This is a genomic window from Microcoleus sp. Pol7_B2, assembly GCF_036701035.1.
GTDB lineage: Bacteria > Cyanobacteriota > Cyanobacteriia > Cyanobacteriales > Microcoleaceae > Microcoleus.
The window spans coordinates 1-57,671 of record NZ_JAUBQB010000006.1 but is presented as its reverse complement, the minus strand read 5'-3'; the positions used below and the strand labels follow the sequence as shown (position 1 = coordinate 57,671).

At 45.0% G+C, this 57,671-nt stretch carries 47 protein-coding genes and 2 pseudogenes (1 of these 49 running past the window's edge); 29 read left to right on the top strand and 20 right to left on the bottom strand.

Going from position 1 to position 57,671, the window contains the following annotated elements; all coding sequences use genetic code 11:
- Positions 1–289, top strand: partial view of a TetR/AcrR family transcriptional regulator gene (locus QUA57_RS04025; protein WP_333059647.1) — the 3' portion only. It extends 320 nt beyond the left edge of the window; 289 of the gene's 609 nt are visible here — the last part of the coding sequence; its start codon lies beyond the left edge, outside the window; its stop codon occupies positions 287–289.
- Positions 290–377: 88 nt separating this feature from the next.
- On the opposite strand, the gene QUA57_RS04020 is transcribed toward QUA57_RS04025, so the two are convergent.
- Positions 378–1,514, bottom strand: coding sequence for a flagellar assembly protein H (locus QUA57_RS04020; RefSeq protein ID WP_333059646.1), 1,137 nt, complete (start codon positions 1,512–1,514; stop codon positions 378–380).
- 10 nt (positions 1,515–1,524) lie between these two features.
- The gene (locus QUA57_RS04015; RefSeq protein ID WP_333059645.1) at positions 1,525–2,880 is read right to left on the bottom strand and encodes a mechanosensitive ion channel domain-containing protein; all 1,356 of its coding nucleotides are present in this window, start codon (positions 2,878–2,880) and stop codon (positions 1,525–1,527) included.
- A gap of 1,140 nt (positions 2,881–4,020) precedes the next feature.
- On the opposite strand from QUA57_RS04015, the gene QUA57_RS04010 reads away from it, so the two are divergent.
- Both QUA57_RS04010 and QUA57_RS04005 read left to right on the top strand, forming a co-directional pair.
- Positions 4,021–9,621, top strand: coding sequence for a PAS domain S-box protein (locus tag QUA57_RS04010; protein WP_333059644.1), 5,601 nt, complete (start codon positions 4,021–4,023; stop codon positions 9,619–9,621).
- A 5-nt stretch (positions 9,622–9,626) separates the two neighbouring features.
- On the top strand, positions 9,627–10,955 hold the full coding sequence (locus QUA57_RS04005) for a response regulator (RefSeq protein ID WP_333059642.1): 1,329 nt from the start codon (positions 9,627–9,629) through the stop codon (positions 10,953–10,955).
- A 19-nt stretch (positions 10,956–10,974) separates the two neighbouring features.
- Here QUA57_RS04005 and hpsU read toward each other — a convergent pair whose 3' ends face one another.
- Positions 10,975–11,652: a hormogonium polysaccharide biosynthesis acetyltransferase HpsU gene (gene hpsU, locus QUA57_RS04000; protein WP_333059641.1), complete on the bottom strand. Its 678-nt coding sequence runs from the start codon at positions 11,650–11,652 to the stop codon at positions 10,975–10,977.
- Between the two features lie 55 nt (positions 11,653–11,707).
- Between hpsU and QUA57_RS03995 the strand changes: the two genes are divergently transcribed.
- A complete protein-coding gene (locus QUA57_RS03995; RefSeq protein ID WP_333059640.1) occupies positions 11,708–12,505 on the top strand; it encodes a cation diffusion facilitator family transporter in 798 nt (265 codons plus the stop codon).
- 88 nt (positions 12,506–12,593) lie between these two features.
- Here QUA57_RS03995 and QUA57_RS03990 read toward each other — a convergent pair whose 3' ends face one another.
- Together QUA57_RS03990 and QUA57_RS03985 are read right to left on the bottom strand one after the other, a co-directional pair.
- Positions 12,594–13,550, bottom strand: a complete 957-nt coding sequence (locus QUA57_RS03990) for a glycosyltransferase family 2 protein (protein ID WP_333059639.1) — start codon at positions 13,548–13,550, stop codon at positions 12,594–12,596.
- 101 nt (positions 13,551–13,651) lie between these two features.
- On the bottom strand, positions 13,652–14,623 hold the full coding sequence (locus QUA57_RS03985; protein ID WP_333059638.1) for a glycosyltransferase: 972 nt from the start codon (positions 14,621–14,623) through the stop codon (positions 13,652–13,654).
- A 207-nt stretch (positions 14,624–14,830) separates the two neighbouring features.
- Between QUA57_RS03985 and cobU the strand changes: the two genes are divergently transcribed.
- From cobU to QUA57_RS03970, 3 genes are all read left to right on the top strand, one after another.
- Positions 14,831–15,406: a bifunctional adenosylcobinamide kinase/adenosylcobinamide-phosphate guanylyltransferase gene (gene cobU / locus QUA57_RS03980; RefSeq protein WP_333059637.1), complete on the top strand. Its 576-nt coding sequence runs from the start codon at positions 14,831–14,833 to the stop codon at positions 15,404–15,406.
- Between the two features lie 277 nt (positions 15,407–15,683).
- Positions 15,684–16,106 carry a hypothetical protein gene (locus QUA57_RS03975; protein WP_333059636.1) on the top strand — a complete coding sequence of 141 codons (423 nt, stop codon included), beginning with the start codon at positions 15,684–15,686 and terminating at the stop codon, positions 16,104–16,106.
- A gap of 77 nt (positions 16,107–16,183) precedes the next feature.
- On the top strand, positions 16,184–18,253 hold the full coding sequence (locus QUA57_RS03970) for an AarF/ABC1/UbiB kinase family protein (protein ID WP_333059635.1): 2,070 nt from the start codon (positions 16,184–16,186) through the stop codon (positions 18,251–18,253).
- Between the two features lie 78 nt (positions 18,254–18,331).
- On the opposite strand, the gene QUA57_RS03965 is transcribed toward QUA57_RS03970, so the two are convergent.
- Both QUA57_RS03965 and QUA57_RS03960 read right to left on the bottom strand, forming a co-directional pair.
- Entirely contained in the window at positions 18,332–19,501 is a 1,170-nt protein-coding gene (locus tag QUA57_RS03965) for a hypothetical protein (RefSeq protein WP_333059633.1), read from the bottom strand.
- A gap of 86 nt (positions 19,502–19,587) precedes the next feature.
- Positions 19,588–19,731 carry a hypothetical protein gene (locus QUA57_RS03960; protein WP_333059632.1) on the bottom strand — a complete coding sequence of 48 codons (144 nt, stop codon included), beginning with the start codon at positions 19,729–19,731 and terminating at the stop codon, positions 19,588–19,590.
- A 182-nt stretch (positions 19,732–19,913) separates the two neighbouring features.
- On the opposite strand from QUA57_RS03960, the gene QUA57_RS03955 reads away from it, so the two are divergent.
- From QUA57_RS03955 to QUA57_RS03940, 4 genes are all read left to right on the top strand, one after another.
- A complete protein-coding gene (locus QUA57_RS03955) occupies positions 19,914–20,186 on the top strand; it encodes a hypothetical protein (protein WP_333059631.1) in 273 nt (90 codons plus the stop codon).
- Between the two features lie 11 nt (positions 20,187–20,197).
- Positions 20,198–20,548 carry a clan AA aspartic protease gene (locus tag QUA57_RS03950; protein ID WP_333059630.1) on the top strand — a complete coding sequence of 117 codons (351 nt, stop codon included), beginning with the start codon at positions 20,198–20,200 and terminating at the stop codon, positions 20,546–20,548.
- Between the two features lie 232 nt (positions 20,549–20,780).
- Positions 20,781–20,915 (top strand): hypothetical protein, encoded by a 135-nt coding sequence (locus tag QUA57_RS03945; RefSeq protein WP_333059629.1) that lies wholly within the window; start codon positions 20,781–20,783, stop codon positions 20,913–20,915.
- 124 nt (positions 20,916–21,039) lie between these two features.
- Complete coding sequence (locus tag QUA57_RS03940) at positions 21,040–21,993, top strand: hypothetical protein (protein ID WP_333059628.1); 954 nt, start codon at positions 21,040–21,042, stop codon at positions 21,991–21,993.
- Positions 21,994–22,650: 657 nt separating this feature from the next.
- On the opposite strand, the gene QUA57_RS03935 is transcribed toward QUA57_RS03940, so the two are convergent.
- The gene (locus QUA57_RS03935) at positions 22,651–22,827 is read right to left on the bottom strand and encodes a hypothetical protein (RefSeq protein ID WP_333059627.1); all 177 of its coding nucleotides are present in this window, start codon (positions 22,825–22,827) and stop codon (positions 22,651–22,653) included.
- 234 nt (positions 22,828–23,061) lie between these two features.
- Between QUA57_RS03935 and QUA57_RS03930 the strand changes: the two genes are divergently transcribed.
- Both QUA57_RS03930 and QUA57_RS03925 read left to right on the top strand, forming a co-directional pair.
- Positions 23,062–23,358: a CHAT domain-containing protein gene (locus QUA57_RS03930; RefSeq protein WP_333059626.1), complete on the top strand. Its 297-nt coding sequence runs from the start codon at positions 23,062–23,064 to the stop codon at positions 23,356–23,358.
- Between the two features lie 164 nt (positions 23,359–23,522).
- Complete coding sequence (locus tag QUA57_RS03925; RefSeq protein WP_333059624.1) at positions 23,523–24,530, top strand: tellurite resistance TerB family protein; 1,008 nt, start codon at positions 23,523–23,525, stop codon at positions 24,528–24,530.
- A 341-nt stretch (positions 24,531–24,871) separates the two neighbouring features.
- On the opposite strand, the gene QUA57_RS03920 is transcribed toward QUA57_RS03925, so the two are convergent.
- Positions 24,872–25,441 carry an RNA recognition motif domain-containing protein gene (locus QUA57_RS03920; RefSeq protein ID WP_006633606.1) on the bottom strand — a complete coding sequence of 190 codons (570 nt, stop codon included), beginning with the start codon at positions 25,439–25,441 and terminating at the stop codon, positions 24,872–24,874.
- Between the two features lie 1,169 nt (positions 25,442–26,610).
- A complete protein-coding gene (locus QUA57_RS03915; protein ID WP_333059623.1) occupies positions 26,611–29,166 on the bottom strand; it encodes a zinc metalloprotease HtpX in 2,556 nt (851 codons plus the stop codon).
- Between the two features lie 297 nt (positions 29,167–29,463).
- Between QUA57_RS03915 and QUA57_RS03910 the strand changes: the two genes are divergently transcribed.
- A complete protein-coding gene (locus QUA57_RS03910) occupies positions 29,464–32,256 on the top strand; it encodes a hypothetical protein (protein ID WP_333059622.1) in 2,793 nt (930 codons plus the stop codon).
- Positions 32,257–32,491: 235 nt separating this feature from the next.
- On the opposite strand, the gene QUA57_RS03905 is transcribed toward QUA57_RS03910, so the two are convergent.
- Complete coding sequence (locus tag QUA57_RS03905; RefSeq protein WP_190735306.1) at positions 32,492–32,761, bottom strand: hypothetical protein; 270 nt, start codon at positions 32,759–32,761, stop codon at positions 32,492–32,494.
- 390 nt (positions 32,762–33,151) lie between these two features.
- Between QUA57_RS03905 and QUA57_RS03900 the strand changes: the two genes are divergently transcribed.
- From QUA57_RS03900 to QUA57_RS28610, 3 genes are read left to right on the top strand one after another with little or no spacing between them, the layout of a single operon-like run.
- Positions 33,152–33,415, top strand: coding sequence for a prevent-host-death protein (locus QUA57_RS03900; RefSeq protein WP_333059621.1), 264 nt, complete (start codon positions 33,152–33,154; stop codon positions 33,413–33,415).
- Entirely contained in the window at positions 33,412–33,537 is a 126-nt protein-coding gene (locus tag QUA57_RS03895) for a hypothetical protein (protein WP_333059620.1), read from the top strand. The genes QUA57_RS03900 and QUA57_RS03895 overlap by 4 nt, the downstream gene beginning before the upstream one ends.
- Positions 33,495–33,740, top strand: coding sequence for a type II toxin-antitoxin system RelE family toxin (locus QUA57_RS28610; RefSeq protein WP_445304455.1), 246 nt, complete (start codon positions 33,495–33,497; stop codon positions 33,738–33,740). Before QUA57_RS03895 ends, QUA57_RS28610 begins: the two co-directional genes overlap by 43 nt.
- Positions 33,741–33,828: 88 nt before the next feature.
- On the opposite strand, the gene prfC is transcribed toward QUA57_RS28610, so the two are convergent.
- Complete coding sequence (prfC, locus tag QUA57_RS03890; protein ID WP_333059619.1) at positions 33,829–35,457, bottom strand: peptide chain release factor 3; 1,629 nt, start codon at positions 35,455–35,457, stop codon at positions 33,829–33,831.
- 102 nt (positions 35,458–35,559) lie between these two features.
- Between prfC and QUA57_RS03885 the strand changes: the two genes are divergently transcribed.
- Positions 35,560–35,904 (top strand): DUF4870 domain-containing protein, encoded by a 345-nt coding sequence (locus QUA57_RS03885; RefSeq protein ID WP_333041435.1) that lies wholly within the window; start codon positions 35,560–35,562, stop codon positions 35,902–35,904.
- Positions 35,905–36,665: 761 nt separating this feature from the next.
- Here the strand turns inward: QUA57_RS03885 and QUA57_RS03880 are convergent.
- Positions 36,666–36,980: pseudogene (locus QUA57_RS03880) on the bottom strand (DUF2127 domain-containing protein).
- 276 nt (positions 36,981–37,256) lie between these two features.
- On the bottom strand, positions 37,257–40,187 hold the full coding sequence (locus QUA57_RS03875) for a CBS domain-containing protein (protein WP_333059618.1): 2,931 nt from the start codon (positions 40,185–40,187) through the stop codon (positions 37,257–37,259).
- A 316-nt stretch (positions 40,188–40,503) separates the two neighbouring features.
- On the opposite strand from QUA57_RS03875, the gene psbZ reads away from it, so the two are divergent.
- The 6 genes from psbZ to QUA57_RS03845 all read left to right on the top strand — a co-directional run bounded on the left by psbZ (position 40,504) and on the right by QUA57_RS03845 (position 45,813).
- Positions 40,504–40,695, top strand: a complete 192-nt coding sequence (gene psbZ / locus QUA57_RS03870; RefSeq protein ID WP_190735314.1) for a photosystem II reaction center protein PsbZ — start codon at positions 40,504–40,506, stop codon at positions 40,693–40,695.
- Between the two features lie 220 nt (positions 40,696–40,915).
- Positions 40,916–41,509 (top strand): 6,7-dimethyl-8-ribityllumazine synthase, encoded by a 594-nt coding sequence (ribH, locus tag QUA57_RS03865; RefSeq protein ID WP_333059617.1) that lies wholly within the window; start codon positions 40,916–40,918, stop codon positions 41,507–41,509.
- Between the two features lie 214 nt (positions 41,510–41,723).
- Positions 41,724–43,034 carry a 30S ribosomal protein S12 methylthiotransferase RimO gene (rimO, locus tag QUA57_RS03860; RefSeq protein WP_333059616.1) on the top strand — a complete coding sequence of 437 codons (1,311 nt, stop codon included), beginning with the start codon at positions 41,724–41,726 and terminating at the stop codon, positions 43,032–43,034.
- 774 nt (positions 43,035–43,808) lie between these two features.
- Positions 43,809–45,275, top strand: coding sequence for a DEAD/DEAH box helicase (locus tag QUA57_RS03855; RefSeq protein ID WP_333059615.1), 1,467 nt, complete (start codon positions 43,809–43,811; stop codon positions 45,273–45,275).
- Positions 45,276–45,364: 89 nt separating this feature from the next.
- Entirely contained in the window at positions 45,365–45,550 is a 186-nt protein-coding gene (locus tag QUA57_RS03850; protein WP_333059614.1) for a hypothetical protein, read from the top strand.
- 2 nt (positions 45,551–45,552) lie between these two features.
- A complete protein-coding gene (locus tag QUA57_RS03845) occupies positions 45,553–45,813 on the top strand; it encodes a hypothetical protein (RefSeq protein ID WP_333059613.1) in 261 nt (86 codons plus the stop codon).
- Between the two features lie 135 nt (positions 45,814–45,948).
- Here the strand turns inward: QUA57_RS03845 and QUA57_RS03840 are convergent, their stop codons facing one another.
- On the bottom strand, positions 45,949–46,509 hold the full coding sequence (locus QUA57_RS03840) for a hypothetical protein (RefSeq protein WP_333059612.1): 561 nt from the start codon (positions 46,507–46,509) through the stop codon (positions 45,949–45,951).
- Positions 46,510–46,905: 396 nt separating this feature from the next.
- Here QUA57_RS03840 and QUA57_RS03835 point away from each other — a divergent pair, with 396 nt between their 5' ends.
- Positions 46,906–48,108: a Coenzyme F420 hydrogenase/dehydrogenase, beta subunit C-terminal domain gene (locus QUA57_RS03835; protein WP_333059611.1), complete on the top strand. Its 1,203-nt coding sequence runs from the start codon at positions 46,906–46,908 to the stop codon at positions 48,106–48,108.
- 98 nt (positions 48,109–48,206) lie between these two features.
- Entirely contained in the window at positions 48,207–49,262 is a 1,056-nt protein-coding gene (locus QUA57_RS03830) for a M28 family peptidase (protein WP_333059610.1), read from the top strand.
- On the opposite strand, the gene QUA57_RS03825 is transcribed toward QUA57_RS03830, so the two are convergent.
- A complete protein-coding gene (locus tag QUA57_RS03825; RefSeq protein WP_333059609.1) occupies positions 49,252–50,394 on the bottom strand; it encodes an IS4 family transposase in 1,143 nt (380 codons plus the stop codon). The two genes, QUA57_RS03830 and QUA57_RS03825, sit on opposite strands and share 11 nt — an antisense overlap.
- A gap of 267 nt (positions 50,395–50,661) precedes the next feature.
- On the opposite strand from QUA57_RS03825, the gene QUA57_RS03820 reads away from it, so the two are divergent.
- Both QUA57_RS03820 and QUA57_RS03815 read left to right on the top strand, forming a co-directional pair.
- On the top strand, positions 50,662–51,558 hold the full coding sequence (locus tag QUA57_RS03820) for a leucine-rich repeat domain-containing protein (protein ID WP_333059608.1): 897 nt from the start codon (positions 50,662–50,664) through the stop codon (positions 51,556–51,558).
- 42 nt (positions 51,559–51,600) lie between these two features.
- Positions 51,601–52,743 carry a leucine-rich repeat protein gene (locus tag QUA57_RS03815; protein WP_333059607.1) on the top strand — a complete coding sequence of 381 codons (1,143 nt, stop codon included), beginning with the start codon at positions 51,601–51,603 and terminating at the stop codon, positions 52,741–52,743.
- Positions 52,744–52,884: 141 nt separating this feature from the next.
- Here QUA57_RS03815 and QUA57_RS03810 read toward each other — a convergent pair whose 3' ends face one another.
- From QUA57_RS03810 to QUA57_RS03795, 4 genes and pseudogenes are all read right to left on the bottom strand, one after another.
- Entirely contained in the window at positions 52,885–55,077 is a 2,193-nt protein-coding gene (locus QUA57_RS03810; protein ID WP_333059605.1) for an alkaline phosphatase D family protein, read from the bottom strand.
- A gap of 404 nt (positions 55,078–55,481) precedes the next feature.
- Positions 55,482–55,736: pseudogene (locus tag QUA57_RS03805) on the bottom strand (ABC transporter ATP-binding protein); the annotation flags it as partial.
- A gap of 95 nt (positions 55,737–55,831) precedes the next feature.
- Positions 55,832–56,203 carry a DUF2237 domain-containing protein gene (locus QUA57_RS03800; RefSeq protein ID WP_333041417.1) on the bottom strand — a complete coding sequence of 124 codons (372 nt, stop codon included), beginning with the start codon at positions 56,201–56,203 and terminating at the stop codon, positions 55,832–55,834.
- 49 nt (positions 56,204–56,252) lie between these two features.
- On the bottom strand, positions 56,253–56,810 hold the full coding sequence (locus tag QUA57_RS03795; protein WP_333059604.1) for a GNAT family N-acetyltransferase: 558 nt from the start codon (positions 56,808–56,810) through the stop codon (positions 56,253–56,255).
- Positions 56,811–57,034: 224 nt separating this feature from the next.
- Here QUA57_RS03795 and QUA57_RS03790 point away from each other — a divergent pair.
- A partial coding sequence (locus QUA57_RS03790; protein ID WP_333059601.1) for a TetR/AcrR family transcriptional regulator occupies positions 57,035–57,671 on the top strand: 637 nt, incomplete at its 3' end.

The following is a 57,671-nucleotide window of genomic DNA, read 5'->3' as shown; positions in this document are numbered from 1 at the left end:
TTTTGTGAGGTTAGTGATTGCGGAATCAGGGCGTTTTCCCCAGCTAGCGCAGACTTTTGTGAGAAACTTAGCTAAACCGGGTATCGAGCGGCTTACTCAATATTTGGCATCGCATCCAGAGTTAAAATTGCCCGATCCGGAGGCAACGGCGCGGATTTTTATTGGATCGCTGGTATATTTTCAGTTAACGCAGCATATGATGCACGGCAAAGATATTATCCCAATGGAGCGCGATCGACTGATCGACGGTCTGCTGCACTTGATTTTAGGCCCGCAGTCCAATTCCTAAGTGCGATCGACAGAATCTAGGAATTTTATTTGATAATTATTTATATGCCATAAAGAGCGAGATCCCTTTATGGCTGCGATCGCAGGTTCTATTCAGGTGTTTTTCCTAACCTGTCCCTCAATTCCTCCGCCGATAACTGCGGCATTTGTTCTACAAACAATGTCAATTCTGCCACAGGCAATGCCAATAAATTAGTAACGGCTGTAGGCAGAATATCGCCCAATTCAGGCGATCGCATTTGCAACGCACTTTCAGCTAACAATTTAACCGCTGCTTCCCGCCCAGATTCATCGACGGTCAGCATCGAGATTGCCAGCAACAGCACTGTAAATTCCGCCGCAGCCAACCTTGATATTGGAGATAGAAAAGCAGTCATTTTGGGACTTAATTCTCCAAATCTAACTCGCAGAAAATTTTCTAAGATTAAGCGCTGTTGTTCTTGTCGGCCTCGTTCTAGTCCTTGTTCTAGCCCTTGTTCTAGTCCTTGTTCTAGTCCTTCTTCTCTAGCTTGTTGCTGTGCTGCTTGTATTTGTTGTTGAAAAAGTGGTGCAATGGCCATAATTAACTCCCGCTCTTCTGGCTCTAATTCTTGTGGCGCATCGGTTACTAAATTTGACTGTAACCGATACAGCAATTCTAGCGCGATAATCCGCAACGGATCGTCGGCAGCTAAAGCGCTTAATTGCGAAATAGCCCTTTGCTGCACTCCCCCTTTGCCCAAAATCCTCAACCACAGAGTTTCTGGAGTTTCTGGCAACTGGTGAATCGCCACAATTGCAGTTCGCAAAGATTCACCCAAAAAATAGATTCCCTGCATCCAATTCTCTGTGTCTGGTATCGCATTAAAGCTATCTACCAATGCTTTCGATGCTGTGGGCATGAAAATCCACAGTTTGGGTAACTGGGCGTCATCATAGCGAGTATTTTCTCTCCTAAATTTTCGCTCCAACTCACCTCGCACGTCCAATAACTTGCCCAGACAGCTACAAATTTCGCTGACGTTGGCAGGATTGCGAAACGGTTCAAAAATTGCAGTTGTGTTTGCCATTTTCCCCAACAATCCCAGGGTTTCTGAGTATTCGGAAATTGCGGTGCTGGGAGTAAAATAAACATCGATTTCTCGGACTTCGGAAGTCACATAGCGGCCGATATTAACCGTTCCGAGCGGCGACAGCAATTCCTCCAGGTATTCTTTGGCAAAGAGATCGTGAATAAATCGCGTCATAGGAATTATTTCAAAGACTAAATAGATTTTTTAGCCGTTTTCTCACCCATTCTACAGGATTTTCCTCCTCTTCTGCTGCCTCTACTAATTCCATTTCTCGCAATAATTTCTGTCTCTCGCTGAGTTCTTCTTTGTGTTTGACTATTTCTTTAATAATCTGTTCAGATAAATCCGGTCGTTCAGTTAAAACTTTCTGGAAACCTTCTTTATTGATGGCAAACAAAATTGTTTCTTCCAAAGCTCTTACCGAAGCAGTTCTGGGGATGCCCAACATCAAAGAAAGTTCTCCGAGAAACTGACCACTACCTAGGTTATTCAGATGTTTGTCAATAGCTTCTACAAAAACTTCTACTGAACCTGAAAGAATCATGTAAAAAGCATCTCCGGGGTCGTTTTCGTGAAACAAAAATTCTTGCGGTCGCAGCCGTTTGCGATATCCAACTTCAATCAACTGCCGCAATTCAAGATCAGTCAGATTTTCAAAGTATTCTACCTCTCGTAGCAAACAGCTAAGGGACGATGGCTTTTTCAGTTTCTCTGCAAAAATTGGCGGTTTCTGCTCATTTTCCGAGTAACTCTTCGGGAGATCAATTGCAGTTTCTTTTTTGTTGAACATTGACAACAGAACTTCGGGGTTTTGCAAATAAATTTCTCTGTCATTGAAGGGAAATTCGATTTTCTGGTGGCGGAAATTGTATTCAATTGCAAAATTCAAAGAACTTTTAATTATTTCTCTTTCAGTCGGCCTGTCCGTCCAAACTAAAAGTTCAAATTTAAAACTATCGTCACCAAACTCGACAAACAATACTTTCGGATTCGGTTCGTACAAAACTCCCGCTTCTGCGTAAGCAATATTTAACAGAGTTTCTGTCACTAACAGCGGGTTACTATTCTCCGCTACTTCTACGGGAACTCGGAGACAGAGTAGCGAGTTTTCGTAACTCCAGTTAACAATTTTGTTGCTAATCATTTTGCTGTTGGGAACTATGACGCTAGAGTCCTCAGTGGTTTGGATGATGGTCGATCGAATCGAGATTTTTTTGACGATTCCCATTAATCCTTCTAATTCCACAAAGTCTCCGACTTTCACCGGTCTGTCTAAAAGCAGCGTTAAGCCACTGACAAAATTAGTTGTTAAATCCTGGATTCCGAAGCCAATTCCGACTCCCAATCCCCCCGCAACTACTGCAAAAGAAGCGAGGTTGAAGCCGATGCTTTGGATGGCGACTATTACGCCCAAAGCTACTATTAAGTACCCAATAATTACTGCGATCGCTTCCCGATTTCCCTCGTCAATTCCCAGTCTGACAAGCAAGCTTTCCTTAAGAAAGTTGGTGAAAAATCTTGCGATCACAAGGATAGCCATAAACAAGACGAGTAGTTCCCCCAGTGACTGCAGGGATACAGAATTTTCACCTATTTTAAATAGGGTAGCTGTAAATATTTGCGAGATCTGTGTCAATACTTCTTCTGGTATTGTATTGAATTTAAATTCAGGTGATAAGGTTTTTTGTGTTGTCATTTTTTAAGGGAGTAGTTAAAAATAAAGTCTTTAGTACCAAATGTAAAAATAAAATACTGAACTCGTTATCATAAATTTTAACCTATTTTTAGGGTGAAAACAGTGAACTCGTTACATAGATATGTGGTTCCTCATACTACGCAGTTCTCCCTCTTGCCAATTTTTAGGATACCTGGTCTTCGCAGGCCTGCGGTTAGTGTGCCACTTTTGCGCGATCCAAGAGCAAACTCATCTATTATTAAAGCGATCGCTCTGCTAACTTTAGTCAACATTAACTCGATTCGAGTTTATCATACTCTCCACTAATTTTTTTTGAAGTCCCGTTATCAACTTAAGCAGGGATTATTGAATGACTCTTTAAGTGGACAAGTCAAATATCCAAGTATTACAATGACTTTAACTGGTGGGAGACATATTGCTATTACTCTGCTAGTTGCGTGCGTTTTGTGTATTTATAAGTGAAACTTTAACGGATATAGCTAAAATTGATAACGTTCCAAGAATACTTGGCATTCTACCGACATGGAGGACCAACTATAACTTAATCACATTTGTCAATCAGTAAAATTACTGAAAATACTTACTTGTTCAGGAGTGGAAAATTGGCGGTTTGGGGTTGGGTGGAAATAAATATGGCGCGAGACATGATTGCTCGATCGCCGAAATCTAAGTTCGCCACCCAAAACCTGAGTAAATACTGAGCATAATTACTGATTGACAAACGCTTCCCTAGCTTATGTTGTCACCAAGGTTCTACCAATAGGATTGATTAGGAATAGAATTGATGAGCAATAGAACTGCTTGGCGATACATCCGAAGCATTAACCGAAATATTGTCGCAAGGTATACATATATGGCCGATGGAAAACCGAATGGTCGCCCTACTGAACGTTTTCTTCAGTACCAAATAGGAAACAAGGAAAACCTTGCGATCGCGCCATTGGAAAGAAGTTTTAGAATAATAGCTGAAATGCACGAGCCAACATGAGCAAATTCCCACCAGAGAAAACCCAACCGCAACCGCAAGAGAACACAACAGCACAGGCATTGCGACAGGCTCACTTCGACGCTTTTTTTGCAGGTGCTAACGCCGGGATGCTGATTTTTGACCGCCAACTTCGGTACGTCCAAATTAACGAAGTTTTGGCCCAGATGAATGGCGTTTGTGTGGCAGACCATATTGGTAGGTCAGTGCGTGAGGTGCTGCCAGAATTGGCTCCGACTGTGGAACCAATGCTGCAAGGCATTCTGGATACGGGCAAGCCAATTCTCGACTATGAATTAGTGGGTGAAACGCCGAAAGAACCGGGCATCGTGCGCTACTGGCAAGCATCTTACTATCCTTTGTTGGACGAAAATGGCCTGGTTTTTGGTCTTGGTGGGATTGTAATTGAAATTAGCGATCGCAAGCGGGCCGAACAAAAGCAGGCAAGACTGACGGCAATTTTGGAAGCAACTTCCGACTTCGTAGGGATTGCGGATGCAACAGGGCATAACGTCTACCTCAACAAAGCCGGACAGAAAATGATGGGGGTACCTCCAGAGGAGGCACGATCTCCGTTTAGTGTAGACTTTGTATTAGCTCCCTCGGCAACGACAAAATTCCAAAATGAAGTCTTTCCAACCGCCTTAAGAGAGGGTAGCTGGGCTGGTGAAACCGTGTTTTTGTCACACGATGGGAAAGAAATTCCAGTTTCCCAAGTTTTAATCGTCCACAAAACGGAAACAGGCGAAGTCGAGTTTATTTCCACTATTGCACGGGACATTAGCGATCGCAAAAAAGCAGAGGAAGAACGGCAATTGCTCGCTACAACGATCGAGAACAGCCGTGACTTTATTGGCGTTGCCTCAATGGATGGTCGCCCGATGCTACTGAATCAGGCTGGTCTGGATTTGGTTGGACTCAGTAGTTTGGACGAAGCCAGAACCAAACACATTACCGACTTCTTCATGCCAGAAGATTTGGACTTTGTACAGCAGCGTGTTCTGCCTACTCTAATGCAAGAGGGGGGGTGGCGGAGTGATTACCGGTTCAGACATTTCGTGACAGGTCAACCCATTGCGGTAGACTACACCCTATTTCTGGTCAAACATCCAGAGACTAATGAACCAGTAGGGATTGCCACTATTACGCGGGATATTCGCGATCGCAAAACCGCAGAAGATGTCCTCAAACAAAGTGAAGAACGATTTCGTTCTTTGATCGAAGCCAGCGCTCAAATTATTTGGATCTGCAATGCCGACGGCGAAATGGCGATCGAGCAACCTACTTGGAGTGCATTTACAGGACAGACATTTGATGATTACAAGGGAAGGGGTGGGAGCAACGCTATCCATCCAGACGATCGCTCGTCTATTACTACTGCCTGGTTAACTGCTGTTGCCAATCGATCATTCTATGAATCTGAATTTCGTATGCGTCGCTATGACGGGGAATATCGCTACATGAGTTGTCGTGGTGTACCAATTCTAAACGCGGATGGTTCAATTCGGGAATGGATTGGGGCTAATACAGATATTACCGATCGCAAACAAGCTGAAGAAGCTCTGCGCGAACAGCAAGCTGTGTTGCGCGAGCGCAACCTCTTGCTGAGCTCTATTTTGGAAAGTACGCCAGACATAATTGTTGTTAAAGACCGAGAAGGTCGATATGTTGCCCTTAATTCCTTTGTGGCAAAAACCTTTTACGGTAAACCCATTGAGGAAATCATTGGCAAAGATGATTCGGAACTGCTGCCCACTGCTGCCGCCTTTGCCATCATGGCAAAAGACCGCGAGATCATGGAAGCAGGCATTACTGAAACCTACGAAGAAGAGGTTTTCAATGGTAAAGAGAACACTTCTTTTTTAACCACAAAAGCTCCTTGGCGGGACGCTCAGGGCAATATTATCGGCCTGATCGCCATAGCACGAAACATTGGCGATCGCAAACAAGCTGAAGCCCAGATGCGCGATCGTAATGCACTGCTAAACTCTATTTTGGAAAGTACACCAGACTTCATTGTCGTTAAAGATCGGGAAGGGCGTCATGTTGCCCTTAACTCCAATTTGGCAAACTTCATAGGCAAGCCAATTGAGGAAATCATCGGCAAAGATGATTTGGAATTACTGCCGCCTGAGAGTGCCCGTGCAATTATGGCGAAAGATCGTCAAGTCATGGCAACAGGCATCACTGAGACTTACGAGGAAGATGTCTCTGACGGTGAAAAAACCGCGACTTTTTTCACTACAAAAGCTCCTTGGCGGGATGGTAATGGCAATATTCTGGGTATCATCGCGACCACACGAGATATTAGCGATCGCAAAAAAGTCGAGCAAACGCTCCGTCAAACCCTAGAAATACTCGACTTAGCCAGCAATAGTATCATTATTCGGGATATGGATGACCGCATCACATACTGGAACCAAGGTGCAGAAAAGCTTTATGGTTGGACAAAAGCGGAAGTAGTAGGGCAGCACATTCACACATTCTTGGAAACCGTCTTCCCTAAACCGTTAGAAACCGTAATGGCAGAGTTTTTCCAGCAGGGAAGTTGGGAAGGAGAAGTGGAGCACACCACCCGTGACGGTCGGCATATTATTGTGGCAAGTCGCTGGACATTGCAGCGCGATGGGGAAGGAAAGCCTTGTGCCCAACTCGAAATTAATAATGACATTAGCGATCGCAAACAAGCCGAAGATGCTATCAAACAAAGCGAAGGACGCTATCGTTCGCTAATCGCTGCTACGTCCCAACTTGTCTGGACAGCGGATGCTGAAGGAAGATGCGTGGATCAACCGGGTTGGAGAGCTTACACCGGACAAACTGAAGCTGAGATGGCTGATGGTTTTGGCTGGTTAGATGCAATTCACCCGGACGATCGCGAACGAACGACTCAGGTGTGGATGGAAGCAGTGCAAACGAAAAGCCTGTATGACACAGAATATCGAATCCGGGGAGCGGATGGAAACTATCGTTATTTTCAACTTAGAGGGGTACCAATTCTGGATGAAGATGGCAACCTCCAGGAGTGGATTGGCACTTGTAGCGATATCCACGATCGCAAACAAGCCGAAGATGCTCTCAAACAAAGCGAAGGACGCTATCGTTCGCTAATCGCTGCCACATCCCAAATGGTCTGGATAACGGATGCAGAAGGAAGATGCCAGGATACACCGACTTTCAGAGCTTACACTGGACAAACCGTAGACGAAGTGGTTGGTTTTGGCTGGTTAGATGCAATTCACCCGGACGATCGCGAACGAACGAGTCAGTTGTGGATGGAAGCAGTGCAAACGAAAAGCCTGTATGACATAGAATATCGAATCCGGGGAGCGGATGGAAACTATCGTTATTTTCAAGCTAGAGCGGTGCCAATTCTGAATGAAGAGGGCCACATCCAGGAGTGGATTGGCACTTCCAGCGATATCCACGATCGCAAACAAGCCGAAGATGCGATCAAACAAAGCGAAGAACGCTATCGATCGCTAATCCTTGCCACGTCCCAAATTGTCTGGACATCGGATTTTGAAGGAAAATGCCCGGATCTACCGAGTTGGAGAGCTTACACCGGACAAACCGTAGAGGAAGTGCTTGGTTTTGGCTGGTTAGATGCAATTCACCCAGACGATCGCGAACGAACGGCTCAGGCGTGGATGGAAGCAGCGCAAACAAAATGCCTGTATGACATAGAATATCGAATGCGTGCAGCAGATGGAAACTATCGCTATTTTCAAGTTAGAGCGGTACCAATTCAGAATGAAGATAGCAGCATTCGGGAGTGGGTTGGCACTTGCACCGATATCCACGATCGCAAACAAGCCGAAGATGCGATCAAACAAAGCGAAGAACGCTATCGTTCCCTAATCCTTGCCATCTCCCAAATTGTCTGGACAACTGATGCTGAAGGAAGATGCCAGGATTCACCGAGTATGAGATCTTACACCGGACAAACGGAAGCTGAGGGGGTTGGTTTTGGCTGGTTAGATACAATCCACCCGGACGATCGTGAACGAACAGTTCAGGTGTGGATGGAAGCAGTGCAAACCAGAAGCATGTTTGAGATGGAATATCGAATGCGCGGAACGGATGGAAACTATCGTTATTTCCAAGCTAGAGGGGTGCCACTTCTGGATGAAGATGGCAGCCTCCGGGAGTGGGTTGGCACTTGTATCGATATCCACGATCGCAAACAAGCAGAAATCGTACAGGCAAAAGCCAGGGAAGCCGCAGAAGCAGCTAGTCGGGCCAAAAGTGAATTCCTTGCTAACATGAGCCACGAGTTGCGGACTCCGCTTAATGGCATCATGGGGTACGCGCAGATTCTTCAGCGTTCCAAAGTCTTGAATGAAGAAGAGCGATCGCGCATTGATGTCATTTATCAGTGCGGTTCCCATTTACTGACCTTAATCAATGATATTCTCGATTTGTCGAAGATTGAAGCACAGAAAGTGGAACTCCAGCCCACCGATTTTCATTTCCCGGCGTTCCTGCAAGGTGTCGCAGAAATGTGTCGTATCCGAGCTGAAATTAAGGGAATTCACTTTCATTTTCCTTCAAGCCCCGAACTGCCGATAGGTATTCGTGCGGATGAAAAACGCTTGCGACAAGTGTTAATTAATCTTTTAAGCAACGCTATTAAATTTACGGATGAGGGCAGTGTCACTTTTATCGTCAGTTTTGCAACAGAAGGAAAAATTCGCTTTGAAATACGCGATACAGGTACCGGCATTGCACAGGATCAACTCCAAGCTATCTTTCAGCCCTTCGAGCAGGTAGGCGATCGCAGGCGGCAGACGGAAGGTACGGGATTGGGACTGGCAATTAGCAAAAGGATTGTAGAACTAATGGGCAGTACCATTCAGGTTCAAAGTGAGATGAATGTTGGCAGTATTTTCTGGTTTGATGTCCATCTATCTCAAGCCGATGAATGGGTGAAAACATCTCAAATCGACCATCGCGGGCAGATTATCGGCATCAAAGACCGCCAACCTAAGATTGTGGTTATTGATGACAAATGGGCTAACCGTTCGGTAATTAGCAATTTACTCAGTCCGATCGGCTTTGAGGTGTTTGAAGCGAACGATGGGCAGGAAGGCTGGGAAAAAATTATAGAGGTGCAGCCCGATTTAATTGTTACCGACTTATTAATGCCCGAACTAGATGGCTTCGAGGTAATTAAGCGGGTTCGAGAATCGGAAAATTTCAAAGACATCATCATTATTGTGTCTTCTGCCAGCGTATTTGAAACCGATCAATACAGAAGTTTAGAAGCAGGAGGCAACACCTTTATTCCTAAACCTATTCAGGCAACAGAGCTCCTGCAAAAATTACAACAGTATCTTGATTTGGAATGGGTGTATGAAGCTAATGAAGAGCCACAGGCGAGATCCTCAGACACCGATGAGCTAATTGCCCCGCCTGCTACACAAATGGAAATGCTATACGAACTGGCTATGAAAGGAAATTTCCTAGAAATAGTTAAGCAGGCGCTATTACTTGAAGAAATAGATCCCCAATATATTCCATTTGCTAAAAGATTGCATCAGATGGCAAAGGACTTTCAAGACGAAGAGATTTTAACGTTTATTCAGTCCTACAAGTAAGGTTTATGAATTCAGAAATTCAAGCAAATGGTACAATTCTTATAGTTGATGACAATTCAGCCAACTTGGGTGTCTTATCTGATGCCTTAAGTCAGGAAGGATTTGAAGTTCGGGTCGCGAAATCTGGCAAAATGGCACTAGAGCGAGTCAAATATGCTCTCCCCGATCTAATCTTGCTAGATGTCATGATGCCAGAAATTGATGGATTTGAAACCTGTCGTCGATTACAGGCTAATCCAGAAACTAAACAGATTCCCGTTATATTTATGACGGCTCTCTCGGATACGGCTAATAAAGTTGAGGGGTTTAAGCTTGGGGCTGTAGATTATATTACCAAACCTTTCCAACAGGAGGAAGTATTAGCTCGCGTCAAGCTGCATTTAAAGCTTCATGTTTTAACTGAGAAGTTAGAAGAAAAAAATACATTATTGGAGCAAAAAGTTTTAGAGGTTAGCCAAGCCTATGAAGATTTACAACAAATGCAACTTAAGTTAATCCAAAGCGAGAAAATGTCCGGCTTAGGGCAAATGGCGGCTGGGATTGCTCATGAAATAAACAACCCTATAAATTTCATTTCTGGCAATCTGGGTTATGCCCAAGAGTACGCTCATAACTTACTAAAAATAATACATCTCTATCAAGAAGATTATGTAAATCCTACCCCTCGGATTCAAGCAGCAATGGATGAAATAGAACTGGAATTTGTGGAAGAAGATTTTATCAAAGTTCTTAACTCCATCAACTTAGGAACGCAGCGCATCCAGGAAATTGTCAAGTCTATGCGAATCTTTTCTCGCCTAGATGAGGCAGACGTGAAAGCTGTAAATATTCATGAAGGAATTGATAGTACACTCACCATCCTGCATCATCGTTTAAAAGCAAAACCCGAGCATCCTGAGATTGAACTAATAAAAAACTACGGTCAGCTTCCACCAGTAGAATGCCATGCCGGACAATTAAATCAAGTGTTCATGAATATTCTTTCCAATGCCATTGATGCTTTAGATGAATCGAATCAGCAGCGTTCCTTTGCAGAAATCAAACAACACCCGAACCGCATTCAAATTTCTACAAAAGTAATTGACGATAATTGGGTTGCTATTCATATTAGTGACAACGGTCGGGGAGTTGCCGAAACTTTACAACCGAAACTATTTGACCCTTTTTTTACCACCAAACCTATCGGTAAAGGAACTGGGTTGGGGTTATCTATCAGTTACCAAATTATCGTTGAAAAGCATGGGGGCAGATTATACTGCCAGCCTGGATTAGGAAAGGGAATAGAATTCGTCATTGAAATTCCTATTCGGCAGCAAGCTTGTAAAGCTGCTTAGTTTTCCGGTGCAATATTTCTTACGAACTTTGGTTAATTCCTCGCTGACAGCGGGGACGACAAGGTGTTCCTGTGCAAATAAAGCCTGCAGGCATATTTTTAAAGACGCTGCTGCGAGCTCCGATTAAAGCGTTAGCGCCGATTTCTACACCAGGGCCAATGAAGCAGTCGGCGGCAATCCAAACGCCGTTATTAACGAGCACAGGTGCTGTTATTAAGCCAAAGGCTGGGTCTTGAGGGTCATGAGTGCCGGTGCAGAGGTAGCTTTTTTGAGAAATGACGCAGTGTTTGCCGATCGCAATTCGATCGAGACTGTACAATACAACATCATCTCCGATCCAACTGTAATCGCCGATTGCAATTTTCCAAGGATAGGTAAAACGAGCCGTGGGGCGAATGATCGCACCCCGACCTATTTTCGCTCCAAATAACCGCAGCAACCCCCTTCTGATGCCGTTAAAAGGGTGTGGAGTGAGAGGAAATGCCATCGCCTGGACGAACCACCAAAGCAAAATTACCCAACTAGGCTTTCCTCGATCGAACTTTGATTGATTGTAGCGGCGCAAATCGACTAAAGATTCGCCTGTCAAAGTATTGGCGTGATTGTCGCTAATTTGGCGATCGTTTCTTCCCGAATTTGGGGAAGTTGCGCTCAAATTTTCCGGATCTTGGTTCGGATTTGGTATATAATCGGTCATTGATAGTTAATTTAATGTTTAATTTAAAATCGAGTTTAACCTTAAGGGCTGCTGCATGACATTTCTAGTTAAGGAAAATTTTGACTCTGAAAACGCCAAGGATACCGCACAATGCGAGAATATAAATCCCAGCATTGGCAAAGTTCGACTTTTACAAACAGCTTTGGTACTGCTTAGCAGCTTTTTTGTAGCAGAGTTAATCGCCGCACTTAATTCTCATAGTTTGTCCCTATTAGCAGATGCGGGTCACGTTTTTTCAGATGTAGCAGCTTTAGCAATAACTTTGACAGCGACTTGGTACTCCTCAGCCAAACGCAAAAGTAAATCGGTAGATTGTACGATCGCACAATCGTCAATCCCTGAACGAGGAGAAATCATTGCTGCTTTAATTAATAGTATCAGTTTAGTCGCGATCGCCCTGTGGATTGCTGCTGAGTCGATCGCCCGTTTGCAGTCCCCAACTCCCGAAGTAGAAGGGCTGCCGATGTTAATTACCGCCATAGTCGGTTTAAGCATCAACTCGATTAATGCTTGTTGCTTGCATTCCTGCTGTCACGGCGACTTGAATCTCAAAAGCGCCTTTCTGCACGCAGTTGCAGACATTTTTTCGTCGGTGGGAGTAATTTTAGCTGCGATCGCCGTAGCGTGGCTGCACTGGAATTGGGCTGACGGCTTAATTAGCTTGCTAGTATCAGCATCAATTATTTTATTAACTCTACCATTGCTAATAGAAAGCATCCAATTGCTGCTGGGAAAAGTATCAGCAATATCCGCCAGTCAACAGCCTTGTGATTGCGAAAAAGTGAGCGCAGAAAAATTGCTGTTTCCATCCCTCGAAGAACTTATTAAATAAAAATGTCTCAAGCCACTCGGTATGGGCGGGCTGTCCTAATTCCCAACTACCAATTCCTAATTCCCACTTCCCCCATGCCTCCAAAATATTAAGGCAATTTCACTTCTGTATCCTGACTTATAACTACTGGCGGCGACAGAGTAGGCTCAGGTTCTGCCACATTCAACTGACCGCCACAACAACGCAACTCGTAAAGTTTTGCATTAATTTGATACTCATATTGACTCAATAGCCTTGCATAAATATAGCCAGCTTTTCCATCTAAAAAGCCGAGCTGAATAAAGTAAAATAACATAAATCTGAGCAGTGGTTTAAAAGGCAGCCACACCCAAACTTTTTTTAGAAAGCGTTTCCGCTGCACTGCATCTCCAAATAGGTGAGCGCCAATAGTGCCGCTGTCGTCGCGCCCTTCAATAATATTGTAATAAACGCGAGCTTCCCAATTAGAATAGCGGTTGTGCCGTTCTATCCAGTGAAATAAATCGCGGTAATCCTCGTGGATCATGTCATTTTTTAAGTAGCCGACTTGACCAGCTAAAATGACGTGCTCGTGAACTTCGTTGTCGCCAGTATTGGGGACGGATTCAGTGCCGAGATTTTCGTAACGGCCTTTTTGATGCTTGAACAAACGCAAATTCCAGTCGGGATATCTGCCGCCGTAACGCAGCCACTGGCCTAAAAAGAAGACTTTGCGGTTGAGGTAGTAGCCGTCAAAATTGGGATCTTCGATCGCCTGCGCGATTTCGTCCCAAAGTTCTGGGGGAATGCGCTCGTCGCAATCGACAATTAATACCCATTCGTTGCGAAAGGGCAGATTGTCTAAAGACCAATTTTTCTTTTTCGGCCAGCGGTTGTCGAAGTAAAACTGCACTACTTTTGCGCCGGTGCTGATGGCAATTTCTACCGTGCGATCGCTGCTTTGGGAATCAACCATGAAAACTTCATCCGCCCTAGCAATGCTGGCCAGACACGCTGGTAGATTAAGTTCTTCGTCTTTTGCCGGAATGAGAACTGAAACCGGAATCTTGGATGAACTAGATGTCATAATCGAGTGCTTGAACCTGAATGCGGTCGAGTTTTTGTAGATGAAGTGCGATCGGCACAGCCGCGCCGACGACTTGAGCAGCGAGGGATATTGCCTATAGCCTAATGCCTGCTGGTCGATTTCGGTGCAAAAATCAGGTCGCGGATGGCTGCGCTCAAATAACCGATTTGACCCCAGGCAAAAACGAAGTTTTCAAAGCGCAGCCCTGGATCTCTAATATATTTAAAAGACTTCCAGACACCCCTCAAGATTCTTTCACCCCCTCGCCCAAGCTGAGCAATACCGTCTTGATCGGACAATTGTTCGCGATAACACTCGCTGATGCCTTGCCACCACCCGCGCTCTAGAAACCAAGCTTTGTTGAGCCTTTCTGCTGCGACATGGTGAAGCACCAGGGCCTCCGGTAGATAAACTACTTGCCAACCTAACTCTAAAGCTAATTCTGTGGTTCGCAACTCTTCATTTGACAGCAACTTTTTGCCGACTCTACCGAGTTTGACATCGAAGCCGCCAATTTGTTCGAGAAAAGCGCGCCGGATTGAGTAGTTTACTCCCCTGGGAGTCAAACCGGCAGCAGTGACGTACAGGCAAGTATCGCCTAAATCGTATGCTCCCAAGTTCTGGGCTAATCCCGGTGACAGCCATTCGGGCGGGCTGACTCCAGAAGGCCAGAGCAAATTGACTTTGCCACCAGCTACGGCGAGTTTTTGATTGCTTTGATAAGCCGCCTGCAGCACCCTGAGCCAATTCGGCTCAGCAATAGCGTCGTCGTCGAGATAAGCTAATATTTCGCTGCGAGCTTGCTTAGCGCCGGTGTTCCGGGCTACTGACAGACCGATTTCGGGTTCCCAGACGTACTTGAGGCGCCGATCGCCCTGTCTTGCTTCTACCACCTCGCGGGTGCGCGAAGTGGAACTTTCGGGGCTTGCATAATCGCTAGAAGCGTTATCCACTACTACTACTTCAAAGTTGTCGGGAAAATCCTGTACCAGCAAGCTGTCGATCGCCCCACCTAAATAGGCGGCGCGATTGTGGGTGCAAATAATCGCTGATATCTGAGGACGATCTGGCATAAATAACAGCTTGGGAAATACGGGGGTTCTCGCTCGACTTACTCTGATATTGTCTCATCAATGCTATTATCGCTTAAAAAGCATTTGGTAGTTGGTCGTTTAAATCATAATGGGTAATGGGTAATGGGTAATGAGTAATTGGTAATGGATAATTGTGTTTAATCCTTTGTATGTGACTGCTGACTAATGACTGCTGACTAATGACTAATGAGTAACTCAGAACCCACCACATCGAGACAATTAATCTTAGTAACTGGGCCGGCCCGAAGCGGCAAAAGTGAATGGGCCGAAACTCTGGCGGCGGGTTCGGGAAAACAAGTAATCTATGTGGCTACCGGCCAGGTTGATGAAACGGATTTGGAGTGGCTTCGTCGCCTCGATCAGCACCGAAATCGCCGTCCAGTTGATTGGACAACTCTAGAAGTGCCCATCGAATTATCGGCAGTTGTGCGCGCCAGCAAGCCCTCAGATTGCTTGTTGATTGATTCCCTGGGAACTTGGACGGCAAATCTTTTGGAACAAGAAGCTGCTGTTTGGGCGACTACGCAGCAAGATTTGCTAGCTAGTTTGAAGTCGGCGGCGGCTGATGTAATTTTGGTAGGGGAAGAAACCGGATGGGGTGTTGTGCCTGCTTATCCGGCGGGGCGGCTGTTTCGCGATCGCCTCGGCACTCTCGTGCGCCACATCGGGGCGATCGCCGATACTGTTTATCTCGCCACCGGAGGTTACGCCTTGGATCTAAGGGTTCTGGGTACCCCGCTGCCGCCCGTAGCGAAAAATTAACAGCCGGAGTCGCGATCGACAAGAGAGAAAACATCTCGGTTTGCCGATGGACAATTTTAACTGAAAATTAGGTAGAATTTTAACTAAGATTGAAAACTCAAGAGTCACATAAATTAGTCAAAAAACCTACTCCCTAGGGGGAACCGCCCAACAATTTGACATGAGGAATAGCCAAATTTTGAAATTATGTAAAAGCTAAAATGTCTCTTAAGAAAGAGTGTTCATTTCAAATTAAAAGTCTAAACTAATCAATTAGTTGAAGGGTTGACTAAAAGTTATGGCATCAGATGGTGAAGTAAGAAAATATATTGCTTACTGGTTTCAGTTAGGCAAAAAAGTATTAATTCGCAACGGTTCCGAAGCGCTGCTGCCCAAATCGGTAAATGCGGGCGATCGCTACAGCCAGGAATTTGAAGACTGCTGGCAAAAAATCATCTCCCGCGACAGCGGAGACTGTTACCTCGAAGGCACAAACGAAACAATTGCCCAACTGCTGACACCAGCTTGGGAAATCAGTGGCTGCGCGCGCTGCGCTATGCCCGTAGTGTTCAAACAAAACGGAATGCCCCCGGAGTTCTGTCCCTGTAACGACTTGCCGAACTGGCCCGATACCGAAATGCCCCAACCCCGATCGCCCGTCAGCAGCCAATCGCAACTATCAGGCATTCGCGATCGACTCAAAAGATCCAGCGGCGAGTAAGTATATAAGAAGGAAGAAGGGTCTTCTTCCTTAAATTGTTACAATATATTTACAATGCTTCACACTAGGTCTGATTTATGAATGTCAAGACAGTATCGCCAGCCTCCCCGCAAACTTATGTAAATTCAGGGACTCAGGCTGTACTCGGCAATTTCCAAGATGCAAATACAATTCCCCTGCAAGCAGTACCAGTATCACTAGAGACAGAGGTAGTAACGGGCGATCGGCTCAAATCAGCCAGAGACATAGCTTTCGAGTTGGCCGGAGATGCTGTTCGGTACGATCCAGTGGCGATCGCAGCCCTGTACCGAAATCGACCTCTACAAGTCTGGGGAAGGCTGTCGAGCGTTGTTTGGACATTTTTTAGCTTTGCCTTCAGTGTGTGGTTCGACGGCAAAACAGGTCGTACCGCCACCAACCAAAAGCGTCGCGCCGTCCGACTGCGAGAAATTCTGGCCCAACTCGGCCCAGCTTTCATCAAAATCGGACAAGCACTCTCAACACGGCCCGACTTAGTACCGCCAGTATATTTAGAAGAACTAACAACGCTGCAAGACCAATTGCCAGCATTTCCGAACGAAGTAGCATATCAATTCATCCAAGAAGAATTGGGCGCCCACCCCAAAGACATCTACGCAGAAATCAGCGCCGATCCGATCGCAGCAGCGTCTCTCGGACAAGTCTACAAAGGCAAACTGAAAACCGGAGAAACAGTCGCAATCAAAGTCCAGCGACCCGGTTTAGCCGAAAACATCGGCTTAGATATCTACATCCTGCGGCGCGTTGCAGTTTGGGCACAAAACAACTTCAAAGTAATTCGTAGTGACCTCGCAAGCATTATGGACGAGTTGGGTGAGCGCATTTACGAAGAAATGGACTACACCCACGAAGGACAAAATGCCGAACGGTTTGCCAAACTCTACGGCCACATCAAAGACATTTATGTTCCCAGCATCTACTGGGAATATACCCGCCGCCGCGTCTTAACAATGGAGTGGATCACCGGCATCAAACTCACGAATTTAGAAGCCGTTAAAGCTCAAGGAATCGATGCTCCTTACTTAATTGAAGTGGGTGTGCAGTGTTCTCTCAGACAGCTTCTAGAACACGGTTTCTTTCACGCCGACCCGCATCCCGGCAACCTTTTGGCAACTCCTGACGGTCAATTGGCTTATCTCGATTTCGGGATGATGAGCGAAGTTAAACCTTATCAGCGATACGGCTTGTTGGAAGCTGTGGTGCATTTGGTGAACCGCGACTTTGAAGGTTTGGCAAAAGATTATGTCAAGTTGGAATTTTTAACTCCCGACACCGATTTAACGCCAATTATTCCAGCTTTGGCGGGCGTATTTAACAATGCTTTGGGTGCTAGCGTTGCCGAACTCAATTTCAAAAGCATTACTGACGAGCTTTCGGCGGTAATGTACGAATATCCTTTCCGAGTTCCAGCTTACTATGCTTTGATTATTCGATCGCTTGTCACCTTAGAAGGCATTGCAATTAATGTCGATCCAGAATTCAAAGTGTTGAGCAAAGCTTATCCTTACGTTGCAAAACGGCTGTTGAGCGACCCCGCACCGGAACTGAGAGCATCCCTGCAAGATTTGCTGTTCAAACAAGGCGAGTTCCGCTGGAACCGCTTAGAAAACTTGCTCAACAATGCCCGCGAGAGCGAGGATTACGATGTGAGCAAAATCTTGAACCAAGCATTAGAATATTTATTTTCCGAAAGAGGAGATTTCATTCGCGATCGTATTGTCCTGGAATTAGTCAAGAGTCTCGACACACTTTCCAGCAACGCCTTTGCTAACGCCAAATCTGTAGTCGGCGAATGGTTTGGAGTCAAGGCAAATCAACCTGTGGTTTCACAAACCGAACAAAAAAACCTAGAACATATCAAGCGAATTTGGGAGATTTTGCAATCAACTCCCGGTTTTGACACGATGAAAGTATTGCAGCTACTTCCGCAGTTGTTGGTAAAACCGGAAGTGCAAAACATGGGACAGAAAGTAGTCGGCGGTTTAGCTCAAAGAGCAGTTGCTAGGTTAATTCGCGAATTTTTGCTTGCCTCCGAACCCGCTGCGATTCCTGAGAATGGAAGCTATCCTAAAACTTCGCCTCAGTTGTCTTTACCTGCTGCAAAGTAGTTTGATTGGGCGTTTTTTTGACCCAGATATTAGCAGATAAACACAGATGAACGCAGATGAAATTTTGTCTGCGTTCTTTTAATTAAGCTTGAATCCTTTAGCCGCTAATTGCTGGCGGAGACTCTGAATCATTACGTAATCAAGAGTATTTTCGCCACTATTGGTACTAGATTTCCGCTGTTGTTCAAGATATGCTGTACGCTTTTGAGATAAGTCGCGGATCGTCTTTTTAATTGCCTCTCTTTCGGTTTTCTTTCCAGCTACATATGCTCTTTTTTCTGTTAGCGTCATCCCTCGCATGATTTCTGGTAAACTATCATCTGATATTGCCTCTAGTTTAACTGTTCCGTTTTCGAGAGCATCCAGCAAGTCCCAAGAAGCATTATCATAGTATTCAGAAGCTTTGGACGCACTACGCGAAGCAAAATTGGCGCCAGAATTACTATCTTCAACAGCCTGACGTTGTTGTCCTATTCTTCCTTCTCTACCGTAGGGAATGTAGGTTTGATTGAGTTTAGTATTCCAAATAGAAATTTCGTCGTCGTAAGGAGACTTAATTACCACATTTTGTTGGTTTTGATTAATGTTGAAGCTACTGCCTTTTGCTAACTCTGCTCCTGATGCCCAAAGTTGTCGCTCCTGACTTTCGGCTGAACCACAGTAGATGGTATTAACGAGAGTATCTCCTTTAACCGCGAGATTGACTGATTGATTCCAAACTATTGGGCCTTGATCGAATGGTTCATTACCCGCAATAAAAATCACGCGAAAATCTTCCTGATTTTTACTCCAGTTTAATTCTTGCATTGCCGAACGAATTACCCAGCCAGCATATTCTTGACCGCCGTTGGTTTTGATACTAAATAGCTTTTCGGAAACTAAATCTAATTCAGGAGTAAATCCAGTTAATAATCTGACAAAACCTTCCGAGGAAGGTAAGCTGTCATTACCATAATGGTAAAGGGCAACTTCTAACTCGGGTACTTCGCCATCTTTGGTTACTTTAGTTAAAAAATTAACAATTTCCCAAAGTTGAGTACGAGTCTGGTCAATCAGTCCATCCATGCTATTACTAGAATCTAAAAGGATGGCTATCTGAATTTTTGCTTTGGCGAAAGCTGCTGTGGGAGAACACAAGATAGTTAGGGTTAAAGCTGTAGTGAATAAAATTCTAGTTAGTTTCTGCATGGAATTTCCCCTACAAAATATTTTTTTCCAATTATAGTCACTGAAAATAGATTTATTCACTGTTGTCAAGTTACTTGTAACAACATTTTACATTTGTGATTAATTCTGTACAGGATTTACGCACTCCAACGAAAGAAACCGGGTTTTTAACCTTGGGGTGGACTGCAACGTTCTAGCAGTTTTGTTAATACTGCATTATGAGTTTTATAGTTTTCTAAGTGAACGCGGTTTAGGGAAACAACTACTTGTACCTGGTGGTGTTTTGCGGGTGTTAATTGATACTCGTTCATCGGTTTTTCCTTTTTTCTCATCACAAGAGTAATAGGGTTTTCCGGTTACATATTATTAGGGGTTAGAGTTGCTTTTAAGAAAATAAAACAAATTTACTGAATTAACGGCAATGCTAATCCTGCTTGTCCGTGGGCTATCATAGAGGGATTCACAGAAAAGCGTAGCGAGCGGGAGTCAATATATGCAGGCAATCCTTTTAAGTCGCGAAGAAGTTGCACGACGTGCAAAGCAATTGTACGAAAGCAACATCCGCCAAAAGGTCGAGGTGGAAGAGAACATCGGCAAAATGGTCATTATCGACATTGAAACAGGTGATTATGAAGTCGATAAAACTGGATTGCAAGCATCTCGTAACCTTAGTAAGAAGCACCCAAACGCCCGACTCTTTGGTATCCGTATTGGGTATAACGTTGCTGTCTCATTTGGTGGTGTCATGGAGCTTGTCTGCAAGTGATTTCTGGGATTGTGACAAATAGACACACAACTGTAACGCTGACTTTCTTGCTACCTAATGCCTCAAGTATCCCTATTGAGTTCGTCATAGATACAGGCTTCACTGGGGAATTGTGTCTTCCTCTAGAAGCTGTTTCATTGATGGGCTTGACCTTTAGACACGACATTCCCGCAAATTTGGCAGATAATAGTGAAGTCTTGCTACCAGTTCACGAAGCGATCGTCCTTTGGGATGGTGAAGAGCGAGAAGTCATAGTCATTGCGACCCGAAGGCGACCTTTAGTTGGAACTGGCTTGCTGGATGAGCAAGAACTTGTTATTCAGTTTACAGAAGTCGGGTTGGTGACCATCGATGAGTTGTAGCTGTCGTCAAGGTTGCAAGTACGCGCGATCGAAGCTATCCCGTTCGCGCAGCGTTCCTGAAAGGTAGAGGATCGCTTTTTCTTCTAGCTCGACAATTTACCATTTACAAGTTTTTACAAAATTATGTCACTTTTTCTTCCCGATAGGGCGATCGGGGTGGTTTATTTTTTGAATTAAAACAGACAACAAGCTGAAGATCTGCTACCATCAAATCAGCGAATTGGAGATTGTTATGACACTGGCAATTGTGGCTGAGCCTGTTCCACTGCAAGCGAATTCGGAAAGAGTATTCTACTGTAGCTGCGGGACAATTATAAGTTATGCGGTTAGTTTATCTGTTGTGGTGCAGTCGAAAGCTCACTTGTAAATTCCGCGGTATGAAGTTGCCACCAAATTTTTGTGGATACGAAAAATTATCTATGAATTGCGATTATCAGCCGAGTTTTATAGCTATGGTCGCTCGTATAGTGTAAAGTGTGGTGTGTTCTTGTATGAATAGAAATTCAAATCAAAAAATTAATCAAGATGAGCGATTGAGTAGCAATTCGGGCCTTTCCTCTGCTTTGAGAAAAAAATACTCGATTACTATCATTATCTTAATCATATTAAGCGTACTCAGCATTTATATTAAATCGGATAAAGTTAACAGCAATATTTGGAGTTTTTCAGTTGAATTAAAGGTTACATCGGTAACTTTAGTTCTTCTCTTTCTTTTCTGGCTTCCTATTTTACTTCCTTGGATTATTTATCAGGTTCCGCAAGTGCAAGGTTCTTTAAATTGGTTACGTGAACAAGGCATTGAGGAAATTGAGAGTAATCTACTGAGAATTAAACTAAAATACGGTGTTCAAGAAGCATCAGAAAAATACGAAGAAAAAATATCTGATATTGGGGCTATAAATCTAACATCTCAGGAAACGCAGCAGCAGCTTGAGGGACGCTATCGAGAGGCCATAGCTTTAGTTGATGCTGCAAGCGATATAGATTCAACGGAAGCATTGAAGCGGATAGATCAATTGGCTGGCTATTACGATAGGGTTAGAGATGAAATGCCCTTTGGACCTAACCGCACAAAATTAATGCTCGAAATTTCCTCAACAATGTGGACTTTAATTCCTAAAGTTATAAATTTTCCTGTTTATGAAAGATTAAATAGCAACAAGGGGGGAGAGCGTTTGTCTGCTTACCAGCACGTTGAGTGGAACACATCAACTGATTATATAAATTTGTTAGTTTCTAGAGCAGTTGGTATTATGGAGGTCCCCTACACTCAATACAGTGCTTTATTGTCACTAAGAAGAGTGGTAACAAACAATCAATTTGCTCCCAGTAAATCAGCAGAAATCATAGATATTTTGAACTGGTCAGCAAATCTTGATTATATGAAGCCAGAGCGCCGAAAATTAATGATTGAAATTGCTTCCCTACTAAAAACAAAGGCATAAAGCCTGCTATTTCCGCCGCATAACAACTCGCTTGCACTCGACCGAATTAACTTCATCGGGTTAGGCACGAAAGGTTATTGGCAGCCGCTAAACAGCAACGTTAGACCGATAGGTTATCTGTCAGGGGGCAATCGAAAATTGTCGTTGGAGTGCGATTTCCGGAGTGGGTTTGCATCACTGTTTAATGGGCGCTCGCAAAGTTACTTGTGAAAATCCTGAGCCAATCTATCACACTAATTGGTAGAATAAATAGATGCTAGCGATCGCCCCAATGCGACAATCTAACACCTCCAATACTTTCACCAATCCTCAAACGAAGAGACGATCGAATGCCATTAGCTGAACTCATGTTATAAATCCAGGAGCTTCCCAAAATTGACAAGCTTCGGCTGATGCAGTTTCTTGCAACAGAACTTGTCAAAGAAGAGGATGCAAACTTCTTTGTTGCTAACCAAGAGTATGCTGCCCGATCCCCCTACAATTGATCTGAGGCGGCCAATGTTTTAATGAATATTCTGGTTACAAAACAACAAGAACAGAAGGGTTGAAGCTCAGAAATTATCCTACAAAATTACTGCAAAAAACAAGATTTCTTCAACAAATCTGATTTTTAATCTATTCGATCGCCCTCAACAAAACCTACAATTACTACCAGGTCTAAATGCCAGTCAAATCGCTATTTGCTAGTGGATTGCTGGGACTTTCAGCCGGAGTAATTAAGAGGCTGTTGTCATTGGCAGAGGTATTAGCAGTTGGGGAAATTGCACTATTAACTTTCGTGCCGTTCAAAGGAATAATTGGCTGAGTTTGAGCGCTGGTTAGAGAACTCAACAAGCTGTTTTAGTCGTAGATGAGGATGTCATCATCGGTTTCGCTAAAGGTCATCATGCTTGGGATTGCACCGCCATTTAGCAAGATATCGTCGGGGATAGTATTGGCAGAATTTACTGTCAAACTACTTGGATTAGCTGCTGCTGTTGACTGTTGTAAGCTGAGATTTGCGGGCGCGGGAGTCGTGTTATTTGGCTGACTAACAGCAAAAATGGCAAAAAACCCGGTTTCTTTGGTTTGGATGCGTGCAGGACTATAGGATTTAAGGGCGATCGACCTTACAGCCTTAAGGATGTCGCCACTTTAGCGCTGATGACGCAGTTTTGTCGCAATTTGCGATCGCAGCCAATTAAAGCTGAAGCGTTCAGAAAAGCTCAACTGGCAATGATCCACAAACAAATTTTAATTAAAAACGGTCAATTGCGGGGAACTCAAGGCGCGATCGACCTTACTCAATCGGCACAAGTACCAAATGCAGATTTCTCACGCCCGAAGTTTTGGGCCGGATTCACAATAATTGGCAGTCCTTGGTAAATTAATTGGAGATTTTCTATTCACCAGTGGTAAGGTGTAAGGCTAGACGCACCCTACATTGACTGGCGGCATTTTGCAAAAAGTAAATGTATCCCTGACGACTATCTTTTTATGTCATAAATTTGCTATGAATAGCAAAACTAAACACTAGCGGGGCAAAACCTGTGGCCAAGTTTGATAAAATATTCAATTCAGAAGACAAATCCGAAGCAAGCTTAACTTTAGAAGAATCCGTAGCAGCGGTAGCACTTGTCGCAGCGGAGGCAAATTCCCCTGACACCGATGCTGATATCTTAGAAAGCATACTTTGGGAATCAGAAATATTTGCTGAATACTCGGAAGATGATATGTCCGCAATGTTTCAAAGATTGGACGGTATTGTCGCCCAAGACGGTTTAGGAGCATTATTTAATACTGCTTGGGAATCCATGCCAGATGAGTTAGTGTTGGATACTTTTGCAATAACCGCAGCAATGTTTGTCGCAGATGGCGAAATATCCCAGAAGCACGAGGCTTTCCTCCAAGAATTCCAGCAAGCATTAGGTGTGGAAGACGAGGAAGCTGCGGAAATTATTGAGGATGTAATTGCTGCTTACTCGGAAGTAGAAGGCGGAGAGTCTGATTTCGATGCGGTATGGTACGTATCTCCTGAAGGCAATTTTAGCGTTCCCGTTCCAGTTGACGATCAACGAGGCGGTAAAATTGATGATCAAGAAGGCTGTGTCGCATTTTCAGACGACTTTGGCGTTTTGCTGAAAATTGATTATTTCCCTGTTGCTGGTGAAGTTGAAGAAACAATCGACTCGGTTGGCGAGGAAGCTTATCTCAAGTCTTTTCTCGACAATTTTGTTTCTCAGGCAATTCTTGCTAATGTTCCCAATTCTAAGTTACTCCACGCAGAATACTTAGAAGATGAAGAAGCTTATTTCGTGGTTTTAGATTTGCCTGCTGGTGCAACTCTCAGCGTGCAGAAAAACGAGGGTTCTCTGACTCGGTTGGATGCTTACCGGGGACTTATGGCTTTTATTGCTGACGATTTTTGCTACACCGTAAGCTGTCAGCGAATTTATCAGGAGGGGGATGAATTGGGTTCCCTGGAGTCTGAAGTTGAGGGAATTATGAACAAGATTTTTGAGTTTATTGAGACAATCGAATTCGGGCCGATAGAATAAAGAGGACTTGTTTAGACGGGCTAAAAACCTGGTTTCTTTCTAGATGTCTCGCTGCTCAACCCTCTATTTTCAGAGAAACCGGGTTTTTTTGGCCAACCATTTTCAGGATACGACATCGTGTCTGGTAGATCGACCAAAATCTAACTGGTTGGTAGTCAGGACTTGAGTTTTCATTACTTGTCCGATCGCGCTTATGTTACCGCACTGCTAGATATTAGAGATTTTTTACCATAAAAGAGTGCGATCGAGAACAGGGTTTTTTGACCCATTCTCGATCGCACTTCCAGATACATTCAGTCAACCACAGTCGAGAGACAGCAGCAATTAGTCGCCATTTTCGACTAATTAGTAGTCTGAGCTTCCACCAATCTTTGCTTGAGTTCTTCCAGAGCACTCGCCCAGCGCGGATCTGGCTGCACCGAGCCGGAATCAGCGCTCGACACCGTTGTTGCTGACTGATTGCGGCGGGACTTGTTGTTGTCACCCCGACGGCGATTGCTTTTGCTGGAACCGCCTCCACCTTGGGTAGGAGGAGCCGAAGCCGAGCGCTGCTGTTGCTGCGGCGCAGGCACAGGCATAGGCACAGACGCCGATGCCGACACCAACTGCGGTGACTGCGGCGACTGCTGCTGGTCGTCTTCGCCCTTCTCAGATTTACCCTTAGAGCGCGGCAGTGCCTTCTCTATTTTCAGCGGGTTTTCTTTGAACATCAAGCCGTTGTATTTCTCAATAACTTGGTCGGCTTGTTCGTCGGTTAGCACAGTCACAAAACCGAAGCCTCTGCATTTTCCAGTTTTGCGGTCTGTAATTACCTTTGTGGTAACAGATTCGCCCTCCGGCGCAAAAACTTCTTGCAATTCTTGGCGATCGAGTTCCTTCGGTAGATTGCCAACATAAAGACGAATAGACATGAAAAATTCCTCCCGACTTGGATTTTAATTAATTTGCTCGAACAGAATTACCTGAAGTCAACTGAATATTGACTTCAGGGAAACACCACATAACCCGAGAATTGGCGCATTCCTCCCACCAACCTTGACAGCTCCCCCCACCTTTTAGAACAAAAAGATGATTTACTCTGATAAGGCCGGAACTTAACCGCCGATGCAGAGAGCTTTTAAATCTCAGGTTGTTGTGTAAACTTTTAGTCATCACTCAAATGTTTAGGCTATTGGCTATTCTGTATTACTTGCTTCCGGTTTTGATTCAGAATGTTTATAGCCAGCGCCGTCTCGAAATTTATGTCCAAGGATGTCAATTGCAAGCGATCGGAATGCCAGTATTCAGTTTAATACAGTGATGGATAAAATGGCTAACATTTTTTCAGCCAGTAATCTTACCTCGATCCTAATCTCGCTCCTAATGCTGAGAACTACTCACTTACCCGGTATCCCTTAAATCCGGCCCGGCAGAGTCCGAGCATTCTTTAAAGGTATCACAGCCTTGGTAACAGAGCTAGTTATTTAGGAAGATTTCAGTCTGAATTTAACGCAAACCACATCTGAATCACTTTTGAGAATTCATCCCGCACAGCAAAAATAGCGGTCGAAAAAAAACAGCCGACAAGCGGCTGGCTGTACTTGCTGTGTTGGGATGTTGACAATTTTTACGCAATGCCTTATCGATTTTAGCCAACTGAAGTTATCGCGCTATTTGGTTCAATCCAATTCATGTAAACTAATGTAACAGAGTGCTGGCAAAAAAGCAACTTTTCTTTATGACAGAAGAAGGAAGAAGACTGTAGGCCTTAGTGACAACTTACGCCTGAAACCCCTGATAAATCTCGCTTTTACCTAAGTCTAGATCCCCCTAAATCCCCCTTAATAAGGGGGACTTTGAGCATATTTCTTGTCCCCCCCTTATTAAGGGGGGCTAGGGGGGATCGAACCCTAATCGTCAAACAGCATACCCGTACTACGTTTGACGTTAAGTTGACACTAATGGAGTGTAGGGTGCGCCACCAGCACGCAGAACATCGTTAGCGAAGCCCTGGTAGAATATCGCGCCTCCGCTGTTTAACTCAAAACCGATCTAGGCTGCGCGTTGTTGGCCACTCGCGCGGCAATCCGATTGCTATTCCTCACCTTGGGCCCTGGATAATGATGTATGCGCCCCAAAAAGCAGCAGCAAAAGCCAAAATCGCAGACCAAATCGGATGTCCGCTGTCACTAACCCTCCCTCCTTGACTGCGGAGAGTTTCGAGGTCGATCGCCACAGTAGCACCCCGGCGCAGCCAACCAGTCGCCACAACAGATGTTCCGATCAAATCGCTGGGGCGAGTAGTCTCTTTGAACAAAAATGGCCACAAAGAGCCAATGTAGCCAAACCTCGAAACATGGTGCAACCTCACCAAACCCGTCGCCGTTTGCAAAATCAAATCTTGTCCCAGCCAATTATTCATACCCGATCGACCCAAAAGTTGGCCTTCCAGCCGCACCGGTTCAGCATCCAGCGGCAAACTGTCGGGATTTGACAAAATTTCCGGCAAACTCGGCGAAGCGGTTTCTCGCGGTATAATATCCGGGAAGAAATAATTGATCCGCATCAAAGTACCGATGCTAAATCCGATCGGCAAACAGCCCCAAAGAATCGATCGATCGCCCCAAAGCCAATCCAACTGCCAGATACTCGTCCTCGAAAAAATCCAGCCAATCAGCCAAAGCACCCCGACTATCGCTAAACTCATCGGAATTCCAAAAAACGGTGCACCCTGTAAAAATAGTTTTGAATCTTTAAATTCGAGTATTGACTTAAACAGAGACAATTTTCCTTTCCTGGGTTGTTCTTGGACTCCCGCGTTTGCCAAATCTAACTCAGTCTCCAGTTGCCAAAATTGAGCATAGAGGGCCAACAGCTTCAAACGCTCTCCCAGCAAAGGATGCGCGCGGTTAACCGTCAACCAGTTGCGCTCGCGATTGCTGACATCCCACAGCAAAATCTGTTCCAGCGGCGCGTGTAATGCAGCAGAACCAAGGCTTACAGCTTGTCCAACACCTACAGGTAACAATAGATCGAAACTTTCCAGGAAAAAGCTAGTTTGTTTTTGCTGTTCGATATTATCAGCAATGCCGATCGCAATTTTAGCCAGTGCCCGCGTCAAACCGTTAGGATTGCCCGTAATTTCTGCAGCAGTACGATCGCTAAAATACACTCTGCGGCGCGACAGCCACAACATCGGCCAGCGCAACAACTTATAAATCCCATAACTCGTAGCAGAAATTGCAGCGGCCACAAATTTGACAGCAGAACGCAAAAACTCGATCGTCATTAAATCACACAACCGCTCTTGCCAGTGCGCGACCTGCCAATAAATCAAGTAAGGAATCTGAATCACCAGCAGCGCCAGCGACATCGGCGCAAAATCCCAGTGGGAAATGTGCCCCAACTCCCGCGCGAAAATAGTAGCAATTTCATCATCCGTCAATTGTTCCAACAGCCCCCGACTCACAGCAATCCGAGCAAAACGGGGCAAACCGCCGTAACTGAAAGCTACAGGAACATTCAGCGGCAAGAGTTTCAGCACCGGCACCGGCATATTTTGCTTGGTACAATAACTTCGCAGTACCCGACCAGCTTCCTTGCTGTGCTTGGATAAAACTGACCCGCGCAGAGTTTCGATGCCACAAAACAGTTTCAGCAGCGCGTCTATCAGCCACGGAGACGAGGCCAAAAGCAATCCAAACACCATCTGAACAAACGGAGTTGGATCGCGGTAAAAAAGCTGAATCGGCGCGAAAATAGGCAGTCTAGTGAATATGTAAAGCTGAACCAACAGAGAATTAGTGTTTGTCAGCAAGAATTGCAGGACAAACCGGGCTAGGAAAAATAGGGCGATCGCACTTGCAACGGCTTGCACCCGAAACTCCAGCAACTTCAGCGGTTTGAGCGGGCGCGGGCTTTTCGCGGCGCGCCCCGCTTCGCGCCAAGTGAGTTGGTAAGTATTTGGGCTGGCGAATCCGGGGATATCTGTTGGGGAACCGGAACTATTTTCGCCACTAATTTCTGCGGTATCGGGTGCGGTTTCGCTCGAGTTTTCCGGTTCAGAAGTCGGGCCTGTGGGGGGTGGAGGTGGCGGGGAAATCGGTTGCGATTTGGCGTTTCCAGGCTCTACAGCCGACTCTAAAGGTAAAAATCCTGTTTTTTTGTCTACGGTAGGTCGATCGCCCCCAAGCGATTTTTTCGGCGATTTAGTTGCTGCATCAAAGGCGACAAAGCCTGTTTCGGGGGGAGTTTCTGCGGATTTTGGTTTATTTTCCGGTGGTTTTGGGGGGCGAGGGGGGGTTAATTCTTTTAAAGCGCGATCGGCCCAAGTTTTGACTTGAGAGTTAGGACTTTTGGCGAGGGAAGAGCACAGGACGATCGCCTCTTTCACATTACCGGTTGCTTTGTACGCAGCCACCAACCCCATCTGCGCGCGGATTCCCGACGGTTGATTAGCTGCGGTTTGGGTAACAGATTCTAAAAGGGCGATCGCGGTGGGGTAATCCTGCTGTTTCAAAGCTGCCAGCCCAGCCTCTAGAGACTTTTTTGCAGATGAATCCGCCGGATTTGGATTAGTGGAAGGTGCCATGACTGTGCTTTCGCTAGCGTCCTTTCTAAGATAGCTTGGCTGGTCGATCGATAGCTGTTCTAACACAGCTCTATTTCTCTGTCACCAATTGTTGCAACCTTTGCCGCCAGGTACTTAAATAATTTCACTAAAATTATTTGTTTCTCAGATATTGCACGATCGCAACGATCCGGCAGGGGTTTAAACCCCTGCCTAAAAGCTAAAGTCCTCTAAAGAGGACTGAAGAATTATGACAATTTGTGGTTAGATACTTCCTTTATCTCTTAGTCCGCGAAGGCGGACTTTGTTTTTGTAGAAGCGATTTCAATCGCCGATTCAATCTAATTTTTGCTTATAATTAAATTACACCTCACCCGCACACTTATGCCAATTGACGACGAAGATTTTGAAAGCGAATCTATTAGCGGCGATCGCCAACTCGAACTCTTCACAGACAGGCACGAATTTACCCGCCGATTTGCCTTTTATTTAAACGAAGACCCGCCCCGCGAACAAATTTTGTATTTTTACGGCGATGGAGGCAACGGCAAGTCATTGCTGCTAAAACACTTGCAGGTTAACTGCTGCAAAAGATTTTCGCCGCAAATTTGGCAACAATTGCGCGCGCTCCCAGAATCACAAGCCGCCGAAGTTGCTAATTTCGTCCGCCACGCTGAACCTAAAACCTACACTCCCATACCCGTAGTCAGGCACGATTTCGGGTTGATACCGATTAAAGAAGATAAACCGCAAGATAGATTTTATGGGTTGCTGATGCTGCGGCGCAATCTGGAAGAAGCAGCAAAGAAATATAAATTTAAGTTTCCCAATTATGATTTTGCTTGCTTTTGGTATTTGCTCAATAAAGGCGAGTCAAACGCAACTCTAGAACAACTTTTCCCCGATGATGTAATGGAATTGTTGACACCTGTAGTTGAAACTTTTGCAGAATTTCCAGTGGTGGCGCAAGCTGTAGCGGTGCTTAAAGGCATAGATAAATTGGGCGGGATTAAGCGGGCGATGAAATTAATTCAAAAGCGCCTCGGTGTCAGCGACGACAAGGCAGAGGAAATTCGTCGCAAAGATATTGATACTGAGTTAATCGACTGTTTGGCGAAATTGTTTGCAGATGATTTGAATGCGGCAATGGCTGGCAGAAATAAACCAGAACGCCTCGTGATGCTGTTCGATACTCACGAAAAATTGTGGGATGAAAAACGCAGTTTTCAGGGAATAAAATTTTGGTATCAAGATGAGTGGTTTCGGCGGTTGCTGAGGGCGCTGGATTTCAAAGCGGGGATTGTAGTTGCGGTGGCGGGGCGAGATTGTCCTGTCACACAACTGCGGTGGCCGAATGCGTCGAAGTTTCCAATTCCAGAAGATTATATAGATCCACAATTGGTTGGGCATTTGTCTGCCGGCGATGCTAGGGATTACCTGCACAAAGTCGAGATTGACAAGGCAGAGTTGGCTGATGCTGTGATTAGATATGCCAGCGTCAATTCTGATGAGAGTTGGGAGAATTTGCAGGTACATCCGTTTTATTTGGGTTTATGCGCGGATGTGGTGCTGGCAGAAAGAAAGCGGGGAATTGAGTTGCTGTCGTCGGATTTTGCGCGGGTTCCGAGGTTGGAAAATAAGACTGCGGAGTTAACGGATCGGTTGCTCAGTTATGTAGATCGCGAAGTGCGATCGGCGGTGCATTCGCTGAGTGCTTGCCGCGCTTTTGATGAGGATTTGTACATAAAATTGGGAGTTGGTTGCCACTTCCAGGCAAGTAGTGCAAATTTTGAGATTTTGACGAGTTTTTCCTTTGTATGGAAGGAGCCCCAGCGGGGTGAAAAGTGGTATAGAATTCACGATTTATTGCGACGCTTGGATGCGGAGAGGGATAACCACAAAACTCGCATAGCTCATGAAGTTTTAGAGGGGTATTACCGGGAATTGAGGAATGCGGCTGAGGCAATTTATCATGCTAATCGCTTGGATTGGGAGCGGGGTATGAAGGAATGGGAAGAGGTTTTTAAGGAAGCTTTGGAAAAAAGTCGTTATGGGGAATGCGAGTCGCTGCTGGGAGTTAGAGATGATTTGTGGATTAAAAGTGATTTTTGGCTTGGTAGAATTTCAATATCGGAGGGAGATTACTATGCTTACTTGGCTAGATACGCAGAGGCAAAACAGGAATATTTAGAGGCCGTTGCAGCTTACGATTGCCAACTTATTATAACTCCCGATGATAACGCCACGCTCAACCACAAAGGGATTGCGCTCGGATGTCTGGGTAAATTACAAGCAGAGCTAAGTGAATTTGAGGCTGCAAAACAGTCTTACTCAGAGGCGATCACAGCCTTTAATTCTGCTTTACTTACTGCACCGGATGATATCGCTACTCTCACTAACAAAGGGAATGCGCTGCGATCTCTGGGTTATTTGCAAGCAGGGCTAAGTGAATTTGACGTGGCAAAACTATCTTACTCAGATGCGATCGCAGCCTGTAATTCTGCTTTACTTATTGCACCGGGTGATATCGCTGCTCTGAACAACAAAGGGGTTGTGCTGGGATGTCTGGGTGCTTTGCAAGCAGAGCTAAGTGAATTTGAGGTGGCAAAACTATCTTACTCAGAGGCGATCGCAGCCTTTAATTCTGCTTTACTTATTTCACCGGATTATATCGTTGCTCTCAACAACAAAGGGAGTACGCTGCGATCTCTGGGTTATTTGCAAGCAGGGCTAAGTGAATTTGAGGCAGCAAAACAGTCTTACTCTGATGCGATCGCAGCCTTTAATTCTGCTTTATTTATTGCACGGGATTATCTCTTAGCTCTCAAAAACAAAGGGAATGCGCTGCGATCTCTGGGTTATTTGCAAGCAGGGCTAAGTGAATTTGAGGCAGCAAAACTATCTTACTCAGATGCGATCGCAGCCTTTGATTATGCTTTAGTTATTGCACCGGATTATATTTTGACTCTCAACAGCAAAGGGCTTGCACTGAAAAGTATGGGTGATTTGCAATCAAAATTATCTAATCAACAGGAAGCACTCAAAAATTGGCAAGAAGCACTGGAAATGTTTAATCGATCTTTAGCCATTGCTCCTAACAACGATAGACTTCACAATTTTCTTGATTCGGTGCAAGAATCTCTCAATAATTTAGGTGACGATACTGTCAGCAGTTAGCTCGATCGCAATGAGTAAAGACGCGGCCTTCATTCCCTGCCTTAAACCGAAAGCCCGCCAGGGAATGAATTCCCTGGCTAATAGCAAAAGTCCTCTAAAGAGGACTAATGAATTCTTCAGTCCTCTTCAGAGGACTTTAGCTTTGAGGCAGGGGTTTCAACCCCTGCCGGACTGCCGGACTCAGGGACATAGCGTTAAAAGCCCGCCCTCGAATTTAGCTATTTAACCTTGCAGCTTACCGCCCAGATTTTCTCGGCGATGTACCATCAGCCCGCTTCCGACGGATCAGCACGCTCATCACCTGCTTCGGATTAGCGGCACGTTGTACGGGACTCCAATCGCCGACTTCAGCAAATCCCAGTCGGTACAAAGTGAGTATGGTTTCCCGGACACCCTTGGGCGAACCGACAACCGTTAACAGCACCACTTCCTGTTCGCATACTGCTGCTGAGTCGTCATTTGGGCGATCGAATTTGTTGTCGTCAGGCACGAATTCCTGTGACATAATATGTTCTCCTGGTTTTGGGTTTTCTAGAAAAACCCAAAAACCCAGCCGCCCCGCATTTCAACACATAGCAGGGCGGCTACAGAGGATGTTAAGATACTCCGTTAGCCTCCAGACTGCTTGTACCAGTTTGGCGGTTAGCTGTCCATTGCTGTTAGCGCAGCTTTGGGCAGTGCAACTAGATTTTGGGGTGACGCGGGCTGCCTCTTCTACAAGCAAGCAACCTCTCACTTCAAAGCGTAGCCGCAGAGGGGGGCCGCCGTCAATCGATTTTGGATTTTAGATTTTGGATTTTGGATTTTGGATTTACTCGTTACCAGCGTCAGCGGCTGGAAACCAATTAGTTGGGCCGAAATGCTAAATTAAAAGTAATGTTGCTTTAGTACAACCATGTCCAAACCACTCACCATTGCCCAAGCACAGCAGCAGCTTCCAAACCTACCCCAAGAACTTATCAATGAGCCTATCATCATCACTCAAGATGGCGTTCCCGTTATGGCTGCAATGAGCTACACGCATTTGACTGAACTGTTAGAAACCTTAGATATTCTCACCGATACAGAATTCGTTACCAAATTGCGCCAAAACATCACCCAAGCACGCCAAGGCGAAACTATTTCCTGGGAAAATGCCAAAGCAAAATTGGGACTATGAATCACGAAGAAAACGTGATCGAATATGAGATCCAGCTTACGCCACTGGCACTGGAAATGTTGGAGGCAGTCAAAGAAAAATCGACGATAACAGGAAAAATTGCGATCGCATCGATCAACTAAAAGTTGAACCACAAAAGCAAGGCAAAGCCCTTGTAGATAACCTATCAGGATTTCGCAGCATCCGAGCTGTTGGACAGCGCTATCGTATAGTTTATCAAGTCGAACAAGAGCGAGTTCTAGTTGTTGTCGTGGGACTAGGGAGACGTAAAGATGGTGACAAAAAAGACATTTACACCATCTTAGAAAAACTGTTAGAGCCGTGATTGTAACTTCTTATATCCGGCGTATTTAAGCCGAATAAATATCATTTGTAGGGACACAACAGTGTTGTGTCCTTTGCCTGCGGTAATCTCACTCCTCACTAACAGCCAAACCCGAAACCACAGGGGCGATCGCATTTAACTTCAAAACAGGGTGCTCCCCTTCCACCTGTCGGCAATTCCACTCATTTCTAAACAGCAAAACCGGCCTTCCCCAAGTATCTTTCACCGTCACCGTATTAAACAGCCGCCCAACTTTTTCCAGCGCCTCCCAACCGCCGTCAACCCAACGAGCTACACTGTAAGGCAACATATCGATCGTCGTTTCCACATTATATTCCGACTGCATTCTGAACTGCACAACTTCAAATTGCAACTGTCCGACAGCCGCCAAAATTGGCTCGCGTTTCGCCTCATCAACCGAGTACATAATTTGCACTGCGCCTTCTTCCTGCAACTCAGAAACGCCTTTGCGGAATTGCTTAAACTTAGAAGGATTGGGATTTCTCAAAAAAGCAAAAAGTTCAGGAGAAAAACAGGGAATCCCTTCATATTCCAGTTTTTGACCTGTGTAAATAGTATCGCCGATCGCAAATACTCCCGGATTGTTCAAACCGATCACATCGCCCGGATACGCAACCTCGATCGACTCGCGATCCTGAGCAAATAACTTTTGAGGCCTTGACAAACGCACCGTTTTACCGCTGCGAGCGTGAGTCACGTTCATGTCCTTTTCAAACTTGCCCGTACACACCCGAATAAACGCCACCCGATCGCGGTGTCTCGGGTCCATATTCGCTTGCAATTTGAACACAAAACCGGTAAAATCTTCATAAGTTGGCGGCAAATCTCCGGCGGTGCTCTTGCGGGCGATCGGCTTCATAGCGTAATCTAAAAACGCATCTAAAAACAGTTCGACCCCAAAATTGCTCATGGCGCTGCCAAAGAAAACAGGCGTCATTTTTCCAGCCCGAACCGAGTCTAAATCGAGTTCAGTTCCTAACTCATCCAGCAGTTCTAACTCTTCTTTGAGCTGATAGTAAAGGTCTTGTTCCAACAAATCTTCAATGCGCGGATCGCCCAATTCGATTACGGTATCAACAGCAGCGCGAGAACCGTGTTGAGTCCGCTCGAATAAGTGAATTTTGCGCCCTCTGCGATCGAAAACACCTTTAAAGCGATCACCCGTACCTATCGGCCAATTTACCGGATAAGTCTGCAACCCCAATTCCTTTTCAATTTCGTCCAACAAATCCAAAGGTTCTCGACTAGGGCGATCGAGCTTATTAAAGAAAGTAAAAATAGGCAAACTTCGCAGCTTACAAACTTCAAATAACTTCCGAGTTTGCGGTTCCAAACCCTTAGCAGCATCCTCAAGCATCACTGCATTGTCAGCCGCCGCCAAAGTTCGATAAGTATCTTCGCTAAAATCTTGGTGTCCCGGAGTATCGAGCAGATTAATGTGATATTTTTTATACTCAAACTGCAAAACAGTAGAAGTAATAGAAATTCCCCGCTGCTGTTCCATCGCCATCCAGTCAGAGGTAGCGTGTCGCTGGGCCCGCCGCGCTTTCACAGAACCTGCTTCGTGAATTGCACCTCCGTACAGCAGCAGCTTTTCTGTCAAAGTAGTTTTACCCGCGTCGGGGTGCGAGATAATAGCAAAGTTGCGCCGGCGCTCAACAGCAGTTAGCAGTTCAGTTTCGAGTTCTGTTGTCATCACAAATTAGGTAGGGGAATCATCACCCGATCGCCATTATAGCCTGTGCTACAGTTGCTATTAAAGGTAAAATTATCACTAAAGTCAAGGAAGAAAACTAATATGTACGACTCCGACAAGCGGAAGCTGCTATCACTGGTGTGCCACGGGGCGATTTTTTTCAGTACGTTACTGTTCTCGATCGGAGCTCCGATCGCTGTATTGTTAGTATCAGATGACCCCGTTGTCAAAGAAAACGCCACAGAAGCCATAAATTTTCATCTTAATGTATGGGTGTACAGCACCGTGATTGTGGTGTTAACTGTCGTCACTTTCGGTCTTGCTGGTTTTATCTTAGTGCCCCTAGGTTATCTGCTGCACTGGGGACTGACAATAATGGCTATCCTCCACGTTTTGCAAAATCCTAACCAACCTTACCGCTACCCTTTTATTTTCCGAATAGTTTAGACAGCAAATCGCGCTTCACCATCGATTTCAAAAACCCGGTTTCTTTAAGAAGAAACCGGGTTTTTAATTGTTTTCTAACTCACAATGGTGCAACATCTCTGTTTAAACTTACATCTTGCACCATTTTCAAGAACAGGCAAGATGCCTGTTCCACAAGAGATGAATTTTATTGTGGAACAGGCAGCTTGCCTGTTCCTAAACAAGTAATTAAAATAGTGCAACATCTCTGTTTAAATGAATGTGGGTAGCTCGATAAGTGATGCCGAACCGTCATCTGCCTAAAGTCGCAATGGTGTCTTCCCCCTATTGCAGGGCTGTTGCTGAGGCTAAGTTCATCTTCAGTTGATGCCGCTTCCCAAACTATGCTACCGCCTTTGGGTTATTTCGCGAAGTTAGGGCGCATATTCGATTGCTCCGAACCATCGTTTTTGCTTTAGCTGTGCTATTTTTGCATCTGGCGATCGTTTTATTGAAATTTTCTACCACTTCTATCTCTACCAACAGTCTTAAAACTTAATACAATATTTTTCCAATAAAAATCCCGCTCTTGTGGAACGGGAAAGCCATCAGGGTGCATCTATATATATGTCAGTATAACTCATAGGGGGTATAACCCCTCGTAGCTTTATCGAATCTTTACAATCACAAAATTTTTGTAAAGATTGAGGTTTTTATTTGACTGATCAGCCGTTTTATGAAATTAAAATGGAAAATCCTGACATTTATAAAATCAAGTGAGTTTCCTCTGAATAATCCAAACTTTAAGCTCCTTTACCATGCTTCGGCCAATGGTGGAGCAAATACCATAAGATGGCTACATTTGTGATAAATACCGCTAACTTAAGTACCGTGACCCCGTGAACTAATTCATATATTTCAGGGGGTATACTGATGCTTACCAGCACTAAAACTCAGATTGTTGCCCAGTCTTTTTCGTACCACAAACCAACGGCTTCAACACCAATTAAGACTGCATAAAGTGCTGCAAAAAGTCCACTAAGCAGTAAGTTTTTTGGCTTGATAATTAGAAGTTTTTCTAAGATGAATTCAATGATTTTTAGTTGGCTTTCTAACAAATAAGATTGCTAAAATTCTTCTGAGACTTGATGATTTTTTAATGCAAAAAGCAAAGCAATCGAAGTTACTGTCAAGAGCGAAGCCACAAATGTTTTGTAAAAGACAATTGCGATTAAAACAGGAGCGTGATGTTTCTTTACGTTAATTCTCGAAATATCAATAAGGTACGCTCGCCTGGTTAGCCTGTTTGGGATTGAAAACTAAAAATTCAGTAGAGTGCGTCAGCAATTAGCCGCTCAATTATAGAAAAAATAACGCGCTGCTGACGCACCTTACTAAGCTTGAGGATAACGTTGTGCTAAGAAAGAGATAGCAGCAGCCCGATCGCCCAAATTGCCATCCAACTTCGCCGCCAACAAATCATCCAACATTCGTTTAAACCCAGGCCCGGGCTTATAACCCAAAGCCTTCAAATCGTTGCCATTTAAAGGCGGCTCAACATTCGCCCATTTGGTGAGATATTCCCAGAGTTGGCGGCGTGCACTTCGTGGACTTTGTAGGGCGATCGCAATTAACACCGGCAACTCATAATTTCTCAACAGCAGCACCAATTGACTCGGCAACTCGCAATTAGGCAAATTCTCTGCTAACTCATTCTTTCCGGCTTCCAAAACTTCCAACCGCTTAATGCTGTCAGCAGGTAACTGAAGATTTGCAGCCACCTTGCCGCGATATTCCGGTGCTAAATAAGCTATCAAAACTTCCAGCCGCATCTGCCAATCAGGAATATTGATAATGGGGAATGGGGAATTGGGCATCGGGAATTGGGCATCGGGAATTGGGAATTGGGAATTGGGGATAGTTTGTTCCTTCTTTCCTCTTCCTTCTTTCTTTTTCCCTCTTCCCTCCTCCTTCTTCCTGACCTCCTTTACATCCGTTACATCCGTTACATAATCCGTTGCCGAACCTTTCTTCCTTCTTCCTTGCAAACACCGATCGAGCAAACGCAGTTGCCGCCACAACTCCCGATCCAACTCCAAACTAGGATGAATGCAGCGCAAAGCCTGCAAATCTCCCAGCATTTGCAAAGCAACTTTCCAGTAGGGGGCTTGCAAAATGTATTTCAATTCGCTTTTGAGTCGAGTTTCCAAAGCCGGAGCTCGGCCGTTTTCCCCCTGAATTCGGTAATAAATCCCGCTGGCCAAAGCATTGCGGATGTATCCTTCCGTCTGCGGCTCAATTTCAAATCCCAACCGCACCGCAAACCGCACAGCGCGATAAATTCGCGTCGGATCTTCGATAAAACTATTGGCGTGCAAAACTCGAATTTGCTTCGATTCCAAGTCCAGCAAACCGCAAAAAAAGTCTAACAATTCGCCACTGCGAGGAACACCCAACCGCACAGCCAGCGCATTAATTGTAAAATCCCTGCGGTACAAATCTTGGCGAATTGAACTCGCTTCAACTTCAGGATTTGCAGCCGGATAAGGATAAAATTCAGTACGAGCAGTCGCGATATCCACCCACAACGAGCCGAAAGCAGAGTCTTTGTGCCACAAAAGCGCGGCGGTTTGAAATTGACCGTGAATGTCCAAACGCGATTCGGGGTAAAGTTTTTGCAGCGAGGAAGCTAACTCGACACCAGCACCGGAATCGTCGGAACCGCACTTTCCATCCACAACCAAATCGATATCTGTTAGCGCCAGTGTATCATCCGTGGCTAAGAGTAAATCCCGGACTGCTCCACCCACAATATAAAGTTGCCAGCCGCGATTTTGGGCAATATTGGCGGCGATCGACAATAATTGCCATAATTCGGGACTGATGCGCGATCGTAACAACTGCTCCACCGATTCGGGTACAGGACAATTAGAAAATTCTGCACTACTTCCCCTGTCTCGCGCTTTTTGCTGGTGCAATTCGCGCAACACATCAGTCCGAGTCACAATTCCCACCAATTGACCGTTTTCCAAAACTGGCAAGCGGCCGATATCGTATGTCACCATTAAAGATTCAATTTCCGGCAGCAAGGTATCTGGGGCGATCGTTTTTAGCTGCGGAGTCATGTAACCCTTCACCGGGGCGTGACTGAAACCGTGGTGCAGGGCAATGTCAATGTCGCGGCGCGAGATAATGCCGGCGAGTCGATCGCCCGCATCGACCACAGAAAGCCCGGAATGTCCGTAACGTAGGAGGATACGGTGAGCTTCCCCCACCGAAGTTTCCGGGCGAATACTCCGCACTGGAGACGACATTAATTCGCGGGCTGTGGGAGGGTGGGGAATTTGAGTTTTGAGTTCGTCAGCTAACTGATTTAAAGTCAGCAGGGGGTCAACATCGCGGGTGGCGAGGGAAGCGGCGCGGGCGTGGCCTCCGCCGCCGAAGGGTTTGAACAATTCGCTGAGGTTTGTTCCTTCGATTCGCGATCGACCGATAATAGTTAATCGATTGGAAACTGGCGATTCGGGAGCGATGTTGCGGTTGTTTTCGTTTTCGCCAAATTTATAAACATTGCCTAACAGCAGAGCATCGGTTTCAGTTAAATCGAGCAAGCGAGAAGCCAGTGAAGAAAGTCCCGGAACGTAGGATTCAGTAGATAGCAGCACCCAGGCTACGCTGTAACCGTGCAAAGTTTCCGATCGCAAATTATTCAGCGCTTCTCTGAGCAAATCTTGCAATTGAGGAGACAAACCGGGTTCTACATATTCAGCGATTACCCCCAAACTCGCTCCTTGTTCCATCAACCACGCCAAAGCTATTGCATCTCGCGCAGTTGCGCCCTCAAAGGTGAGGGAACCTGTATCGACGTGGATGCCCAGGGCCATGACTGTTGCTTCCGAAGGCAGAAGGCGGAATGGTGTGTCGCTGTTTTCTGCTTGATTTTTGAGCTTTTCGACAATTAATGTCGTGCTTGCTCCGACTGCTTCGATCTGCGTAACAGTAGCGGGAATGTCTAAATCGGCCTGTAGGTGATGGTCGAAAACAGCAATTTCGCTCACTTGTGGCAAATCCAGCCACTCGGCGGCTTTTCCCAAACGATCGCGCTGTGAGGCATCAACTATAGTAATCGATCGAATTCGTTGCGGATTGACCGATCGGCGTTCTATCAGCGGGTACTCGTCGCGGTGTAGCGCCAAAAAATCCCGCACTGTCGGATGACACCCGCCCGTCAATACGATCCTGCTACCGGGGCGCAGCACGCAAAGTCCCACCGCCGCCCCCAAGGCGTCAAAATCTGCTGTTGTGTGGCACAAAACTAAGTCCATAGCCGAAAATCCCGCATCTCTAACTCAAACAGTAGCAATTTCTCGCCCTCGGAAACCGGATGTGTCGATCGGGCTTTAACTTAACCTTTCCAGTTTTCTGTCATGTAGCGAACAATGATAAAATTGATCGAAATCTCAAGAGCCGCTGACGCCTGTTCGCGCAACGCCCGAATTTGCCTGGGTTCTTTCGTATCAATCAACCGACAATTTCTCGATCGACTATCGGGAAACTGTCAAAAACTAGAATTTGGAAGATTTTTTTCGGTTCTGGGAAACTATTTCCGATCAACGCACGGTTATATCGAAAGGAGAAAAGATGTTATCAATTCTGTTTCAAGTGGTTTTACTGGGTCTGGTACTGCTGTCTTTTGTGATGGTCGTTGGCGTGCCAGTTGCTTATGCCTCTCCCCAAAACTGGAATCAGTCTAAATCCCTGATTTATGTCGGGTCTGGTCTCTGGTTTTTGCTGGTTATTGCAGTGGGTGTATTGAACTTTTTAGTCGTTTAATTTCACCCAACTCTCTCGAAGAAAGAAGGTAAAAGATAGAAGGCTGAAGGCATTTACCAGCGATTGAAAGGCATTCGGCAGAAGCTAGGAATTTTCCAGACCGCGCGACCCTGTATGTTTTTGCACTTGAGATTCAGATGAGATGCTGCTGCTTTCTGACTTTTGCCTTCTCACAAACAAAAATCTAAAATCTAAAACCTAAAATCTAAACTAGAGCACTATGACTGTTTTCGAGGGAACTTTTACTCACACCGAATCTTTGCGATTTGCTATTGTCATCGGTCGTTTTAACGATTTGGTTGTTAACAAACTTTTGGAGGGATGTCAAGATTGTTTGAAACGCCACGGGGTTGATATTAATCCTCATGGCTCTCAAGTGGACTTTTTTTGGGTACCGGGAAGTTTTGAGATTCCTTTGGTGGCACGCCAAGCTGCTCTTTCTCACCGCTACGATGCGGTAATTTGTCTGGGTGCGGTAATTCGGGGCCAAACTCCTCATTTCGATTTTGTGGCTGGTGAGGTTGCTAAGGGAATTGCTGCTGCTGCTTTTCAGACAGGGGTGCCGGTGATTTTTGGGGTGGTGACGACTGACACGATGCAGCAAGCTTTGGAAAGGGCTGGAATTAAAAGCAATTTGGGCTGGAATTATGCGATGAGTGCTTTGGAAATGGGCACTTTGATGCGCCAAGTTAAGGGTTTGGGAACACACTCTTACGAGCATCGATTAACTACTGGGTCTGCTGCTCAAGTGCTTTCGGGTGAAACAAATCTGGCGATCGCCCCTGATGTATCCTCGGATCAAATCCCCTCGTAAGTTTGGCTAGCAGTATTTTTAAGCTCAAAAAACATCAAGATTTGCATCTGGAAAAATCTTAAAACTCTTGTGGGGTGGTGATTATGCCCGCCCCCAAGGTAAAAATTCCACTGGTCGCAGCCGCTCGACAAATTAGACCAATATCTTGCAAATTGGCAATGAGTGTGATATCATAAAATGTTCTTAGAAATAGCGCAACACTAACTATTACTGCATGGCAACGAAGCCAACGATCGCATTTACTCACCTCGGCTGCGAAAAAAATCGCATCGATACCGAACACATGATTGGCTTGCTGGCTCAAGCGGGCTATCAAGTGGATTCTAATGAAGAATTAGCTGATTATGTTGTAGTCAATACTTGTAGTTTTATCCAAGCTGCGCGAGAAGAGTCGGTCCGCACCTTGGTAGAATTGGCCGAAGCTAATAAAAAAGTAGTCATCACCGGCTGCATGGCACAGCATTTTCAGCAGGAATTGCTGGACGAATTGCCCGAAGCAGTCGCAATTGTCGGCACTGGCGACTATCACAAAATAGTCAATGTTATGCAGCAGGTGGAAAAGGGCGATCGAGTTTCCCTCGTCTCTTCAGAACCTACTTACATCGCTGACGAAACTACTCCCCGCTACCGCACCACATCGGAAGGTGTCGCGTATCTGCGAATAGCAGAAGGCTGCGACTACCGCTGTGCATTTTGCATTATCCCGCACTTGCGCGGAAATCAACGATCGCGGACGATCGAATCTATCGTCGCCGAAGCTAAGCAATTGGCATCGGAAGGGGTAAAGGAAATTATCTTAATTTCTCAAATTACCACCAACTACGGGAAAGATATTTATGGCGAACCGAAACTAGCCGAACTGCTTCGGGCTTTGGGTGAAGTAGATGTACCTTGGATTCGGATGCACTACGCCTATCCTACAGGTTTGACTCCGCAAGTTGTCGCAGCCATCCGCGAAACACCCAACGTTTTGCCGTATTTGGATTTACCCCTGCAACATTCCCATCCCGAAATTCTGCGGGCGATGAATCGACCTTTTCAAGCCGGGATCAATGATGCTATAGTCGATCGGCTCAAAGCAGCACTTCCCGGCGCTGTGATGCGGACAACTTTTATTGTTGGCTTCCCCGGCGAAACGGACGAACACGCAGCACACTTGCTGGAATTTGTCAAGCGCCATGAATTCGATCACGTAGGAGTTTTTGTATTTTCGCCAGAAGAAGGAACCCCAGCCTTCAGCTTGCCCCAGCAAATACCTGCAGAAATAATGGAAATGCGGCGCAATTCGGTAATGGCGGCACAACAACCTATATCATTGAAGAAGAATCAAGAGTCTGTCGGTCAGGTAGTTGATGTCCTGATAGAACAAGAACAACCAGAGACAGGCGAGTTGATTGGTAGATCCGCTCGGTTTTCCCCAGAAGTAGATGGACTCGTCTACGTCACAGGAGAAGCGCGGCTGGGTTCAATCGTATCTGTGAAAATTACTGGTGCAGATGTCTACGACCTCTACGGTCAAGTGTAAGTATTGCTGGAACTGTCGCGATCGGCGGTGTGGCGAACAAAAACCGGACACGAGCCAAAAATGATTAGCGGATTGTGCAACAAAAGTAACGGTTAGTACACAATTGTGCAAAGATATGTAGCAAAGGGGTTCTAAACTTTTTTAGCCCCTATCTGGCAATCGACCCTCCCCGTCGGGGTGCGGTAATCTCTACAGAACATCGGAAAATTTTAACGAATTTAATGTTTTGTTTCTGAATGTAAAGAGTTATGATGATAACAAGCCAGAAATAAGCGGGGATAATTTGAGATTGCTTCGCCGTCCGCCCTACACCACAACGGTATCCCGAAAGAGTGTTGAGATGGATAGGCGGTAACGGTCGCCCCATCCCCCGCTCAATCCCGCAGGCGACGGATTGCGGGATAGCGCCTGAACCAAACAACCTGTTACTACTATGTAGTGAAGTGGGGCTGGTCATGATCCTCACTATAAAATGCCTAAGAGGGAAAGCTTGCAAGTACCTCAAAGGAAGTCCAATGTCCTGTTTTAAGAATGTTGGAAGCCTATAACCCGACCCCTGGCGGTTGGTATCGGTGATGTCACAAAATCAAAGACGGCTGTCGAATTGGTAAATTTAGTCACCATCGACGGAGCTGCCCTATACTCGATTGCTATTTAAGAAGGTGCGCGCAGGCGCAGCACCATAAAGAACTCTTATGAGTTCCTGCCCTAGAGCAGAAATCCGCATCCGAGTTGGGCAACTTAGAAGGCTAAGACTCGTTATTAGGAGCATTAATGAATTTATTGTTTGAAGGCTTAGGTCTTTCGGAAGAACTCGTTCTCCATCTGGAAACACTAGGCTTTACAGAACCTACTCCCATCCAAGTACAAGCAATTCCGCACTTGCTAGCAGGTCGCGACGTTGTGGGTCAAGCCCAAACAGGGACAGGCAAAACGGCAGCATTCTCGTTGCCCATCTTGGAGCGGATTGATTTAGATGTAACTGCGGTGCAAGCACTGGTGCTGACGCCGACTCGCGAATTGGCGATGCAAGTAACTGAAGCCATCCGTGATTTGAGCGGCATCAGCAGCGACGGCCCGGTAAAAGTGGGTCGCTCTCTGCAAGTTCTGACAGTGTACGGCGGTCAATCGATCGATCGTCAAATGCAGCGTTTGAAGCGCGGCGTGCACGTCGTTGTCGGTACACCCGGACGCATATTGGATATGCTCAGCCGTGGCAGCCTGAAACTAGACAAGGTAAAGTGGCTGGTTTTGGATGAAGCTGACGAAATGCTGAGCATGGGCTTTATCCAAGATGTGGAAAAAATCTTGGATGCTGCACCAAAAGAACGTCAAACGGCATTTTTCTCGGCGACGATGGAAGCTTCCATTCGGAAATTGGTGGCGCGGCATTTGCGTAACCCAGTCAACGTCACCGTAGAACAGCCAAAAGCAACGCCAAAGCGCATCAGCCAAGGCGTGTACATGATTCCCCGCGGCTGGTCGAAGGCAAGAGCCCTACAGCCAATTTTAGAAATGGAAGACCCGGAATCTGCACTGATTTTTGTGCGGACTCGGCAGTCGGCGGCAGAACTCACCAGCCAACTGCAAGCAGCAGGTCACAGCGTTGATGAGTATCACGGTAATTTGAATCAGGCACAACGGGAACGTTTGTTGCATCGGTTCCGCCAATGTCAGGTGCGCTGGGTAGTGGCGACTGATATTGCGGCGCGGGGTTTGGACGTGGATCACTTGACTCACGTGATTAACTACGATTTGCCCGACAGTGTGGAAAGTTACGTTCACCGGATCGGACGCACGGGCCGGGCTGGTCGCGAAGGAACGGCGATTACGCTGATTCAACCGGTCGATCGCCGCAAACTGCGCTTGATTGAACGCCACGTGCGATCGAGCTTGACGGTGCGAAACATTCCGACACGGGCGCAAATTGAAGCTCGTCAGTTGGAAAAGATGCAGGGTAAAGTTCGTGAAGCTTTGGCTGGCGAACGCATGGCATCTTTCTTGCCTCTGGTGTCTCAGTTATCCGAGGAGTACGACTCCCACGCGATCGCCGCTGCTGCATTGCAAATGGCTTTCGATCAAAGCCGTCCTGCTTGGATGGGCGCTGATTACGCTCAACAAGAAGATCCCCCGATTGGTGGAGAAAACAGCGTCAAGCCTATCTTGATCAAAAAGCGGGCTAAGACTGGTGAGACGACTTTTTCTGGAGCACCGAGTGCTCCTGTTCCCCAGAACCGCTAATTGGTAGGGTGCACAATGTGCACCTTATTTAGAATTATTGTAGAGATGCGATATCGCGTCTCTACTTTTTTGTATGGGTATGAGACTCTATGGGGAATAAAAATCACAAAAAAGCTCTTCGTTCGTTGAACAAGCGGATTGCAGAACATGAAGAAAAGATTAGACTGGAATATGAGAAGGATTTTCCCGATGAAGGCTTAATCCGGCAATGGGAAAGTGAAATTCGAGCTTTTGAGAAAGGAATTCAGCAAGCTTTAAAACGATTGGGTAAATAAAGATGCAAGTTAGCGATCGGACAATTTCTGTAACTAATTATACACTGAGAACGTTAATTGATGAATTGGGTACTGAGTGTCAAAATGTGATTACTTTAATCCATCAGCTTCAGTTACCTGATTTGAGCGATCGACAAAAAGGTGAAATTCTAGCAGAGTTCATGAGTGCTGCAATCCATCTCAACGTTCACTGCGGAGAGGATTTTCAGACGCTAGTTGCTGAGGAAATGACAAAATTGTCGGATGAGGATGAAGAGGATTAAGGAGACGCGGGCGATCGCACATTAGGAAAAAGCCCTCCTGTCAACTCACCGAAGAGCTAAAAAACCTTATAAATAAGGGCTAAAATCCTTACTACAAACTTATGAAGCGGGACTTTTGAACTCTTGTTTAATATTTCAGTTTAGCTGCGTACTCACAATAATCTTTTGCACGCGATCGCCCTTAATTTCCAAAATCAAATTAGAAGCCTTTTGGTCATTGCTGTAAGTCAACCGAGTCGCTCCACCCTGAACAGATTGCGACCCATAACCGTAAGTTTTAACAACTTTTTGGCTGTTATCTCCTACCTTCACACCATCAATTGTCACGAACTTGGGCTTGGTAGCAGAAATCAAATAAACTTTGCCCTCCCATGCAGCTACCGTCAATCCTGAGTAGGTTAGCGTGCGAATCTTGCCGCCGATGCCAGGTCCAGCAGGTTTAGTTTCGTCGCGCTGCGGTTTTCCCAACTTGCGTTTTGCCTCTTCTACAGCCATCCCCAACCGAACGCCGCCAATCCCCAGGCGCGAATAGTTCAGCGCGGCCGGCTTTTGTGTCGCACTGAGCATTCTTTCTAGAGTCGCAACAGTTTGATTCATAGCGGGAACAGGACGAACTAAAGCAGCAAATCCTAAGCTCGAAATTGCGAGATTCATCATGATGCCAGCGAGGGCTGTTGTCACAAATATTTTTACCATTTTTTTATAGCTTTATTTGGCAATGTATTCGTGCGATCGCCCGCTCGATCCGGATTGATACTAATAGGACTTACACCCACACTCCTGGACGCACTGCGCTGCTCTGAAACCGATTTTTTTTACCAAAACTACACACAGAAACCCGGTTTTTACCATAAATCTTAGGTTTAACAGTGAGGTTTTCAGCCAGAAACCGGGTTTCTAGGGCAACCTAGGTAAGTCCTGACTAATATTTTTTAAGCTTTGAAAACCGCCAATTTCGGGCGAACCGAATTTGCTTCCGCACAAGCTTGCGTCCGCCTGCCGGGACTAAAAGAAAGAATAAAAGAGGTAAATCAGCGGAAATTGCTGTGATATCCTAACAAAAGCCATATCTCGATAAAATTAGCAATTTAGATGACCGCAACAGATTCTACTAAACACCAAAAATCCAAAGCCCTCAAACCGGGTAGCCGCCGCCCCGCTAAAGAACTTTGCAGCGAGTGCGGTTTGTGCGACACATATTACATTCATTATGTCAAGGAATCTTGTGCTTTCTTAACACAGCATATCGCGGAATTAGAAGAAGAGATTCACGGGCGATCGCGCAATCTCGACAATCCCGACGATTGGTATTTCGGAGTCAGTCAAAACATGATGGCGGCTCGGAAAAAAGAGCCGATCGAGGGCGCTCAGTGGACGGGAATCGTCAGCACAATTGCGATTGAAATGCTCGAAAAAGGAATTGTAGAAGGCGTTGTTTGCGTTCAAAATACTAAGGAAGACCGCTTTCAGCCGATGCCGATTATTGCTAAAAACCGAGCCGAAATTCTGGCAGCAAAAGTAAACAAACCAACCCTCTCTCCCAATCTTTCAGTATTAGAACAAATCGAACAATCAGGGATGAAGCGGTTGTTAGTAATTGGCGTCGGCTGTCAAATTCAAGCCTTGCGAACAGTCGAGAAAAAACTCGGTTTAGAAAAGCTCTACGTTTTGGGAACTCCCTGTGTCGATAATGTCAGCCGTGCAGGCTTGCAGAAATTCCTAGACACGACTAGCCGCTCTCCTGAAACGGTGGTTTCTTACGAGTTTATGCAAGACTTTAACGTTCACTTCAAACACGAAGATGGTTCAGAAGAAAAAGTGCCGTTTTTCGGGCTGAATACTAAGGAATTGAAAGATGTTTTTGCTCCTTCTTGTTTGAGCTGTTTTGATTATGTGAATTCTTTAGCTGATTTAGTTGTGGGCTACATGGGCGCACCCTTTGGCTGGCAGTGGATTGTAGTGCGAAATGACACGGGGCAAGAGATGTTAGATTTGGTAACGGATCAGCTTAACACTCAGCCCGTAATGTCTAAGGGAAACCGAAAAGAAGCCGTTCAGCAAAGCATTCCGGCTTATGAGAAAGGAGTGACATTGCCGATGTGGGCGGCGAAGTTAATGGGAGTTTTTATTGAGAGAATTGGGCCAAAGGGCTTGGAATATGCTCGGTTTTCAATTGATTCTCATTTCACTCGCAATTATCTGTACGTGAAGCGCAATTATCCTGAGAAATTAGAGGCTCATGTGCCGGAATATGCTAAGCGGATTGTGGGGCAGTATAAGTTACCAGATGTGTAAACTTGTAGGGTGCGTCAGTCAAAAGTTGTTGGATTATTGAAAAAATAACGCTGACTGACGCACCCTACTACTGAAGCATAGCAAAAGATAAAAAATAAATGCTATTAGGAAAAATAGAATTATGGAATCGCAGAACGTTAACTAGACTGGCTATCCTTAGTACGATATTAATTAGTCTGATTAGTGGGATATGGTTGAGTATGATTGCAATGCCAGGGAAAAGCTACAGCGGGACAATTCCCCCTTTAACAGCACAGGAAATATCGCTCCGAGATGCTTTACAGCGCGATGTGGAAAAGCTCTCTGGTGAAATCGGAGAGCGCAACTTTATACAATATCAAAAACTTGGAGAAGCTGCTGACTTTCTCGAAGCATCTTTTCAATCGGCTGGCTATAAAGTTGAACGACAAGGATATAAAATTGATGATAAATTTTATTATAACATAGAAGTGGAGATTCCAGGGGGGAAAAAGGCAGATGAAATAGTTGTAATTGGGGCACATTATGATTCTGTGGTGGGGAGTCCAGGGGCAAATGATAACGCAACTGGGGCCGCGGGAGTGCTGGCTTTAGCGAGAATGTTTGCAGGTAAAAAGCCTGAAAAGACTGTGCGTTTTGTTGAGTTTGTGAATGAGGAACCGCCTTTTTTCTGGACTGCTGATATGGGGAGTTTGGTTTATGCCAAAAGATGCAGAGAGCGTAATGAAAAAATTGTTTCGATGCTCAGTTTAGAAACAATTGGTTATTACTCAGATGCCAAAAACAGCCAGAAATATCCAGCACCCTTAAACCTGTTTTATCCTACATCAGGAAATTTTATCGGATTTATTGGCAATACATCCTCAAGTAAACTGGTTAGAGAGGCGATCGCATCTTTCCGCCGCCATGCTGAATTTCCCTCGGAAGGTGCAGCAATTCCGGGTGGCATTCCTGGTGTTGGTTGGTCTGATCAATGGTCTTTTTGGCAACATGGTTATCCAGGGCTGATGGTTACAGATACTGCTCCCTATCGCTATCCTTACTATCACACGGCGCAAGATACACCCGATAAGGTGGATTGGGAACGGACGGCGAAGGTGATAGCTGGATTGGAGAAAGTTGTGGCAGATTTGGTGGGAGTTGCTGGGGGGGTGACAAAGAGGCTTAGGATATAGACCGAATAAGGGTTGCAGCCCTCAGACCTTGTTCATAAAAGCGACGTTTAGAAGGAGTTAACTTCATTAACTGTTGCACCTCCAAAGCATATTTTTCTAGATAATCAACCCACTTTTCGGCATCTACGCCAACACCAAATGTACTCCGTCTACGGTATTTTTTCTTGGGTTCTGTGCGACGAGATACATATTTTTGTACCTGCTTTTTTTTCAATTCAGTGCCTTGAAATATTGCCGAACTGTAGGCAAGCGTCATCAGGAGAATCATATTAATAAGTCTGTTTCCTTTGAGCGTCGTCCCTTCAAGATCGTAGCCTCCTTTTTTACTGTCTCGAAACATTTCTTCAATGCCCATCCGCTGCTTATAAGCATTGATTGCTGCTGGCAATGAACCTAAATCCGTGAGAATAAACCAAGCTTCTTTAACGTGAGATTTCCCATAATTTCTTTTCCATTTACAAGCAAGCTCAAATCCGGTGGCAGGTTGAGTTTTTCTCACTCTTTTTCCTTGAACATACAAAGATGTTCCTGGTACTATTCCTAATTCATCTAACCGTTGCCAAATTAAATGTTCCATTTCGATACAATGATTCTTTTTTAGTCTCAAGCAAAACGACACACCCTTTGATTTAAGCCAGTTTCCTAAATCAACAGAACAAAATTCACGGTCTCCTAAAACGATAACTTTATATTCTGAAAATAATGGTAAAATTTTCTCTAAATTTGTAGTTTGTGACTCCAAGTTACTGTTTCCTAATTTTGGCAACAGCGACCAGTATAATGGAATTGCTCTTTTTTCCCAGATTAGGCTAACCATAAAAAGATTAATGCGCCCCCATTGACTGCGGTCAATTGCGATTGATAAACGAGTACCAACACGACAATAAGTTGTCAACCAATAAGTAATTAATGGGAACCAGATTAATGAAATAGTTAAGTTTGGCAAATCCAAAAATCTTTGTAACTTACGTCGCCGACTTTCGCTGGTAATTAGAGAGGGAAATACGCGGGAGAGCCGTTCTAATCGGATTTGTTTTTCGGATTGTATCACGGGTAACAAGATTTCAATCAGCTTAAACTGAGCTAACGTTAGTTTTTTTTCTAAATGAATGCGGTAGAATGTTGGTATCATTATTTTTGGGATAGGCAAGCGTATAACAATTTTGCTGCCTATCTTTTTTTAGCACACAGTGGCTCAATCCTTACTCCCTCTTTGTTTCAGCCTGGTTGTCACCCCCCCAGTGACGCACCTAAAAATTAGTATAAGTTGCTGAGTGAGGTGATTAAGAGAGTTTGTAATAGATGTTTTGCTGGGACACGGTATTGCCGTGTCTTTGTTGTATAAATTTGGGAAAATTAGAGGTAAAAGATTAGGAAACTTATAGTTGTACAGAAACACATGAATTTACAAAAATTGATAGTAGTTACTTGTTGTGCGATCGTCCTAGCATCCTGTGGAAATAGACCTTCCGAGTTAGCCACAGATCCGCAACCGGGAAACAATAGACCTTCCGGGTTCGTCTCAGAACCGCAACCGAAAAAAAGTGGACGAACATTTGCCGATTGGTGTCGCCAAAAAGCTGATTTGAGTCTTGAAGCTAAACATACTGTTGAGGTGCTGTTGCAGCAAGCAGGGACTACTGAGTGCGAGGCGGCTAATCAGACACTTTCGAGTCTCCGGGCACTCGTCCTCCGCGACCATCAAATCAGTGACATCAAACCGCTAGAATCCTTGACTAACCTGACGGAGCTCTTCCTCGACTACAATCAAATCAGCGACATCAAACCGCTAGAATCCTTGACTAACCTGAATTCGCTCTACCTCGGCGACAATCAAATCAGCGATATCAAACCGCTACAATCCTTGACTAACCTGAATTCGCTCAACCTCAGCGACAATAAAATCAGCGACATCAAACCGCTAGAATCCTTGACTAACCTGACACAGCTCTGGCTCGAAAACAATAAAATCAGCGACATCAAACCGCTAGAATCCTTGACTAACCTGACTGAGATCGGGCTCAACAACAATAAAATCAGCGACATCAAACCGCTAGAATCCTTGACTAAACTGACTGAGATCGGGCTCAACAACAATAAAATCAGCGACATCAAACCGCTAGAATCCTTGACTAAACTGACTAAGCTCTACCTCGAAAACAATAAAATCAGCGACATCAAACCGCTAGAATCCTTGACTAACCTGTATGTGCTCTCCCTCAGCGGAAATCCGATCGCTCCCAAAACTTGCCCACTCAAGCCAGAGTCTATCTGTAACTGGGAACCCCGAAATTAAATGCTCAAACTTGGCAGTTGGGAAAATTAGAGGTACAAGATTATGACACTTATAGTTGCACACAAACACATTAATTTACCAAAGTCGATCGCACTTACTTGTTGTGCGATCCTAGCATTATCTGGAAATGGACTGTCTGCCAAGGCTGCAGAAACGCGATCGGTAAACAAAACATTTGCTGAATGGTGTCGCGAAAAAGATTCTTTGAGTCCTGAAGCTAAACATACTGTTGGTATGCTGTTAAAAATAGCAGGAACTACTGAGTGCGATGAGGCCGATCGCCAACTTTCTAGTATCACAGGAATTAGCTTTACGAAGGAAGGAATCAGCGACATCACACCGTTAGCATCCTTAACTAACCTGAAGACTCTCCGGCTCATCAACTGTTCTATCAGCGACATCACACCGCTAGCATCCTTAACTAACCTGACTTTTCTCAACCTCAGCAGCAATCAGATCGTTGACATCAAACCGCTAGCATCCTTGGTTAACCTGAAACTGCTCAACATCGGTAACAATCAGATCCGCGACATCAAACCGCTAGCATCCTTGACTAACCTGAGTGAAATCGTCCTCATCGAAAATCAGATCGATGACATCAAACCGCTAGCATCCTTGACTAACCTGAAAGGGCTTTTCCTCCGCAGCAATCAGATTGAGGACATCAAGCCACTAGCATCTTTGACTAACCTGGCTGGGCTCGACCTCAGCAGCAATCAAATTAGTGACATCCAACCGCTAGCATCTTTGATGAAACTGACCATCTTCGACCTCAGCAGCAATCAGATTAGTGACATCAAATCACTAGCATCCTTGACTAACCTGGAAGGGATTAACCTCAGCTCCAATCAAATCGGTGATATCAAACCGCTAGCATCCTTGACTAACCTGGAAGGGCTATCACTTAACAAGAATGAGATCGCTGACCTTAAACCGCTAGAATTATTGACTAAACTAGAGACTCTCTGGCTCAACAACAATAAAATCGTTGATATCAAACCGCTAGCATCCTTGACTAAGCTGACTTTACTCTCACTCGAAAACAATCAAATCAGGGACATCAAACCGCTCGAATCTTTGACTAAACTGACTGAACTCTACCTCAGCGAAAATCCGATCGCTCCCAAAACTTGCCCTCTAAAGCCAGAGTCTATCTGTAAGTGGGAACCACAAACTCAACCATAAAACTTTACTGTTCGGAAAATTATAGGTACAAAATTATGACACAAATCACCCTAATTATTATTTGAAAGTCCGCGGAGGCGGACTTAGTTTTTGTTACTGCGATTTCAATCGCCTGGATATTTTTGCAATAAGTCTATTTAATCACTTAGGATTAACAACAAACTGACTGACAATAAACGGTTTTTGATTGATAATCGCAGTGGGATTAGCATCAAGCTGAGACTGCGTGTAAGGTTCAATACCATAAGTTGTGACCTGCAACTGCTGACTCTCAGGAGCAATTTCAAACTCATTCCAGCCGTAGGTATGCACTCCTAAATACTCTCCCTGAATCAGTCTAGCGTCAATCCCAGAACCTTCCAAACCAACTGGATCGTATCCTAGCGGCGCTGTCCGAGTATCCAGAATATTGCGGACAAAAGCATCTTTTTGTTCCCTTGTCGGCAATGAATTATAGCGATCTTTTTCCGATTGGGGCAGCAAAGCGGTGGGCGTAAAAGCAACTGTTGCGGGGCCAAAGGGGGCGGCAAACGGCCCTTGCCCGATGTTCAACTGAATAGCAACAGGACTGGTCATTACATCAATAACATCTGTGGGGATTTGCGGCAGACCTGCGGCTTCTTGATAGGTGACATTATTCACGACATATCCGTGAAAATCTCCGGTAGCAAAGACCACATTTTTGATGTTATTTTCTTTGACGAAACGCAGCAAATCTGTTCGTTCAGCAGCATAACCTTCCCAGCGATCGCCTGCAACTGGAATACCAAAATTTTGAATCGGATCGCTTGACATAACAAACTTCCAAGTTATGCCATTTTGTTGAGCTTTCAGTAAGTCATTTTTCAAGTCTTGAAGTTGCGCTGCCCCTAACAGCGTGCGATTGGGCGTAAAGGCATCATTGAGAAACTTATTAACAGTAGCTTGGTCGGAAGTTTCTGGGATACTTTTCAAAGAATTATCTCGGAAAGATCGCAAGTCTAACACAAATGTAGCTGCATCACTGCCGAAGGTATTGTAACGATAAAGTTTCTGCTCATTAGCAGTGCGAGAGTCGCCCGTATTGCCATAAAAATCATTTCGCACGGGATTGTAGGCTTGAAATGCTTGTAAACCTGTGTCAAATACAGGCGTATCATTGACAAAGCCTCCCCCCGTCCCAAAAATTCCTTCTTTTTGCGGTGACTCACTAGGTGTTGCACCCCCGGCAAAATCATTCGTGAGTTCGTGGTCATCCCAGCTAGCATAGATGGTGGTGGAAGCCTGCAAATCAGCCCAGGTATTGAGGCCATAACGTTGACCGTAGACTTCATTGTGCTTGGTGCTAAACTCTTCAAAAGTTTTAGGTTGTCTGACTCCCGGCAAATCCGGCGATAGATCGTCTACATAAGCGCTGTCGCCGAGGCGAACAAAAAAGTCGAGGTTGCGTTCCGGCGCATTTGCGATCGCCGGGAAAGGAGTAAGTTGACCTTGCCAGTCGCCTGCTACCCCAAATCGTAAACCCTGGCGATTTCCCAACTCAGCAGCAGTGCGGAATTGCCCAACTGCTGAAGTGCCAGCGGCATCACGCACTCGATAAAAATATTGAGTACCAGGCTTTAAATTCGTCAGTTGAGCTTTCACGGGTACGGTAACATCGGTGATGGTATCTGTGAGAGTACCGAGATTGTTACTGAAGTTTGGATCTGTGGAGTATTCAAAGACAACATTACCCAGAACTGTGCTGCGAGTCCACAAAACCGTTGAAGTTTGGGTGGTATCTCCAGAAGCAACGCCATTTGGCAAGGTTGAGTCACCAGACTTAATAAATGGGGTGACATCTCGCCCTTCAGCAGCACCAAAATTGATAAAGTGTTCAATGCCAGTGAGTTCGTCGCGCTCAACAGCAGCAGTAATATCTGGGTTTTTTGCCAGATAATAGCTATCGTTATATAAAGGGCTAGGACTGCGGTTTTCCGATTCACCAAATTGGATGAAGTGACCAATACCAGTAATTTCATCGCGCTCGACAGCCGCAGCAACATCAAGATTTTTCCCTAGATAATAGCTGTTGTTATAGAATGGGCTAGGATTGCGGCCTTCTGATTCTCCAAAATTAATGAAGTGTTGTATTGCTGTGGTAGCTTTGCTGTTGACAGCGGTGGCAACCTCAGGGTTATTTAGGAGATAATAATTAGTATCGAATAGGGCGCTAGGGTTGCGACCCTCAAATTGACCGAATTGGGTGAAGTGTTCAAATCCGTTTTGGAAGTTCCCTTTGGCTAGAGCGGCTGCTACCTCTGGGTTTTTAGCCAGATAGTAGGTTTCCTGAAATAGAGTTTTAGCGTCTAACATAAGGAAAAATATGAAGTTTTGTTGAATGACCCTGGTGGCTCAAAATAGCCTTCACAGGATTATACAGGATTATACAGTGTCGCGATCGCGATCTTTAAGTAGAAGAAAGAACGAAGAAGGAAGAAGACTTACACAGCCAGCTTTTTAGTGGGACTTAAACATTTTCCAGCCCCTTTAAAAGCTGAAACCCTCTCTAGGGAATGGAAAGAAATCGATCACCTAAAAATGTCTGAAACCCTTGGTATAACTAGGTTAAGACCCATTATAGCTAAAAGTATTTCTCTATCTGCCTTTGAAGCCAAAATGGCTTCAGTTTTTGTCTAAGTCCCGTTAGTCATCCTTGTTTTACCTTTAATATCACCTCCGATGAAATGCGATCGCTAATTCTGGCCAAACTTCAGCGACTAAACTTCCTGAATTTGCATCAACCGCTGCTTTAACCTTGGTGCATCGCCCCGAGCGAGCACTTCACACTTCTCCAACAAAAAAGCCCGATCGCAATAATTCAACTTATCCAAACGGTGAGTCACCCACAAAGCCGTCAGCCCGCAATTTTTGACCAAACGCTGCACCGCGGGCACCAAATATCACTGAGAATCAGGATCGAGTAAAGCCGTAGGTTCCTCTAATAGTAAAATCTCGAAATGACGAGCGATCGCACTTAAATATTTGAGTTACGAAGGATAAATTTGCAATTCATCAGAAAAACCCGATCGCCCTTATTGACTAAAAGCGATCGCACACCAAAATCTTCCTACAAATCAGCAGCGTGCTGCTTCAATTCATCCAAAGAAACGTATTCCAAAGTCAAGGCGTGAGTCGCAGCCAAAACCACAGGCGGCGCCACTCCTGCATCCATTGCTTCCTTCCAGCGAGAAGCGCACAAACACCAGCAATCTCCCGGCTTCAAACCGGGGAAATTAAATTCGGGAACCGGAGTGCTCAAATCATTTCCATTCGATTTAGTGAATTGCAAAAACTCTTCTGTCAGTTGAGCACAAACAGTGTGAGCCCCAAAGTCGCCACCACCTGTATTGCATTTGCCGTCTCGATAATATCCTGTCATTGGCGAAGTGCAGCAAGTCTCTAACTTTCCGCCCAGCACATTTGTAGCTTCCGTCACCATCGCAACTCCTGAGTAAAACTCTTCGATCTAATTTTACACAAATCCTTGTTTATATATTTTTTTCCATGACAAAGTTGATGAATTGTTGTCCTCGCCGTTCTACTTCTTGTTTTTTAATCACCATAAATCCCTGGCTTTCAAAAAAAGGTCTAGCTGTAATGCTGGCTTCGGTAAATAACTTGTTAATTCCTAAGTCTTGGGCTTTTGACTCAATTTGTTTTAAAATTAGCCTGCCGACTCCTTGCCTTTGAAAAGCTTGATGACAGTAAAAGCGATCGATATGGCCGCTTGCCTCTAATTCCCCAAAACCTGCTATTTTCTCACCCTCTTCTGCTACGAAAGTAAATTTACTGCTTAAACTTTTAGTCCAAATTTCGCTATCCATATCTGCAGGTGCCCAAGCATCTACTTGTGCTTGTGTGTAATCGCGGATATTTACTTGGTGTACGGTGTCGTAAAACAGTTTTACAATTTGTTGGGTATCACCGATTTCGTAGGTTCGTACTTTCATAAAGTATCTCACTGCGATCGCTTCTTTAATATTAATTTGGGATTTGTAACCGTTTCGGAACGCGAATGGATGTTGGCTTTTACCATTTTGTCTCATTTCTTGCAGGGCGATCGGCGAAAAAATTCTTCCCTACCCCTTGACAAACTCTACTACTCTGTGTTGTAGTAAATATAACGACTGTTCGATATAGATAAATCCTACCCGCTAACCCAAAAAATCAATTTTGTAGTAGTTGCTACTATATCGCACGTTCGATATAGAATTATCAGACCAATAAATTTTAGACTTTAGATAACCTAAAATCTAAAATCTATTCACCCATGCCAAAAATAGTTGACCGCGATCGATACCGTAAAGAACTACTAAACAAATGCTTTGACATATTTGCTGAAAAAGGTTACTCATCAGTAACTATGCGGGAAATTGGGTCAGAAATCGGAGTTTCTACAGGCACCCTTTATCACTACTTCCCGAGTAAAGAAAGTTTGTTCGAGCAGTTAATTGAATACTTGAGCTATGAAGATACAAAAGAAGAAGCACTTGCTGAATTGGGAAATCCGCCAACATTAGCAGAAAAAGTTGAAAAAATGATGGATTACTTCAGTAAAAATGAAGATTACATCCTGAAAAGTCTGTTAATGATATTTGAGTTTTGCCAACAAAAAACTCGTCAAGAGATTGACAGCAATCAAGCACTTCAGGAATCGGGAAAGCGTTACGAAGAGGCACTCAGTTGCTACTTAGGTATCTCCGATCCAGCAATCGCTAGATTTATTATCTGTTATGGTGACGGTTTGCTGGTAAGAAGGTTTTATCAAGGTGAAAGAATATCTGTTGCAGAACAATGGACTTTATTAAAAGATATGTTGCTCGCTTATTTAGAGGATGTTTTAAAAGTCGAAACCAGTAAAAAATTATGCGAGTCGTCTGACCATAATACGAATCATCGCGATATAA

Excerpts from the sequence above, each read along its gene's own strand:
- QUA57_RS04020 (WP_333059646.1), bottom strand. The coding sequence starts at position 1,514 with ATGACGCGATTTATTCACGATCTCTTTGCCAAAGAATACCTGGAGGAA.
- QUA57_RS04015 (WP_333059645.1), bottom strand. The coding sequence starts at position 2,880 with ATGGCTATCCTTGTGATCGCAAGATTTTTCACCAACTTTCTTAAGGAA.
- QUA57_RS04010 (WP_333059644.1), top strand. The coding sequence starts at position 4,021 with ATGAGCAAATTCCCACCAGAGAAAACCCAACCGCAACCGCAAGAGAAC.
- QUA57_RS04005 (WP_333059642.1), top strand. The coding sequence starts at position 9,627 with ATGAATTCAGAAATTCAAGCAAATGGTACAATTCTTATAGTTGATGAC.
- hpsU (WP_333059641.1), bottom strand. The coding sequence starts at position 11,652 with ATGACCGATTATATACCAAATCCGAACCAAGATCCGGAAAATTTGAGC.
- QUA57_RS03995 (WP_333059640.1), top strand. The coding sequence starts at position 11,708 with ATGACATTTCTAGTTAAGGAAAATTTTGACTCTGAAAACGCCAAGGAT.
- QUA57_RS03990 (WP_333059639.1), bottom strand. The coding sequence starts at position 13,550 with ATGACATCTAGTTCATCCAAGATTCCGGTTTCAGTTCTCATTCCGGCA.
- QUA57_RS03985 (WP_333059638.1), bottom strand. The coding sequence starts at position 14,623 with ATGCCAGATCGTCCTCAGATATCAGCGATTATTTGCACCCACAATCGC.
- cobU (WP_333059637.1), top strand. The coding sequence starts at position 14,831 with ATGAGTAACTCAGAACCCACCACATCGAGACAATTAATCTTAGTAACT.
- QUA57_RS03975 (WP_333059636.1), top strand. The coding sequence starts at position 15,684 with ATGGCATCAGATGGTGAAGTAAGAAAATATATTGCTTACTGGTTTCAG.
- QUA57_RS03970 (WP_333059635.1), top strand. The coding sequence starts at position 16,184 with ATGAATGTCAAGACAGTATCGCCAGCCTCCCCGCAAACTTATGTAAAT.
- QUA57_RS03960 (WP_333059632.1), bottom strand. The coding sequence starts at position 19,731 with ATGAACGAGTATCAATTAACACCCGCAAAACACCACCAGGTACAAGTA.
- QUA57_RS03955 (WP_333059631.1), top strand. The coding sequence starts at position 19,914 with ATGCAGGCAATCCTTTTAAGTCGCGAAGAAGTTGCACGACGTGCAAAG.
- QUA57_RS03945 (WP_333059629.1), top strand. The coding sequence starts at position 20,781 with ATGACACTGGCAATTGTGGCTGAGCCTGTTCCACTGCAAGCGAATTCG.
- QUA57_RS03940 (WP_333059628.1), top strand. The coding sequence starts at position 21,040 with ATGAATAGAAATTCAAATCAAAAAATTAATCAAGATGAGCGATTGAGT.
- QUA57_RS03920 (WP_006633606.1), bottom strand. The coding sequence starts at position 25,441 with ATGTCTATTCGTCTTTATGTTGGCAATCTACCGAAGGAACTCGATCGC.
- QUA57_RS03910 (WP_333059622.1), top strand. The coding sequence starts at position 29,464 with ATGCCAATTGACGACGAAGATTTTGAAAGCGAATCTATTAGCGGCGAT.
- QUA57_RS03905 (WP_190735306.1), bottom strand. The coding sequence starts at position 32,761 with ATGTCACAGGAATTCGTGCCTGACGACAACAAATTCGATCGCCCAAAT.
- QUA57_RS03900 (WP_333059621.1), top strand. The coding sequence starts at position 33,152 with ATGTCCAAACCACTCACCATTGCCCAAGCACAGCAGCAGCTTCCAAAC.
- QUA57_RS03895 (WP_333059620.1), top strand. The coding sequence starts at position 33,412 with ATGAATCACGAAGAAAACGTGATCGAATATGAGATCCAGCTTACGCCA.
- prfC (WP_333059619.1), bottom strand. The coding sequence starts at position 35,457 with ATGACAACAGAACTCGAAACTGAACTGCTAACTGCTGTTGAGCGCCGG.
- QUA57_RS03885 (WP_333041435.1), top strand. The coding sequence starts at position 35,560 with ATGTACGACTCCGACAAGCGGAAGCTGCTATCACTGGTGTGCCACGGG.
- QUA57_RS03875 (WP_333059618.1), bottom strand. The coding sequence starts at position 40,187 with ATGGACTTAGTTTTGTGCCACACAACAGCAGATTTTGACGCCTTGGGG.
- psbZ (WP_190735314.1), top strand. The coding sequence starts at position 40,504 with ATGTTATCAATTCTGTTTCAAGTGGTTTTACTGGGTCTGGTACTGCTG.
- ribH (WP_333059617.1), top strand. The coding sequence starts at position 40,916 with ATGACTGTTTTCGAGGGAACTTTTACTCACACCGAATCTTTGCGATTT.
- rimO (WP_333059616.1), top strand. The coding sequence starts at position 41,724 with ATGGCAACGAAGCCAACGATCGCATTTACTCACCTCGGCTGCGAAAAA.
- QUA57_RS03855 (WP_333059615.1), top strand. The coding sequence starts at position 43,809 with ATGAATTTATTGTTTGAAGGCTTAGGTCTTTCGGAAGAACTCGTTCTC.
- QUA57_RS03850 (WP_333059614.1), top strand. The coding sequence starts at position 45,365 with ATGGGGAATAAAAATCACAAAAAAGCTCTTCGTTCGTTGAACAAGCGG.
- QUA57_RS03845 (WP_333059613.1), top strand. The coding sequence starts at position 45,553 with ATGCAAGTTAGCGATCGGACAATTTCTGTAACTAATTATACACTGAGA.
- QUA57_RS03840 (WP_333059612.1), bottom strand. The coding sequence starts at position 46,509 with ATGGTAAAAATATTTGTGACAACAGCCCTCGCTGGCATCATGATGAAT.
- QUA57_RS03835 (WP_333059611.1), top strand. The coding sequence starts at position 46,906 with ATGACCGCAACAGATTCTACTAAACACCAAAAATCCAAAGCCCTCAAA.
- QUA57_RS03830 (WP_333059610.1), top strand. The coding sequence starts at position 48,207 with ATGCTATTAGGAAAAATAGAATTATGGAATCGCAGAACGTTAACTAGA.
- QUA57_RS03825 (WP_333059609.1), bottom strand. The coding sequence starts at position 50,394 with ATGATACCAACATTCTACCGCATTCATTTAGAAAAAAAACTAACGTTA.
- QUA57_RS03820 (WP_333059608.1), top strand. The coding sequence starts at position 50,662 with ATGAATTTACAAAAATTGATAGTAGTTACTTGTTGTGCGATCGTCCTA.
- QUA57_RS03815 (WP_333059607.1), top strand. The coding sequence starts at position 51,601 with ATGACACTTATAGTTGCACACAAACACATTAATTTACCAAAGTCGATC.
- QUA57_RS03810 (WP_333059605.1), bottom strand. The coding sequence starts at position 55,077 with ATGTTAGACGCTAAAACTCTATTTCAGGAAACCTACTATCTGGCTAAA.
- QUA57_RS03800 (WP_333041417.1), bottom strand. The coding sequence starts at position 56,203 with ATGGTGACGGAAGCTACAAATGTGCTGGGCGGAAAGTTAGAGACTTGC.
- QUA57_RS03795 (WP_333059604.1), bottom strand. The coding sequence starts at position 56,810 with ATGAGACAAAATGGTAAAAGCCAACATCCATTCGCGTTCCGAAACGGT.